This window comes from Massilia sp. UYP11 (assembly GCF_050434805.1).
Taxonomy (GTDB): domain Bacteria; phylum Pseudomonadota; class Gammaproteobacteria; order Burkholderiales; family Burkholderiaceae_D; genus Telluria.
Genome location: NZ_JBNDJE010000005.1, coordinates 57,672 through 115,342, shown reverse-complemented (window position 1 = coordinate 115,342; position 57,671 = coordinate 57,672). Strand labels below are relative to the sequence as shown.

The following is a 57,671-nucleotide window of genomic DNA, read 5'->3' as shown; positions in this document are numbered from 1 at the left end:
CAATTTCATCAAACTCAACATCGGTACGCGCCTGGCCGCGGGCTTCGCCCTGACACTCCTGATGACCGTCATCATCGCCACCGTCGGCGTCTGGCGCCTGAACCAGGTCGCCCAGGAGACGTCGTCGATTCTGGCAGAACCGCTGGCGAAGGAGCGCATGATCTCCGAGTGGTATACCCAGATCTTTGCCGCCGTGCGCCGCACCGCCGCCATCGTCAAGAGCAGCGACCCATCGCTGACCGAATTCTTCAAGGAAGACGCGGCCGCCACCGGCAAGCTGTCGGCTGATTTGGTCAAGCAGATCGAACCCTTGATCAGCGGCGACGACGAAACCGCCCTGTTCAAGTCGGTGATGGAACACCGCGCCGCCTACAGCAAGGCGCGCGACGGCGCGGTCAAGGCCAAGGCCGAGGGCAACGTCGAACTGGCGGATCAGATCCTGACCCAGCAATTCAACCCGACCGCCAAGGCCTATCAGGAACGCGTGAAGGAACTGGTCGACCTGCAGCACAAGCGCATCGCCACCAGCGCCGAGCTGATCGCCAGCACTGCGGCCCGCGGCAACGTCGTGATCGGTTCGCTGGCCGCCGGCGCCCTGCTGCTGGGCGGCGTGTTCGCCTGGCTGCTGACCCGCTCGATCACCCGTCCGCTGCGCCAGGCCGTGCACGCTGCCGAGCAGGTGGCGGCCGGCGACCTGACGGTGGACATCGACAGCAAGGCCCATGACGAAACCGGCGCCCTGCTGCGCGCCCTGGGCCATATGAATACCAGTCTGTCGAAGATCGTGGACGAAGTGCGCAGCGGCACCCAGACCATCAGTGGCGCCTCGAGCGAAATCGCGGCCGGCAGCTTCGACCTGTCCAGCCGCACCGAGCAGCAAGCCGCGGCGCTGGAAGAAACCGCCGCCTCGATGGAAGAACTGACCGGCACCGTGCGCCAGAACGCGGACAACGCGCGCCAGGCCAACCAGCTGGCGATCACCGCCTCGAGCGTCGCCACCCAGGCCGGCCAGGCGGTCGACCAGGTAGTCGCCACCATGGGTTCGATCAACGATTCGTCGCGCAAGATCGTCGACATCATTTCGGTCATCGACGGCATCGCCTTCCAGACCAATATCCTGGCGCTGAATGCGGCCGTCGAAGCGGCGCGCGCCGGCGAACAGGGCCGCGGCTTCGCAGTGGTCGCGTCGGAAGTGCGCACGCTGGCGCAACGCTCGGCCGCCGCCGCCAAGGAAATCAAGCAGCTGATCGGCGACTCGGTCGAGAAGGTCGACACCGGCACCAAGCTGGTCGACCACACCGGCGCGACGATGCGCGAAGTGGTCGACTCGATCCGGCGCGTGACCGACATCATGGGCGAGATTTCGTCGGCCAGCCAAGAACAGATCACCGGCATCGACCAGGTCAACCAGGCCATGGTGCAGATGGACAATGCGACCCAGCAGAACGCGGCGCTGGTCGAGGAAGCCACCGCCGCCACCGCGGCCCTGCAGGAACAGGCGCAGCGCCTGGCGCAGGTGGTCGATGTGTTCAAGCTCGATGCGCGCCATGTGACCCCGGCGGCGCCGGTGACGCCGGTGAAGCGTCCGCCGGCGCGTCCGGCGCTGGCCAAGCCGGCGCCGAAAGCGGCGGCCAAGCCCGCCCCCCTGGCCAAGCCAGCAGCCGCCAAGCCTGCGGCCACAGCCAAGGTCAGCGAGACGGAATGGGAAGAGTTCTGATCGTCCCGCACCGCTAGTCAACAAGCCGCCGTCCCTTGTCTGGCACGGCGGCTTTTTCATTTGGTGCGCACCCTTTCCATCAACCTTTGCATCGCGCTACTCGCGACGTCGTGATTCTGTTTGACATGCCGTTCACTCGACGGCATACTTGCCGGAGATGTTAGCGCTCACATAACACACAAAAATCTGGAGACGACCATGTTCAAGCGCGGGCCCGAGACACCTGCAGCAGCGAACGCCCCCCTCGGCTGGCGCGAAAAGCTCAGCTATGGCGTAGCCGATATGGGCTTCAATTTTTATTGGGCCAATATCGCGACCTTCCTGCTGATCTTCTATACCGACACCTTCGGCATCTCGGCGGCGCAGGCCGCCACGCTGCTCGCCTCGATCAAGCTGATCAACGCCTTCACCGACCCGCTGATCGGCGCCGCCGCGGACCGCACCAGCACGCGCTTCGGCAAGTTCCGCCCCTACCTGGTCTGGATGTCGATCCCGCTCGGCGCCGCCGCCGTGCTGACCTACACCACGCCCGACCTCGACGCCGACGGCAAGCTGCTGTGGGCCTACGCCAGCTACCTGGCGATGATGGTGTTCTACACCTGCGTCAACATCCCCTACAACGCGCTGTCCGGCGTGATGTCGGCCGACCCGCAGGAGCGCTCGACCATCAACGGCCTGCGCTTCATCTTCGCCTTCGCCGGTTCCACCCTGGTGACGGCCGCCACGCCGTCCATGGTGGCGTGGCTCGGCGGCGGCGACGATGAACGCGGCTGGCAGCTGACCATGGTGGCCTGGAGCGTCGCCGCCGCACTGATGTTCCTGATCACCTTCGCGGGCACGCGCGAGCGGATCGCGCCGCCGCCCGGCCAGAAGAGCGACGTGCTGCGCGACATCCGCGACCTGGCCGCCAACCGTCCCTGGGTCGTGCTGTTCGTGCTGGCCCTGGTGATCATGGTGACCATCACCCTGCGCACCACCACCTCGGCCTATTACTTCAAGTACGTGGTCGAACGTCCCGAGCTGATGGCCAGCTTCGTGCCGACCTATATGATCTTCGCCGCCATCGGCGCCGCCTGCACGCCGCTCATGACCCGCTTCGTCGACAAGAAGCTGCTCATGATCGTCCTGATGAGCGCGACCGCGGTATTCTCCGCCGCCTTCTTCCTGATCCCCAGCGACCGCATCGACCTGATGTTCGCGCTGCAGGCGGCCACCGGCTTCGTGCTCGGCCCCAAGTCGCCGCTGGCGTTCTCGATGTACGCCGACACTGCCGACTACAACGAATGGACCACCGGCCGCCGCGCCACCGCCATGACCTTCGCCGCCGCCACCTTCTCGCAAAAGCTCGGCACCGCGGTCGCGGTGAGCGTGATCGGCGCCGTGTTCACCGCCCTCGGCTACGTGCCCAACGCCGCGCAGACGACCGGCTCGCAGGCCGGCATCGTGTGGCTGATGTCGTTCGTGCCGGCCGCGTTCGCCCTGCTGGCGGTGCTGGTCATGTGCTTCTATCATCTCGACGCCAGGCTGCTGGCGCGCATCCAGCTCGATCTGGCGGCGCGCAAGGCGGCGCCATGAACACCCAGGAGATCCGATCCATGCTGCACCCGCAAGACGACCGTTATGTGCTGACCAGCCCCACCGCGATGCCGCAGGCCGGCGGCTTCCTGTGGAACCGCCGGATGATGATCCAGTCGACCTGCCGCGGCTATGCCACCGCGCAGTTCATGCAACCGGAGCCGAGCAAGTATTCGCACGCGCCGAACATGCAGGCCAAGTCCTTCATGCAGCCCGAGCAGCATTATTACGCCCACCATCCGGGGCGCTTCTTCTATGTGAAGGACGAAGACACGGGCGAGCTGTTCTCGGCGCCCTACGAGCCGGTGCGCGCCAGCACCGACCGGTTCGAATTCTCGGTCGGCCGCCACGACCTGCGCTGGACCGTCGAGAAGTTCGGCATCCGCATCGAACTCGTGCTCGGCCTGCCGGTGGACGACGTCGCCGAGCTGTGGTCGATGGCGGTGACGAACCTGTCGGACCGCCCGCGCCGCATCAGCGTCTACCCCTATTTCACGATCGGCTACATGTCGTGGATGAACCAATCAAGCGAGTACCGCCACGACCTGGGAGGCATTGTGGCTTCCAGCGTCACGCCCTACCAGAAGCTGGAAGACTATTTCAAGAACCGCCTGTTCAAGGACCGCACGGTGCTGCTGTGCGAGCAGCCGCCGGACGCCTGGGAGACGGGCCAGATCGCCTTCGAGGGCGAAGGCGGCCTGCATGCGCCGTCGGCGCTGGCGGGCGAACGCCTGGGCTGCGGCGACGCGCGCTACGAGACGCCGGCCGCCGTGGTCCAGTACCGGCTGGCGCTGGCACCAAGCGAAGCCACGACGCGGCGCTTCCTGTTCGGCCCTGCGTTCGACGATGCCGAGATCGTGTGCCTGCGCGAACAATACCTGAGCGAACAGGGCTTCGCCGCCGCCGCGCGCGACTACGCAGCCTACATCGCCGAAGGAGAAGGCGTGCTCCGGATCGCGACCCCGGACCGCGAGCTCGACAACTTCGTCAACACCTGGCTCGCGCGCCAGGTCTACTACCACGGCGACGTCAACCGCCTCTCCACCGACCCGCAGACCCGCAACTACCTGCAGGACAATATGGGCATGGCCTTCGTCAAGCCGGCGGCGGCGCGCGCCGCCTTCCTGCATGCGCTCTCCCAGCAGGAGGCCAATGGCGCGATGCCGGACGGGATCCTGCTGTTCGACGGCGCGGAACTGAAGTACATCAACCAGATCCCGCACACCGACCACTGCGTGTGGCTGCCGGTCTGCCTGCGCGCCTACCTCGACGAGACGGGCGACGACGCCATTCTCGATGAGCCGGTCGCCACCCACGACGGCGAAGTGAAAACCGCGTTCGAGCGCATCTCGCTGGCGATGGACTGGCTGTTGCAGCGGCGCGATGCGCGCGGCCTGTCTTACATCGAGCAGGGCGACTGGTGCGATCCGATGAACATGGTCGGCTACAAGGGCCGCGGCGTCTCGGGCTGGCTGACGGTGGCGGCGGCTTACGCGCTGAACCTGTGGGCCGACGTGTGCGCGGCGCGCGGCGACGCCGCTTCGCTGACGCGCTACCGCGCCGGCGCCGAAGCGATGAACGGCGCCGCCGGGGAACATCTGTGGGACGGCGCCTGGTTCGCGCGCGGCATCACCGACGACGACGTCAAGTTCGGCGTCGCCAGCGATACCGAGGGCCGCATCTACCTGAACCCGCAGAGCTGGGCCTTTCTTTCGGGCGCCGCCAGCGTCGAGCAGCGCGCACTGATGCTGGAGGCGATCGACGAAGAGTTGCGCACGCCCTACGGCGTGCAGATGTTCGCGCCGCCCTACAGCGGCATGCGCGAGGACGTCGGCCGCGTCACGCAGAAGCATCCCGGCTCGGCCGAGAACGGCGCCGTGTACAACCACGCCTCGGTGTTCTACGTCTACAGCCTGTACACGATCGGTGAAGCCGACCGCGCCTTCGACGCGCTGCGCAAGATGATCCCCGGCCCCGGCCTGGACGACTACCTGCAGCGCGGCCAGCTGCCGGTGTTCATCCCCAATTACTACCGCGGCGCCTACAAGGAATATCCGCGCACCGCCGGGCGCTCGAGCCAGCTGTTCAACACCGGCACCGTGGCCTGGGTCTACCGCTGCCTGATCGAGGGCCTGTGCGGCCTGAAGGGAGACCTGAAGGGCTTGACGGTGGCGCCGCAACTGCCGTCCGGCTGGGACGGCATGACGGTGAGCCGGCGCTTCCGCGACGCGACCTTCGAGGTCGACATCAAGCGTGGCGCGGTTGACCGGGTCGAGGTGACGTGCGATGGCGCCGCTATGCCCGCGGCCCGCATCGACAGTATCGAAGCGGGCCGCACGTATCGTCTGGACGTGATCGTACCGTAGGGTTGGCGGCTCGTAATCTGGTCCACTGGACCAGATTACCCGACGCGGTGATGGTTGGCGGCGAGATCATCCGGTACGAAACCGGGACCGATAACGATCACCGCGTCGGCGGCATAGCCGCCGACCCTACGCGTTATTGCATCGTATGCGCCTGCTGCTGCGTATCCACCGCGAAGTTACGCTGCGCGTCCCAGTAGGTGAACCAGTAACGCACCACGTCGCCGATCTTCAGGCCACCTGCGGTATACGTGTTGACGCCGTTCGCGAGCTGCATCCGCACGTTCTGTTGCGCCCCGTTGTTGACGGTGTAGTGCACGTCGGCCCAGCCGCCGGTGGTGGTGCGGAACTGCAGCATCGTCGACGAGATCTGGCTGACCGAGGTCGGGCCGCTCGGCTCCGGTTGCGGCGTGGCGCCGCCGCTGCCCGACTCCCACACGATGTCGTCGATCGCGAACTGGAAGCTCGACGATGGCAGCGCGCCGTCGATGCTCGAGATCATGAAGATGTCGTGGATCGACTGCGCCGCGACCAGCGGTCCGAGCAGGGTCGAGACGGGAATCGAGGCCTGCGCCCACTGGCCGTTGCGCGTCAATCCGTAGGCGGTGGTATTGGCCGGGAAGTTGACCCAGTTCTGGTTGGTGTAGGTGTCGCCGATGCCGATCCTGAAGCCCACGTTGGCCGGAATCCGGATGCGGAATTTCACGGTGCCGTTGGCGCGGTAGTTGCTCAGGTTGCGCGCCTGGCGCGCCTGGATGCCGCCGCCGAACCACTGGCCCGGCGCCGTATAGTTCCAGGCGATGACGTTGCTGCCCTCGAACGGCGCGGTGTTGCCGGCGCCGGTGGAGGCGGCGTTCCACAGGAAGATGTCGGAGCTCGTCCCCGCCACCAGCCTGTTGTTGACCGCCGTGGTGTCGGTGAACACGCCGAACTTGCCGGCCACTTCGGGCACGGTCTGGTCGCCCAGCTTCACCTGGCCCTTGCCGTCCATCTGGTAGACGCGCACGTAGTCGACGTACATGGTGGCCGGCAGCGGCGCGGTGACCTGGCCCGGGTTGGCGGCGTCGGTGAAGTTGCCGCCCACGGCCATGTTCAGCAGCAGGTAGAACGGCGCCTGCAGCGCACTCGAATTGACCGGCAGCGGCGCGTTGTACATATTGTGCTCGACGCCGTTGTCGACCGTCGTGAAGCGCATCTGGCTCTCGTCCCAATAGAAGCGGTAGGTGACGAAGCGGTTCGCGAGCGAGTTCTGGGGCACGTACCAGTTCTTGGTCTGCCATGCGGTCGAGGCGGCGCAGCTCTCGTTGCCGGGCACGCAGGCGGCCTGCTGCCAGGTGATCACGTTCGAGCCGACGAAGTGGTTCGACGACGGCGCCCCGCCGTGCGCCCGCTCGGATGCCTTGTGGCCCATCTCCATGATGTCGATCTCGCCGTTGCGCGGCCAGGTCTGCGGGCTCACGCCCAGCAGCCACGCGGCCGGCCACAAGCCGGTGCCGAGGTTCGGCGTGGCCATGCGCACCTCGATCATCCCGTACTGCACCTGCACCTTGTTCTTGGTGTCGAGCCGGGCCGAGGTGAAGACATTGTTGCCGACCGTCTGGCTGCGCGCCTGGATCGCCAGCGCACGCGTGCCCGATTCGAACGGCACGTTGACGATGCTGGCGTTGTTGGGGCTGTAGTACTCGAGCTCGGCGTTGCCGTAGCCGCACAGGCCGATCTGGCAGCCGTTACCGTCCTGCAAGTTCCACACGCCGGTGTTCACGCTGCTGCCGTTGAACTCCTCCGACCACAGCAGCTGGCCGATGACCGGGTTGGTGACGCTGGCCGCCGCCTGCGCCCCGCACGCCAGCAGGATGCCTGCGGCCAGCGCGTGGAAAGGTTTCCATCTCGAACGATGATTCTGGTTCTGGTTGTTCACGTCGACTCCTCTTGTTCTCAGTACAAGAATATGCGGCCGTGCCGGGATGGCGCGCCGCGCCCCGCCAACTTTGCCGTTGGTCTCGAATGTGCGGATTCGTGCGGAATACGGGATTTGGAAACCTTTCCACAACCGGAACGAAAAATATAGTCCGATTCCCGGAAGGCGTCAAACAGATGTGAACGGTTCGCGTGCGATTATCCCGCCAGCATATGCATGCGGCAGGGCGGAGGGCGCCGCATCAACGGCCGACGCTGGCGAGGATCTGCGCGACCAACCGTTCCGGGGTGTCGCGAATGTCGAGGGTGATGCCGGCTTCGTCCGGCTGCAGGGGTTCGAGCGTGCTCAGCTGGCTGTCGAGCAGCGACGGCGGCATGTAGTGCCCGGGGCGGTTGCTGACGCGCTCGAGCAGCAGGGCGCGCTCGCCGGCCAGGTGCGCGAAACGCACGTCGCCGCCGGCGCTGCGCAGCAGGTCGCGATAAGCGCGCTTGAGCGAGGAACACGACAGCACCACCCCGCCCTCGCGTGCGGCGAGCTGGTCGCGCAAGGTCAGGAGCCAGTCGTGGCGATCGTCGTCGGTCAGCGCGGCCCCGGCGGTCATCTTGGCGATATTGGCCGGCGAATGAAAGGCGTCGCCTTCGATGAAGGGCACGCCCAGCGCCAGCGCCAGCTGCGCGCCGATGCTGCTCTTGCCGCAGCCGCTCACGCCCATGACCACCCAGGCCGTTCCCTTGTCGTCGTCTCGCGCTTGTCTCGTCATGTTCTCTATGTTAACGCTAACACCCATGCGGCGATTGTAGCGTCTGCGCAGGAAGGATGTAAAGCGCTCATGCACCATGGTTGGGCAGATGCGCGGCGCCGGTGCCGGCTCGCGGCAATCGCACGCTCCAGCCGCGCCGCAGCCGGCCGCCGAAAATGACGGAATTCGCCTTTGAAATGAACGGCTTACCCCTGCACGACGCCAGATGGCACAGGTCTTGCTGATGACATTGCTCAAGCATGGGCATGCCCGCCTCGCCAATTCGTTTTTTGCGTCATCACCACTACCAGGGGTCTTCGCCAATGAAAGATGAGAATCTGTACCGTCCTTATTCGACCGAGTCTTCCTTGACCGGCTGCGCCTGCGGCAGGCATGGTTCCCAGGACGAGCACGATCGCGAGGCGCAAGCCGCCCGGCTGCGCCGCGCAGGCGACGCCGAAGCCTTGTCGGGCGACTTCGTCGAAGCGGCCGCGGTGCGCGCGCTGTTTCCGCATGAAGCGACGCGCCGCAACCTGATCAAGGCGGTGGGCGCGCCGACGCTGATGGCGGCGATCGGTTCGCTGCTGCCGCTGGCCAGCCTGCAGGCCAATGCGATGGAAAAATCAGGCGCGCTCGAAAAGAAGAACCTGAAGATCGGCTTCATCCCGATCAACTGCGCCACTCCCTTGATCATGGCCGACCCGATGGGCATGTACAAGGCGCAGGGTCTGAACGTCACCCTCAGCAAGACCGCCGGCTGGGCGCTGGTGCGCGACCAGATGATCAACCGCGAGCTCGACGCCTCGCACTTCCTGGCGCCGATGCCGCTCGCGATGTCGATCGGCCAGGGCGGCACGCCGCAGCCGATGCGCGTCGCCACCATCCAGAACATCAACGGCCAGGCGATCACGCTCGGCCTCAAGCACAAGAACAACCGCGACCCGCGCAACTGGAAGGGCTTCAAGTTCGCGATTCCGTTCGAGTACTCGGTCCACAACTTCCTGCTGCGCTACTACCTGGCCGAGCATGGACTGGACCCGGACCGCGACGTCCAGCTGCGCGTGACGCCGCCGCCCGAGATGGTCGCCAACCTGCGCGCCGGGAACATCGACGGCTTCCTCGGCCCCGATCCGTTCAACCAGCGCGCCGTGTTCGACCAGATCGGCTTCATCCACATCCTCACCAAGGACATCTGGAATGGCCACCCTTGCTGCGCCTTCGGCGCCTCGAAAGCCTTCATCGACCAGAACCCGAACACCTTCGCCGCGCTGTACCGCGCCATCCTGAACGCCACCGCGATGGCGCACAAGGCCGAGAACCGGGCCGAGATCGCCAAGGCCATCAGCAAACCGGCCTACCTGAACCAGCCTGAGACCGTGGTGCTGCAGGCGCTTTCCGGCCGCTTCGCCGATGGCCTGGGCAAGGTGCGCAACGAGCCGGACCGCGCCGACTTCGACGCCCTGCCCTGGTATTCGATGGCGACCTGGATGCTGACGCAAATGCGGCGCTGGGGCTACCTGAAGGGTGACGTCAACTACAAGGCGCTGGCCGAACAGGTGTTCCTGCTCACCGATGCGCGCAAGCAGATGGCGGCCCTGGGCATGCCGGCGCCGGCCGCCGCCGCGAGCGGCTACCGCCCGTTCACGATCATGGGCAAGACCTACGATCCGGCCAAGCCGCAGGCCTATCTGGACAGCTTCGCGATCAAGCGCGCCTGAGACGGGACGAAACAATGCACAAGCAACTCAAGTTCAAGGCGGCGCTGCTGTCGCTGGCGCTGCTGCTGGTCTTGCTCGGCGTCTGGCACATCGCCACCGCGCCGCGCGCCGCGGCGCCGGCCGTGGCGATGAGCGCCGAGGAAGCCGAGTACGCGGCCCTGATGGGACAGGCGCCAACCGCCGCCGCGGATCCGGCGCCCGCCGCGGGCAGCGGCTTTCCCACGCCGTCGCAGTTCGCGCGGATAGCGGCCGGCCACCTGGGCGAACCGTTCTACGATCGCGGCCCGAACGACCGCGGCGTCGGCATCCAGCTCGGGCATTCGCTGGTGCGCGTCGCCCTGGGCTATCTGCTGGCGATGCTGGTGGCGATCCCGCTGGGCTTCGTGATCGGCATGTCGCCGCTGCTGTACCGCGCGATCGATCCGTTCATCCAGGTCTTGAAGCCGATCTCGCCGCTGGCCTGGATGCCGATCGCCCTCTACACGATCAAGGATTCGTCGATCTCGGGCATCTTCGTGATCTTCATCTGCTCGATCTGGCCCATGCTGATCAACACCGCCTTCGGCGTGGCCGGCGTGCGCAAGGACTGGCTCAACGTCGCGCGCACGCTCGAAGTGTCGCCGCTGCGCAAGGCCTTCCTGGTGATCCTGCCGGCGGCGGCGCCGACCATCATCACCGGCATGCGCATCTCGATGGGCATCGCCTGGCTGGTGATCGTCGCCGCCGAAATGCTGATCGGCGGGAACGGCATCGGCTACTTCCTGTGGAACGAATGGAACAACCTGTCGCTGGCGAACGTGCTCTTCGCCGTGCTCATGATCGGCATCGTGGGCATGGCGCTGGACCTGATGTTCGCCGCGCTGCAAAAGAAAGTGACCTATGCCGAATGATCGTTTCGTCCAGGTCGATGGCCTGGCCAAGACCTACCGCGCCGGCCAGCCGCCGGTATTCGAGGGGGTGAGTTTCGCGATCGAGCGCGGAGAGTTCATCTGCATCATCGGCCACTCGGGCTGCGGCAAGAGCACCATCCTGAACGTGCTGGCCGGACTCGAAGCGGCCAGCGCCGGCACCGTGATCATGGACGGCCGCGAGGTGACCGGCCCGGGGCTCGATCGCGGCGTGGTGTTCCAGAACCACGCCCTGCTGCCGTGGCTGAGCGTGGAAGACAATATCGGCTTCGCCGTGCGTTCGCGCCACCCTGACTGGTCGCGCGACAAGGTGCGAGAGCACGGCGCGCGCTTCATCGAGATGGTTGGCCTGAGCGGAGCGGCGCGCAAGAAGCCGTCCGAGCTCTCCGGCGGCATGAAGCAGCGGGTTGGCATCGCGCGCGCCTTCGCTGTCGAGCCCAAGATGCTGCTGCTGGACGAACCGTTCGGCGCGCTCGACGCGCTCACCCGCGGCACGATCCAGGACGAGCTGCTGGGCATCTGCGCGGCCACGCACCAGACGGTGTTCATGATCACCCACGACGTCGACGAGGCGATCCTGCTGGCCGACCGCATTTTCTTGATGAGCAACGGGCCCCAGGCGCGGATCGCCGAGATCGTCGTCAACACGCTGCCGGCCGAGCGCAGCCGCGCCACGATCCACCGCGATCCCCAGTTCTACAAGATCCGCAACCACCTGGTCGACTTCCTGGTGCGCCGCTCGAAGATGCTGCAGCAGTCCGGCGCCGACGGCGCCGAGCCGCAGACGACGCGCATCGTGCGTCCCGGCCTGGAAGACGCAGCAGCGCCGGCCGCGCCCACCGCACCCGACCATTACCCCGCCCGGGCTTCGGCCTGAGCATCCACCTTTACCACTACCACATCGATGGAGCCCACTATGATTTCATGCCGTGAAGACGTCACCAAAATGATCCTGTCCGCCAAGGTCCGCAAGGGCATCAAATGGCGCGACGTGACCGAGGCCACCGGCCTGTCGAAGGAATGGACCACCGCCGCCTGCCTGGGCCAGATGACGCTGACCAAGCCCCAGGCCGAGGCGGTCGGCAAGATCTTCGAGCTGTCCGACGAAGCCATCGCCTGGCTGCAGATCGTGCCCTACAAGGGTTCGCTGCCCACCGCCGTGCCGACCGATCCGCTGATCTACCGCTGGTACGAACTGGTGAACGTGTACGGCACCACGATCAAGGAACTGATCCACGAAGAATTCGGCGACGGCATCATGAGCGCCATCGATTTTTCGATGGACATCCAGCGCACCGAAGACCCGAAGGGCGACCGCGTCAATGTTGTCTTGTCGGGTAAGTTCCTGCCTTACAAGAGTTACTAAAAACGCGCTACTCGCCTTCGTCGGCTCAGGCGCTCTCGCGCTCGCGCAGGGTGAAGCCCAGGTCGATGCGCTTGCGTTCGGGCTCCTGGCCCTTGATCACCTGCAGCAGCAGGCCGGCGGCCTCGAAGCCGATCTGGTAGCGCGGCGTGTCGACGGTGGTCAGGGACGGCATCATCCATGCGGACGCGGGCAGGTCATTGAAGCCGCATACGGCGATGTCCTGCGGGATGCGGATGCCGTGGCGCTGGCAGTGATAGATGGCGCCGTGGGCCAGGTCGTCGTTGCAGCAGAAAACGGCGTCGCAGTCGGGCATGTCCGCCATCATCCGTCCCATCAATTCGGCGCCGAGCGCGATGGTGGAGCGCTCGGGCACCATCAGCTCGAGCCGTGGGTCGGCCAGGCCCGCCTCGGCCATCGCGGCCCGATAGCCGTCGGCGCGCCGCAGCGTGCGCTCGTCGAGCTGGGCGCCGATGAAGCCGATGCGGCGATAGCCCTTCCTGACCAGGTGGCGCGTCATCTCCATGCCGGCCTCGAACTGCGAGAAGCCGACCGACAGCGCGCCGGGATCGTCCGACAGGTCCATCATCGACACCGACGGCACCTGCGACGCTTCCAGCATCTTCGTCACGGCCGGGCTGTGGGCCTGGCTCGAGAACAGGATGCCGTCCGGGCTCGACTGCAGATAGGTACGCAGCAGCTTTTCTTCCTCGGCCTGCGAATAATAGGTATTGCCGATCAGGAGCTGGTACTGGCCCGGCGCGACGGCGTCGTGGATGCCTTCGAGGACGGCGGTGAACACGGCGTTGGAAAACGACGGCACCAGCACCACGATCACATGCGATTGCGACGAGGCCAGCGCGCGCGCGGCGCGGTTGGGCACGTAGCCGAGTTCCGCCACCGCCTGCTCCACCTTGACCCGGGTGAGCTCGGAGACCATCTGCGGCTGGCTCAGCGCGCGCGAAGCGGTCATGATCGACACGCCCGCCATGCCGGCCACCTGCTCGAGCGTCGCGCGCCCCGTCCCCCTGCCCTTGCTGCGGCCCGTCTTATCCATGGTCATCCTGTCGTAGCGTTCTACATCCCTGGTTCCATTCTATCAACAATGACCAGGGCCTTCGTCGCGAACCTCGGCGGGCCGCCGCGCCATCAGCAAAAATCCCTGCTGCGCGCATCCAGAGCGCCCAGCAGGTGCGACAGGTCCACCAGCCGCTTGGCCACCAGGTGGCGCACTTCTCCCTGGCGCTGCCAGATGCCGTACACCCCGAGCAGCGGTGCATTGAGGACTTCACGCCGCTGCTGCTCGACCAGGGTCGGCCACACGATCACATTGACGTTGCCGGTCTCGTCTTCCAGCGTCATGAACAGCACGCCCTTGGCCGTGCCCGGGCGCTGGCGCACCGTGACCAGGCCGCAGGCGCGCGCCAGCTGGCCGTCCTGGTAATCCATCAGGGTCGACGCCGGCATGAAGCGCTGCCCGAGCAGGCGCGCGCGCAGCAGCGCCAGCGGATGGCGGCCCAGCGTCAACCCCTGCGCGCGGTAGTCGCCGACGATCTCTTCGCCTTCGCTCGGCGCGGCCAACGTGGGCGTCTCTTCGCGCGGCACGGTCGGGCGCAGCAGATCCTTGTCGGGCGCCGCGCCCGATGCCTGCCACAAGGCTTCGCGCCGGTGCCCGGCCAGCGAGCGCAGGGCGTTGGACGCGGCCAGCACCTGCAGGTCGCCCCGGTCGAGATGCGCGCGCCGCGCCAGGTCGGCCACGCTGTCGAACGGCCGTATGGCGCGCGCCTGCTCGATGCGCTCGGCCGCTTCCTGCTTCAATCCGCGTTGCAGCGAAAAGCCCAGCCGCACCGCCGGCTGGCGCGAACGGTCGACGGGGTCGTATTCTTCCAGCGCCGAATCCCAGCCGCTGACGGCGACGTCGACCGGCCGCACTTCGATGCCGTGGCGGCGCGCGTCCTGCACCAGTTGCGAGGGACTATAAAAACCCATCGGCTGGCTGTTGAGCAGCGCGCACAGGAAAGCGGCCGGCTCGTGGCACTTGAGCCACGAACTCGCATAGGCCAGCAGCGCGAAGCTGGCCGCGTGCGATTCGGGAAAGCCATACTCGCCGAAGCCCTGGATCTGGCTGAAGATCGCTTCGGCGAATTCCTGCTGGTAGCCGCGTTCGAGCATGCCGCCCACGATGCGCTCGTAGTATTTTTCGAGGCCGCCCTTGCGCTTCCAGGCCGCCATCGCGCGCCGCAGCTGATCCGCCTCGCCCGGCGTGAAGCCGGCGCCCAGGATCGCCACCTGCATCACCTGCTCCTGGAAGATCGGCACGCCAAGGGTGCGCCCGAGCGCGACCTTCATCTCGGGGCTCGGATACTCGACCGGCTCCAACCCCTGGCGCCGGCGCAGGTAGGGATGGACCATGCCGCCCTGGATCGGGCCGGGCCGCACCACGGCCACCTCGATCACCAGGTCGTAGAAGCGGCGCGGCAGCATCCGCGGCAACATGCTCATCTGCGCGCGCGATTCGATCTGGAACACGCCGATGGTGTCGGCCTGGCAGATCATGTCGTAGGTGGCGCTGTCTTCGAGCGGGATGTCCTGCATCTCGAACACGTCGCCATAGCGCTGGCCCACCAGTTCCAGGCCGCGCCGCATCATCGACAGCATGCCCAGCGCCAGCACGTCGACCTTCATCAGGCCCAGCTCTTCGAGATCGTTCTTGTCCCACTGGATCACGCTGCGGTCCGCCATCGTCGCGTTCTCGATCGGCACCAGGCGCGAGAGCTTGCCCTTGGCGATCACGAAGCCGCCCGGATGCTGGGACAGGTGGCGCGGGAAGTTCAGCAGCGACTGCGCCAGCGTGGCCCACTGGCGCGACAGCGGCGCCTCGGGATCGAGGCCGCTTTCGGCCAGGCGGCCCAGCAAATCGGCGCGGCTGTCGAACCAGTGATGGGTCTTGGCCACCTTCTCGACGATGGCAAGGTCGATGCCGAGCGCCCGCCCGCTGTCGCGCAGCGCGCTCTTGGGCCGGTAGCTGATCACCACCGCCGCCAGCGCCGCGCGCTGGCGGCCGTACTTGTTGTAGATGTACTGGATGACCTCCTCACGCCGCTGGTGTTCGAAGTCGACGTCGATGTCGGGCGGCTCGTTGCGTTCACGCGAGATGAAGCGCTCGAACAGCAGGCTGGCGCGGGCCGGATCGACCTCGGTGATGCCGAGGCAGTAGCACACCGCCGAGTTGGCGGCCGAGCCGCGCCCCTGGCACAGGATGTGTTGCGAGCGCGCGAAGCGCACGATGTCGTAGACGGTGAGGAAGTAGTGTTCGTAGCCCATCTCGGCGATCAGGTCGAGCTCGTACTCGATCTGGGCCTGCACCTTGGCCGGCACGCCCTGGCGAAAGCGCCGGTGCGCGCCGATCCAGGTTTCGCTGCGCAGGTAGCTGCTGGCGTCGTGGCCTTCGGGGACCACTTCGTCCGGGTATTCGTAGCGCAGCTCGTCGAGCGAGAAGGTGCACAGGCGCGCGATGCGCACCGTCTCGGCCAGCGCCTCGCGCGAATAGATGTTGGCCAGGCGCAGGCGCGCGCGCAGGTGCTGCTCGGCGTTCTGCGCCAGGCCGTAGCCGCAGGCGCCCACCGGTTTGCCCAGGCGGGTCGCGCTCAGGGTGTCCTGCAAGGGTTTGCGCGAGCGCACGTGCATACAGACGTGGCCAAGGGCGACGATCGGCAGGCCGTGCTGCCAGCCCACCTCTTCCACCGTGGTGCGGTGGGCGTCGTCGAAGGCGCGGTGCAGCTGGGTGAGGCCGAGCCAGGCGCGGCCCGGGAAGGTGGTGGCCATCCATGCGGCCTGCGCATGCAGGCGGTCGACGTCCTGGGCCTCGTGACCGGGGTATGGCGGCAGCAGGATCGCCAGGCAGTCGGGCATGTGCTGCAGGTGCGCGTATTCCTGGATGGGATTGGCCAGGTCGTCGGGCGTGAGCAGATAGGTGCCCTTTTCGCTGCGCGTGCGGCCGATCGTGATCAGTTCGGACAGGTTGCCATAGCCGTTGCGGTTCTGCGCCAGCAGGATCAGGGAGGGGGCCGGCGTCAGAGCGTCGTCGGGGTTCTTGAGGTGGAAGTGGGCGCCGATGATCAGGGGCAGGCCGGCGTTTTTCGCTTCGGCGTGGGCGCGCACGACGCCGGCCAGCGAGCATTCATCGGTGAGGGCCAGCGCGAAGTACCCCAGCTGCACCGCGCGCGCGACCAGCTCCTCGGCGTGCGAGGCCCCTTGCAGGAACGAGAAGTTCGAGAGGCAGAACAACTCGGCGTAGGGGGGCAGCGCCTGGGGAGAGGGGGGCTGCGCGGTGGGGGTGGGCTTGGTCACGCTGGCGAGCTGTCGAACAGCCAATACTGTATAAAAACACAGTATAACCGAGCTGGGGGATGTGGCTGGGGAAGTTGTGGCTATGGCTTGGTCATGAGGGATAGGCTGGATTGGGGGGTGAGCAGTAGCTTGTGGTGACTGGACGTGCAGAAAGATATTTCTGCGTCGCAATCGTCAATTCTCTTTAAGCATTGACGATAAGAAACCAAGTGTTCTTATTCTAGGCGGAAAATTTCCGCGTTTATCAGCGACTAAGACTTACACGTATGTCGGAAAGGCCGCGGCATTGGCCCAAAGAACGAGCCGGAAATATCTTGCGGCCCCATCCGCTCGCGCAGGCTGAACGCACCACCACCTTCCGCGCGGCGCAAAACTGGCTGATCCGCACTGACCATACGCTCATATGCAAGCATCAAGGCAGCTCCACCCGTGGAATTGATGTAGTCGAGCATCTCCATCGTGGTCTCATAAGCCCAATCAGAGAAGCTCTCGCCCAGTTCGCCCCCTGCCGTCGCGCCGGTACTCGTGACGCCGCCCTGCACTTTCGTCAGGATCGTGACGATGGCCCACGACATCCCCATCCATCCAGTCGTCGCCAGCGTCATGCGCAGCACCGGCATGAGGATGCCCGCTTCGTGGATCGCCTTGAGCACGCCAAGCAAGGCGCCCGCCGGCATCGCGCGGTTGCAGTCGATGGTCGCGATCAGGATCGCGATCTTGTTCATCACGCCAGGATAGCGCCGCAGAAAGCGGTACAACGCCGGACCGATCTGCTGCGGGTCGCCGAGCAGTCTTCCAAGGCCGGCCGCTAGAAAGCAGCCGCCGGTGAGCTTCCACACCACGTTCACCAGCTTCATGTCGACTGGACCATCCAGCACCGTCGCGCTGGCGAAGGCTTGCAAATGGCTGGCATTGCCGGCCCGCGTGGGGCTCAGCAGCAGGTTGAAGCAGGTGGAAAAATTGGCCTCGTAGCTGCCGTCGATCGCGATGGCGCCGCTTGCGGTCACCGCGATGAACGGCGCTCCCGCTCCACCGACGACGCCGATATTGATGGCGCCATTGGCCTGGAGCGACGCCATCAACCGGATCGCATCCTGAGCGCTGCCGCCCGCGCGCAAAGTGCCGTCGCTATCCGCGCTCACATAGCTGCCGTCACGGCATTGCAGGGTGATGGCGGCGGCATCCAGGGCCTCCGGCACGCCGATGGTGAACACCTCGGCCGCATCGCTCGAGGTCCCGAGCGCCGTGATCCGGCCGTCGGCGGCGATCGACCAGTAGCCGGCTGCCCCGGTCTGGAGCTTGATCTCGTCGCCGGCAGCGAGCAGCCCAGCCAGCGAGACGAAGTTTCTGTCCGTGGTGAACGCAGGCTCGGGCTGGGTGATCGAGACCGGCGTATCTTCGGGCACGTTGACGCTCGATATCGCCGCCACGCCCCAGCTATAGACCATCGAGAACGACTTGACGGCGGCCGGCCAGGTGTCGCCAAAGGTCAGGCTGTCGGCCGTGAACGACAGGCTTCCATTCTCGACCAGCGCGACGACCTTCGCCGTGACGTCGACCGGTCCGTAGGCGGCGGCGAGGATGTTCAGGGCGCGTGGGTCGAGCGACGCCTGCGCGGCGGGAGCGGCCGGGTCGTAGTCGATCTGTAGAAGCTGGTTCTCGATCGTCGCGGCCAGTTGCGGCTTGCGGCCGGCATACTGGTAGACCACGTGCAGGGTCTTGCGCATGGCCGGCCAGCCATCGCCGAATACGCTGCTGGATGCGGCGACGGACAGCCTGCGCCGGCTCACGCTGGCGCGGACGATGTCAGTGACGTCCTTCAGGCCATAGAAGGCGTTCAGGATGTGCAGCGGCGGACGGTAGCTGAGCGCATAGGGGTTGCCCTCGACGACGATGTCGATGAACGGCACCTGACCGCTGTAGCTGGCCACGATGACGAAGGTGTTGCGCCTCTCCTTATCGGCCTCGCCAAGGGTGGCGCTGTCAGCGACCAGGGACAAGGTTCCGGCCGAGTGATCGGCCAGATTGCGTACCGTTGCGCTCACGTCGGCGGAGCCGAAGCTGGCGCCCCACACGGTCAGTGCCGGCTGCGCGGTGTTGTCTTCCTTGATTGGGGCAGGAACCTGGGCAGCTTGCCCGAATTGCTGCGCGCCGATGTTCAGCGTCTGGCCTTCTAACGCCGTCGCCACGAACGTCGGGCCGCCATCATAGCGATAGACGACCGTCAGCGTCTTTTCGTGGCCGACCCAGGCGTCGCCGAACGCCTGGTTGCTCGCCAACACAGACAGGGTCTCTGGAAAAGCCTGACGGTTGACCTGCTTGATGACCTGGGCAGTGACCTGCCTGAGTCCATAAGCCGCGCCAACGATCTGCAGGACGCCTGTGCCTTGGGTAGCCATACTTGAATCTTCTTTCCGGAATGAATAACATGCATTGCGACAGTTGCAACGAGAGGCGAGACAATGGTCGTTACGTCTCTGTCGGTACACTGGTTTGCAAGCTCCGTGCCACCGTAAAACATGGCGTCGCCGCAACAAAATCAAGGATTTAGTCGACTATGTATGCCTGCTGGGTGTAAAACAGCGGGGGTTTTTACATGTCAACAAAGAAGTTGACACGCTGGTGCCTGAATCGCGAGGTTTGGAATGTGTATTCGGCAAGTTTCTCTTCCTGTAGCATTTATGGCGCCTGCGCCAACCTAATGAGCCGCAAATGACTTCATCGCCTGACCTGATTGCCAACCCCAGTACCGAGCGATATCGCCTTGGTAAGTTGCTTGGCAATGGTGGTTTTGGCGACGTGCATGAGGCGTGGGATCCCGCGCTGCAGCGTAGTGTTGCCATCAAGCGTTTGAAGCCTGATCTGGTGCGCGATCAGCCGGACAACCTGCTGCAGGAAGCCCGGCTTGCGGCGTCACTGCGGCATCCTGCTTTCATCCAGATTTATTCGCTCGAAGACGACGGCCATAGCAAATCGATCGTGATGGAACTGGTAGGGGGCAAGACTCTGCATCAGTTGCTTTCCACGACCAAGCTATCGAGGGATCAGATACTTGATATCGTTTGCCAGTTGGCGGATGCGATGGCGCAGGCGCATGCGGCGGGCTTGATTCATGGGGATTTGAAGCCGGCCAACTTGATGATCGAGCCATCAGGGCAGTTGCGCATCATGGATTTTGGGCTGGCACGCAAGATCGATCCGCTTGCGACCGAGTCGGGCGATGTGCTGCAGACTCAGGGCACCATCGCCTATCTCGCGCCTGAAATTTTGAATGGCAAGTATCCGAGTATGCTCAGCGATATTTATGCTGTGGGCGTATTGATGTACGAGATGATGCACGGAGAGCGTCCATTTTCCCATTTGCATGGGTTGGCGTTAGCTGCTGCGCAAGTACAATCGTCCTGCGCGCAGTGGACGTTTTCTCCTGATGCCGATCAGGATATGGTTACATTGGTACGTTCAATGTGTACGCCCGATCCGTCTACACGGATGGGAACAATGATGGCAGTTCACCAAGCTGCATGCACATTGCGAGAATCGAAAACTTATACGGACCCGACATCACCTATAAATCTTCCAGAAGCGGTAGCACTCTCTTCGTTTTTTGGTAACTGGCGCAAGATTGGATATGCGTGCGCGGCATTTGTGCTTGCGATAGGCAGCATGGTATATGCTCCAATATCGGAAAACCTCAATCATCAGCTGGCACCTACAATTTCTGATTCCACGCGGATATCGAAGGGAATGGCAGCATTACGGCATCTTGACCATGAAGAAAGCGTCGATGCCGCAATCGAAAACTTTAACGCCATCCTAACAAAGCAACCAAATCATGCCGCTGCAGCTGCCGGAATAGCTCTGGCATACGCGTTGCGCTATGCAGGTGATCGCGGGGACGAAAGCTGGCTGCAACGCGCTGACGCTAGTGCGCAAGCTGCCCTTGCATTCGACGATCAATTAGCACTTGCCTATGCTGCCAAGGCTTATGTAAGGTGGCAGCAAGTTCAAAACGAAGAAGCATTGCAGCTTGCTGAACAAGCCTTGAAATTAGATCCAAAGAGTATATTTGCACTTAATACCAAATGTGGAATTCTGATTCGCATGCAGCGCTATTCAGAGGCAGCAAGTAGCATCGAAATCGCGCGTGAAGCATATCCAAACGAACGTATGTTCATTGATCACTTAGGAGCGCTTCGCTATGCTCAAAATGATTATATAGGCGCCGAAAAGGCTTTCCGCGACAGTATCCGACTTGAACCAGACGCAATAGCTGCATATGCTAGCCTAAGCGCGACGCTGGTACGTCTAGGCCGTGAAGACGAGGCATTGCAAGTACTGCAACAGGGTTTACAGGTGCGTCCTAACGGACGCCTTTATAGCAATCTAGGAACAGCCCTGTTCAGTCGAGGAGACTACATCGGTGCGGCTAAAGCATTTGAACATGCAGTTTCTACCACAAAAGGCAATAGCATTGCGTATTTGCGATGGGCCAACCTAGCCGACACCTTACGTTGGGTTCCTGGTCGCGAAAAAGACTCTCAACAAGCTTATCGCAACGCAGTGGCGTTACTAAAACCTTTACTTGATCGCGCGCCCAACGACGCCACAATGGCTTCGCGAATGGGCTTATATTCAGCCAAGTTAGGCGACAAAAGCACAGCATCAATACAGAGCCTCAAGGCAGCGAGTACCAAACCCACTAATGCGGATATCCGCTTTCGAGCCGCTATCGCTTTTGAACTGACAGGTCAACGCACTGCCGCCCTGACTGAACTAGTCGCTGCACAGCAGCTCGGCTACCCCACCAAATTAATTAGCACCGAGCCAGATTTATTGGCACTGCGGAGCGATCCGCGGTTTGATTTACTTCGTATGGAAAGGAAATAATGACGCAACCATTGATGGCACTAACAGCGCGCCTTGACGTTAACCAAGTGGATGATGGTATCGATTGGATATTTTCGGATATAGATTCCATAGGCAGTGCTGATCGCACCGCAACGGACCCGCATTGGAATCGCGATATCGTTTTTTCCGCTGGTCAAGAGTTTCGTATTGCAATCGCCGCCAGTGATCAAGACAAAACCGGCTTTGAGTCGCTCGAGGTCATTGATTGCTGTGTAATCACGCGCCCTCAAATCCTATGTTGCGGAAAGGGCGTACGTACAAATTACGCCCCGCCTTCCCTTTTCGTCGACAGCGATGGCAAACAGCTGGGCGCCCTATATAAAATTGATCCTTCAGCTTTCTCTGTACACGGTACAGGTATTGATCCGACGAAAGGGAGGAAGGTCACGTTACTTTGGGATGGAAATCTCAAAGTCGGCCCATATAACGGATTTTGGGAAATCTCGTTCTACGTTACACTAGGCATTAAGCGCGTAGGCGAAGATAAGATCCAATTACGCGTATTTTATTTCGATCCTGAAGGCGAAGTTGGTAACGGCTCAGAACCGCCCAACTGAATTCCTTAAAATTCAGGCAACCTTATCAAGTCCCAGCAACACCACATGACGCCTCAGCGACTCCGCCGGCGTCATGAGCCTTGATGCACACCGCCTGAGATCACCCTCACAGGCCATCCAGGCCGCACGAATCTCTTCCTCCGCAACATTGGCAGGAAAACGAATCCGAGGGTGAGCCTCCAGCAATTTATAGACTGTAGGCCGTGAAATCCCCAGCATCTTAGAAGCCGTCAGAATCTGCCATTGACTCTTCTCCATCGCCTCCACAACATCGTCATCGCTCAACTCAGACACCTTGCGGCGCACCGGCGTCGAAGGAGCAGCAGGAGAAGCCGCAGCATTGGTACCAGCAAGACCAACCGCCTGCACTACCGCAGGCATCCCCACCGCCTGCTCCAACACCGGCACATTCCCCGCCTGCAAATCCAGCGCCACCCGCCGCATCGCATGCGCCAGTTGCCGCACATTCCCCGGCCAGTCCCCATTGAACACTTGGCTCAGCAACTCGAACGGCAGATTCCACCCCACCCCCGGCGCCTCGGCCTCCAGAAAATGCCGCATCAATACGCCCAGATCCTCGCGCCGCTCACGTAACGCCGGCACCCGAATCACGAACGCCTCGAGCCGCCGCCGCAAGGCCTGGTTGAATCCACCCTCCCCCAGATCCTGGTCGGTCGCCGCCACGATCCGCGCATTCGACCGCGCATCCGCGCCCGCCCCGAGCGGCCGATACTCGCCACTCTCGAGCACGCGGAGCAGCATGGCCTGCACCGACGCCGGCGTATCCCCGACCTCGTCCAGGAACAGGGTGCCATCCTCGGCCTCGGCAAACCACCCGCGCCGGCTACCCGTCGCCCCGGTGTATGCCCCCTTGACCGCACCAAAGAGTTCCACCGCCGCCAGCGACTCGGTCAAGGTCGCCATATTGATCGCGACAAACCGCCCGTTTCGACGCCCGCTCAGCGCATGAATCGCCTGCGCCGCCACCTCTTTACCGCTGCCGGTCTCGCCCAGCAGCAGCACCGGCATGCTGGTTCCCGCCACCTGCGCGATCGCCTCGCGCATCTTGATCGCTCCGTTGCCCACGCCGATCAAGCCGGGCACATTCGCCACCCGCGGCAGGCTGCGCATCAGGTGCAGGCACACGAAGATCTGGCTCCCGAGCCCGATCACGATGCCGCGCTCGAGCTCACTTGCCGTGAAACGGTCGATTCCGTTCGACGGCCGGCCATTGAGTTCCAGCCCCATCTTTCCGCGCACGTGCTCGATCTGGATGCCGCCCTCGGCAACGAAGCGGATGTGCACCGGCTCGCGCGTGATCGAACGCTCGCCCAGCGGCGTGCCTTCATGCCCCGCGCCGGGACGTACGGACAGCGGCGCGAACAGCGGCGCAAACCGGTTCAGCGCGATCGCGCCGCCCGCGGCCGGGCCGAGCATCTGTTCGCCGATGCGTTCTCGCTGCGGATGCCACAGAATCGTGATGCCCAGCACCGGCGCCGATGCGAAGTCCTCTGCCATGCCATAGCTGGTCAGTGTTGCGTCGGGATCGCTCACGCTCCTCCACTCACGAAGTTGGCGCCGAGACAATCGAAATACTCTTGAAACATGGGCAAAGTCAGCACAATCCGCCTGATGAAAGATACACACAAATTCTAACCGATCGGAACGCTTCAGCGGCCTCGCGAAACCCGGCACATTGTCGTTTCTGGTCAGCCCGAAGCGGCCAATCCGGCTATGATCCGGCCTCGACCGCCCGGCCCGACAAGAAGGAGCCCCATGCACGTCCACACCCTGCGCTGCTTCGCCGCCACCGCCAACGCGGGCAACCCCGCCATCGTCATCGAAGACGATCCGTCGCAGCCGGATGCACGCCAGGCCTTCGCGCGGGAGCGCAACACCACCTGCGTCTGGATCGATCCGCCGCAGGACGACGGCATGGCGGCCATCGTCGACTTCTACTATCCGCACACGCGCAGCCCCCTGTGCCTGCACGCCACGCTGGCCGCGGCCGCGCGGCTGTTCGCTCGGCCAGGCGCGAATCCACCATTGACGGTGACGACCGCCATGCACGGCCAAGCGCTCGCACTGAGCCGCGAAGCAGAACACCTGTTCGTGCGCCTTGCGCCGCAGGTCGCCTCGGTCGGCAGCCCGAAACTGCTGGTGCGGGTGCGCGACCCGGCCACCCTGCACGCGCTGGCGCCCAACCTGGAAGCGATCGTGCAGTGGGGCACGGAGAACGGTGTGAATGGCCTGTACGCCTATGCAGGCGATGCGGATGCAAAGGTCTTCGAAGGCCGCAACTTCAACCACCTCGACCCACGCCTCGAAGACAGCGCCACCGGCGTCGCGGCGGGCGCCCTCACCGTCCTGCTGGGCCACGCACTGACCGTGCGCCAGGGCCGCGCGACCGGACACGATTGCCTGATCCGCACCCGGACCGAAGCCGGCGCCGTGCTGGTCGGCGGTCTCGTGGAGACGACTTGACGCGCCGAATTGCCTCGCTTTGCCATCACTCGGCTAAATAAACTATAGCTATAGCAATATACCGTTGCGTTATTGATACATTGCGATGGTTACTGTGGAAACAATTGAGTAATATCCGAATTTCCTTCGGAGAAGAATGTGATTAAACTCAAAATAATGTCTGGTTCGGTGCTGTTTGCTTTATATGGTAGCGCTGCCCTGCTGTCCCTCGTCCCTGCCGTCGCCCACGCACAGACCGCGCCAAGCGTCGCCAGCGGCGCGGTGATCCCCAGCGTCAGCGTGGTCGGCTCGCGCCGCGTCGGCGCCGCATCGAGCACCGACACCCCGGTCGCCATCGACTTCATCCCGATGACGAAGGCCGCCGAACAAAGCGGCCAGTTCGACCTGGCCCAGGTGCTGTCCAACCTGTCGCCCTCGTTCAACTCCACCCGCCAGACCGGCGCCGATGGCGCCGACCTGATCGACTCGGCCGCCCTGCGCGGCCTGGGTTCGGACCAGACCCTGGTGCTGGTCAACGGCAAGCGCCGCCACACGGTGGCGCTGGTGAACCTGTTCGGCGCGCGCAACCGCGGCAATACCGGCACCGACATGAACGCGATTCCCGTGATGGCGATCCGCGAAGTGCAGGTGCTGCGCGACGGCGCCGCCGCCCAATACGGCTCGGACGCGATCGCCGGCGTGATCAACATCGACCTCAAACGCAGCCTGGGCTGCGAATCGGTGCTCGGCTACGGCCAGTACACCGCGGGCGACGGCGAGAACTGGCTGGCCTCGGCCTATTGCGGCGTGGCGGTGGCCGGCGGCGTGCTGGGCATCACCGGCGAATACTACGACCGCGGCCGCTCCAACCGCTCCGAAGCCGGCAACCCGCGCATCATCGGCGACACCAAGTCCGAGAACCAGACCGTCTACCTGAACGGCGAATTCCCGACCGGTCCCGGCAAGCTGTATTTCACGGCCGGCGCGCAAAAGCGCGATGCTTCCTCCGCCGCCTGGGCGCGCGAAGGCCTGGGTTCCGAAGACATCCCGTCGCGTAACTCGGCCGCGATGTACCCGGACGGCTTCGTCCCCTTCATCGGCGGCGACGTCGACGACCGCTGGGGCACCGTCGGCTACCGCTGGGCGGTCGGCGAATGGAATGCCGACGTTTCGCAGACCTATGGCTACAACCGCCTGAAGTACGACATCGACAACACGCTCAACGCCTCGATCGCCAACCGCGATTTGATCAACGGCGGCCCGGGCGTCAGCGCCAGCCGCTTCTACGCCGGCGGCTTCTCGTTCCAGCAGTCGACCACCAACCTCGACATCAGCCGTTTCTACGACGGCGTACTGAAGGGCATGAACGTGGCCTTCGGCCTCGAGCACCGCCGCGAGAACTACAAGATCTTCGCCGGCGAGACCGGTTCGTGGATCGACGCCGACGGCGTGGGCGAAGGGGGCAACGCCGGCAGCCAGGGCTTCCCGGGCTTCCAGCCGGGCGACGAGACCGACAGCGACCGCCACAGCAACGCCGCCTACCTCGACATCGAGCTCGATGCGACGGACCGCCTCAAGCTGCAGGCCGCGCTGCGCCACGAACGCTATTCGGACTTCGGCTCGACCACCACCGGCAAGCTGGCCGGCGCATACCGCGTGACGCCGAACGTGCTGCTGCGCGGCTCGGCCAGCACGGGCTTCCGCGCGCCGTCGCTGCAGCAGGTGTACTTCTCGTCGACCTTCACCGACTTCGTCGGCGGCCAGCCGCTCGACGTGGTGCTGGCGCCGAACGGCGGCCGGGTGGCCAACGCCGCCGGCATCCCGCAATTGAAGGACGAGGAATCGAAGAGCTATACCCTGGGCCTGACCTGGTCGCCGACCGGCGCCACGTCGCTCACGGCCGACCTGTACCGCATCGACATCGACGACCGCATCGTGCTGTCGGGCCGCTTCGACGCCGACAACTACCCGGCGCTGGGCGCCACCCTGCAGCAGCTGGGCGTGGGCCAGGCGCAGTTCTTCGTCAACTCGGTCGACACCAAGACGCAAGGCCTGGACCTGACCGTGTCCAACCGCGCCAAGGTGGGATCGGGCAACCTCACCACCTTCCTGGCCATGAACTTCAGCAAGACCGAAGTGCAGCGCGTGAAGGCGCCGGCGGCACTGGCTGGTTTCGAGGACGTGCTGCTGTCCGAGCGCGAACGCCTGTTCATCGAAGAAGGCGCGCCGCGCCGCAAGGCCACGCTGGGCCTCGACTGGACGCAGGGCCAGCTCGAGACCTCGCTGCGCGTGATCCACTTCGGCCCGCAGACCCTGGGCACCTTCTCGGGCCCGCCGGTGCCGAACCACCACTATGAGGCGAAGACCTCGGCCGACCTGTCGTTCACCTGGGCCTTCACCGAGAAGACCCGCCTGACCGTCGGCGGCACCAATATCTTCGACGTCAAGCCAACCAGCCAGGATCCGAACGAGACCGACAACGGCTTCAAGTACGAGAGCGTGCAGTTCGGCCTGAACGGCGCGGCGATGTTCGCGCGCCTGGCGCACAAGTTCTGATCGCTCGTTTCAGGCAGGCGTAGCGCAACGGCCCGCGGTCATCGCGGGCCGTTTTCATTTGGAACGGTCCACCGCTCGGCCGGCGGGCGAGCTATCATGCTTTTCTTTTGATGCCGTAAGGAAGACATGCAAAAACTGATCGCCGAACTGATGCGGCTTTATCTTCCCGCCGACGCGCCACCGGCCGACGTGTTGACCCTGCACGTGCTCGGCCAGCAGAACGTGCCGATCAGCCTGACGGGCGGCGACGGCCAGACGCGCGCCATGATGATCCCTTTTCGCCGGGCCAAGGGCCTCGAGGGCGACGCCCATTGGCTGCGGCTATGCGAGGTCGCCAACGCGCTGCAGGAAACGCTCGGCCTGCCCGCTCCTGCGGTGAGCATCTCGGGCGGCGACGCCTATTACCTGTGGCTGTCGCTGGCGGAGCCGGTGCCGGCCGACCGGGCCCAGACTTTCCTCGAACGCCTGCGCGACGCCTGTTTTCCCGAGATCGAACTGGACACCGACGCCGTGCGCGCCCCGATCGCGCTGCCGCCCTGCCTGCATCCGCGCACCGGCAAATGGGCGGCGTTCATCCATCCGGGCATGGGCGCCTCGTTCGCCGACGAGCCGGGGCTGGACATGGCGCCGCCGCCGCTGGGCCAGGCCGCCTTTCTCGAACGGCTGGAAAGCATCGGCAAGGAACAGTTCGAGCAGGTTTTCCAGGCGCTGGAACCGGCACCACAACCAGCGCCGCAACCGGCGCCCGCGCATGTGCCGGCGCATGCGCCCATGGTGGCCGCCGCGCCGGCACTTCCGGCAGCGCCACTCGCGCCAACGCCAGGCCTGCTGCTCAAGGATGCGACGCTCGAAGACATCGTCCGTCACCTGCATGCGATGCACATCGAACCGACGTTCCGCCACCTGATTCCAGCGCCGCAGCGCGACTGACGGTGCGCGCCAGCGGGACGCCGTCCGATCGGCCGTCATGCGACACTGGCCACCCTGAATCTTGCATGTGAAGGAGCGCCCCATGACGACAGACCAGCAAACGCCGGACCAGCCATCGACCGTCCAGCCGGCCGATACCGATGGACTGAAGCACAAGAAACCCGAAGAGTTGACGCCGGAAGAACTGCGCCTGATGGCCGATACGATGCCCGGAGAAGGACCGGGAGACTGAGGCTCGGCGAGGCCTCGTAGCGTGCCGGAATACTTGGGTTCCCGCCTACGCGGGAACGACGTATGGCTGCGGTGAGCAGAAGTTACTCTTGTGGCCCGCTGCCCCGACACGTCGTTCCCGCGCAGGCGGGAACCCAAGTTCCATCATCCCTGCCGCGCAGGCGGGAACCTGAGTTCCATCACCCCTGCCGCGCAAGCGGCAGCGCTTGTTACTTGGTCACGGTCAGCAGCGAACGCTTGCCGCCCTTGAAGGTATACAGCGTGATCGCGCCGTCGCGGATGTCGCCGCGCTGGTCGAACGCGATCGGGCCGGTCACGCCCTGGTACTGGATCTTCGCCAGCACTGGCAAATACCTGGCCGGTGCCGACGAACCGGCCTTCACCATCGCCTCGGCCATGGCCAGCGTCGCGTCGTAGGCATACGGCGCATTGATCTGCACGTCGATCCCGAAACGCTTCTTGTAGTCGGCGCGGAACTTGTCCATGCCGGCCTTGGCGTCGCCCTGCACGCCGCCCGCTTCCGCGCACACCACCTGGCCATCGACCATGGTGCCGCCCGACAGCTTGAAGATCTCGTCCGAGCAGATGCCGTCGCCGCCCATCATGCGCACGTTCATGCCCAGCTGCTTCATCTGGCGCAGCATCGGGCCGGCGGTCGCGTTCATGCCGCCGAAGAACACCAGATCGGGCTTGGTGGCGCGGATGCGGGTGACGATGGCGGAAAAGTCGGTCGCCTTGTCGTTGGTGAATTCGCGCGCGACGACGCTGCCGCCGGCTTTTTGCAGGCTGCGCGAGAATTCGGTCGCCAGGCCCTGGCCATAGGCGGTGCGGTCGTCCACCACCGCCACCCGCTTCACCTTCATCGTGCCGGTGGCGTAGCGGCCCAGGGCCTGGCCCAGCTGCACGTCGTTGGCGATCACGCGAAAGGCCGTGTTGAAGCCTTGCTGGGTGTATTTCGGGCTGGTGCTCGAGTGCGAGATCTGCGGGATGCCCGCGGTGTGATAAATCTTGGAGGCCGGGATCGTGGTGCCCGAGGTCTGGTGACCGATCACGCCATTCACCCTGGCGTCGACCAGCTTCTGCGCCACGCTCGTGGCCTGCTTCGGATCGGCCGCGTCGTCCTCGGCCACCAGCTGGAAGGTGACCTTCTTGCCGCCGATCGTCACGCCGCGCGCGTTGAGCGCCTCGATCGCCATGCGCGCGCCGTTCTCGGTGTCCTTGCCGAAATAGGCCACCGGGCCGGTCAATCCCGCCACGTGGGCGATCCGCACCACTTCCTGGCTCGAGGCCACGCCGGCCAACGTCGACAGCACGGCTGCCATGATTATCTTCTTGTTCATCGATTCCTCATCCATTGCAATGCGGGCCAAGGCCATGCCCGGCCCGCGGAACCGATCATTCTACCGCGAGCGGGCGCGGCGCGTGTCACGCCGATGCAAGAGCTAGACAGCGGCGGCGGCCGGCGCCTTGAACGTGACGACCGCCTTCAGCCCGCCAAGGCGCGTCGATGCGTCCAGCGCCAGCGTCGCGCCGTGGCGCTCGGCGATCGCCTTGATGATGGCCAGGCCCAGGCCGCTGCCGGCGGCATCGCTGCCGGCCACGCGGTAGAAGCGGTCGAACACGCGCTCGCGCTCTTCCGGCGGGATGCCCGGCCCGCTGTCCTCGACCTGCACCACGATCTGTTGCCCATCGTGCTGGACCGAGATGTCGACCATACCGCCCTCGGGCGTGTACTTGACCGCATTGTCCACCAGGTTGCGCAGCAAAATCTGCAGCGCGTCGGGCTGGCCCTCCACGGTGGCCGGGTCGGCCTGCTGCACGCCCAGGTCGACGCCCTTGGCGGCGGCCACGCCGGCCAGGTCGGCCACAGTGCGGCGCGCCAGGTCGGCCAGGTCGACCGGGCGGGCGACCGCGCCCTCGGCGGCGGTGGCCTCTTGCCGCGCCAGCACCAGGAGCTGCTCGACCAGGCGCGTGGCGCGGTCGATGCCGGCGGTCAGGCGCCCCACCGCGACGCGGCGCGCTTCCGGATTGTCGGCGCGGTCCAGGCTCTGCGCCTGCAGGCGCAGCGCGGCCAGCGGCGTGCGCAGCTCGTGCGCGGCGTCGGCCACGAAGTGCTGCTGGGCCTCGAAGGCGGTCTTGACGCGGCCGAACAGCAGGTTCAGCTCCTGCACCAGCGGGCGCACCTCGTCGGGCAAGCCGGTATCCGACACCGGAGACAGGTCGTCGGCCTGGCGCGCGGCCACCTGCGAGCGCACCCGCGCCACCGGCTGCAGCGAGCCGCTCACGACCCACCACACCACCAGCATCAGGATCGGCATCATGACCGCGATCGGGCCCAGGGTGCGCAGGGCGAGATTGCCGGCCATGTTGCGGCGCACGGCCAGGTCTTGCGCGACCTGCACGGTCTGGTTCGAGGTCTGGATCGAGAACACGCGGTAGGTGGTGCCGTTGGCGCGCACGTTGGAAAAGCCCAGTACCGCGCGCTGCGGCAGGCGCGCGCGCGACACGCTGTGGAACATCTGCACGCCGTCGGGAGACCACATCTGCACCACCATGTCGTCGTTGCCGCTGGCGCTGCTCTCGGCTTCCATGCGCGCGCGCGCCTCGTCGTTCGACAACGGCGTGCCGGAACGCAGCGACAGCGCCATCTGCTGCATGTGGTAGTCGAAGATCTGGTCGGCGTCATGCAGCGCGGTGCGGTAGGCGATCGTCGCCTGCGCCACCGCCGCCAGGGTGATCGCCGCGAGCAGGAACCAGAGCAGGCGCCCGCGCAGCGAGTGCGTCATTTTCATTCCTTGGGCACCATGTAGCCGACGCCGCGCACGTTCTGGATCAGGTCACTGCCCAGTTTCTTGCGCAGGCCGTGGATGTACACTTCGACCGCGTTGCTGGAGACTTCGTCGCGCCAGCTGTACAGTTTTTCTTCGAGCTGGGCGCGCGACAGCACCGCGCCGGGCCGGGCCACCAGCGCCTCGAGCACCGCCCATTCGCGCGCCGACAGCGACACCTGCGTGCCGTCGACCAGCACTTCGCGGGTGGCCGGATTGATGCTGATGTTGCGGTGCTCGAAGATCGGCTCGGCGCGCCCGGCGGCGCGGCGCAGCAGCGCGCGGATGCGCGCCAGCAGCTCGTCGAGGTCGTAGGGCTTGAGGACGTAGTCGTCGGCGCCGGCGTCGAGGCCGGCGATGCGCTGCTGGACCGAGTCGCGCGCGGTGGCGACCAGCACCGGGGTGCGGTCCTTGCGCGTGCGCATCGAGCGCAGCACCTCGAGGCCGTCCTTGCGCGGCAGCCCCAGGTCAAGCAGCACCAGGTCGTAGTTCTGGTTCTGCAGCAGGGCCGTGTCGGCCATTTCGCCGTCCTTGACCCAGTCGACGGCGTAGTGCTCGGCCCTGAGCAGGTCGAGCACCACTTCGCCGATCATCGTATCGTCTTCCACCAGCAATAGCCGCATGTGTTTCCCTAAAAGGTTGGCCGTGCGGGTCGAGGACGCCGTGCTTCCTTACCCGATCCGCACCGGAATGAAGATTTTGTCACCACCGCGCTGGATCAGCAAGGCCACCGACTTGCTGGCCTTGGACACCATGTCGCGCACCTGCTCGACCGTGTTCACTGGCCGGCCGTTGACCGAGATGAGCACGTCGCCCGGCTCGACACCGGCGATCATGGCGGCGCCCGAGGCGTCCTCGATCACCAGGCCGTTGGCGATGCCGCTGCGGCGGCGCTCGCTCGACTCCAGCGGACGCAGGCTCAGGCCCAGCTTGGCGCTGTTGTCGGTCACCTCGGCCAGTTCCTGTTGCTGACCGCGGCGCGGCCTGGCGGCGGCATCGCCCAGCGTCGTATCGACACGCACCAGTTTACCGTCACGCCAGACATCGAGCGCCATCTTGTCGCCCGGCTTGGACAGGGTCATCAGCGCCGGCAGGTCACCCGACGAGACGATGGTCTTGCCGTTGGCGCTGCGGATCACGTCGCCCGGCTTCAGGCCGGCGCGTTCGGCCGGACCGCCGCGTTCGACGCTCAAGACCAGCGCGCCTTCGACCGACTCGAGCTTGAACGAATCGGCGAAGCCCTGGCCGACCTCCTGCACCTGCACGCCCAGCATGGCATGCTGCACCTTGCCGGTGGCGACGATCTGGTCCTTGATGCGCACCGCAAGATCGATCGGGATCGAGAACGACAGGCCCTGGTAGCCGCCGGTCATGCTGTAGATCTGCGAGTTGATGCCGACGACCTCGCCGCGGGTATTGAACAGCGGACCGCCCGAGTTGCCTGGGTTGACGGCGACGTCGGTCTGGATGAACGGCACGGCGGCGTCCGAAATCGTGCGGCCGGTGGCGCTGACCACGCCGGCGGTGACGGTGCTTTCCAGGCCAAACGGCGAACCGATGGCCAGCACCCACTCGCCCACCAGCAGCGACTGCGATTTGCCCAGCGGCGCCACCGGCAGGCCCTTGGCGTCGATCTTGAGCACGGCCACGTCGGTGCGCGGGTCGGAGCCCAGGACCTTGGCGCGGAATTCGCGGCGGTCCTGCAGCTTGACGGTCACTTCGTCGGCGCCTTGCACGACGTGGGCGTTGGTGAGGATGACGCCGTCCGGGCTTACGATGAAGCCCGATCCGGCGCCGAAAACGGGAGTCCCACGATCGCCGCCGCGTTCGCCGCGTGGATCCTGAAACTGTCGGAAAAACTCATAGAAGGGATGGCTCGGGTCGAGGTTCGGCAAGCCGCCGCGACTGGCGGTCTTGGCGCCGCCGACGACGCGGATGTTGACCACCGCCTTGCCCTGCTGGGCGGCGATGCGGGTGAAATCGGGGAGCGCAACGGTCGACGCTGGAGCGCCCGCGGCGGCGGCCGGCGCAGGCGCGGGCGCTGCTGCGACGGCAGGCGCGGCTTGGGCCGCGGCACTGGCGACGGCATTATTGTGATTGACAGCGATGGCACCGACCGCGCCGCCGATGACGCCCGCGGCACCCAGGGCCAGCATGAGGCGTTTGGCAGTGATGGCAGTAACGGCACTTGGGTTCGACATGGTGTGTGCTCCTGGTGAAAATGTGTGAATCGATGTTGAGTATCGATGGACGTATCTTCGCGCAACCGCCTTAGATCCTGCTTAAGTTGACAAGGCGTGGGGCTTAGGCGCGCATTAATGATGAGCGACGGTATTCTCTTCGTTAGCCCCAAATACGTCGTTCCCGCGCAGGCGGGAACCCAAGTTCTGCCCGCGCTATCCAGACGCTTGCAAAATTAGGTTCCCGCCTGCGCGGGAACGACGTGGTTACGCTAACGACAGACCAGGCTTAGGCGGCTTCGCGCTGTTCCAGGGTCTTGACGTTGCCGCCCTCGACGGTGCCGGTCGCGTCGCCGATGGCGATCTTGCGCGGCTTGAGGGCTTCGGGCACTTCGCGCACCAGTTCGATGGTGAGCATGCCGTTGTCGAACGACGCGCTGGTGACCTTCACGTGGTTGGCCAATTGGAAGCGCTGCTCGAAATCGCGCGCGGCGATACCGCGGTGCAGGAAGGTGCGCTGGGTGTCGTCCTTCTGCTTGCGGCCGGTGACGTGCAGGCTGTCACGCTCGGTGATGATCTCGATCTCGTCGCGGCTGAAGCCGGCGAGCGCCATCACGATACGGTATTGGTCTTCGCTCACCAGTTCGATGTTGTAGGGCGGGTAGCTCGGCTGCGCTTCGGCGCGTTGCTCGAGCAGGCTGGCCAGACGATCGAAACCGATGGCGGAACGGTACAGGGGAGTCAGGTCGAAAGTACGCATGATGTCATATCCTTTTGAAAGTTAAGCGATAAGGGACGGAACCTCTGTTGAGCATTCCGTTGGTACCAATCTAATGGCATGCCAAACGATTTTCAAGTGATACGAAATACGGATTTTTAGCGAATATTGCAAATTTTATTTGCATGATGTTTCAGCGGAAATCTGTCTCGAGAGGGGTGCTACACTCGCCGGCTTACCTCAGCTTTCACGATTGCCGATGACCGCATTCCCCTTCCTCGCCCGCGCCGCCCGTCAGGCAGGCGCCCTCGCTTTCGCGCTCGCGCTTGCCCTGCCCGCTTCCGCCCAGGTCCCCGCCGTCGGCAACGACCCGTATCCGGGCACGATCGCGCTGCACGTCGACGCGAGCAACCTGTCGCAGCAGATCTTCAGCATGCGGCTGTCGATGCCGGCGCGGCCGGGTCCCATGACCCTGCTTTATCCGCAATGGGCGCCGGGCAACCACGGCCCCAACATTCCGCTGACCCAGCTGGCCGGCCTCAAGTTCAGCGCGGGCGGCAAGCCGCTCGAATGGAAGCGCGACCCGGTGCAGGTCCACGCCTTTCACGTGACGGTGCCGGCAGGCGCCACCGAACTGGTGGCCGAATACCAGTTCCTGTCGCCGCTGGACACCAGCCAGGGCCGCATCACGATGACCGACGACATCCTCGGCGTGCAGTGGCAATCGGTGGCGCTGTACCCGGCCGGCTACCACGCGCGCCGCATCACGGTGCTGCCGACGCTCACCCTGCCCGCCGGCTGGCAGTTCGCCAGCTCGCTGGCGGTCGAGGCCCGCACTGGCGACGAGGTGCGCTTCAAGCCGCACGACCTCGACACCCTGGTCGATTCGCCGCTGTTCGCCGGCCGCTATTTCAAGCGCATCGACCTGGCGCCGGGCGCGAAAAATCCGGTGCTGCTCAACGTGGTGGCCGACAATCCGGAGAACCTCGAGGCGAAACCCGAGCAGGTCGCGCTGCACCGTGCGATGGTCGACCAGGCGATCAAGCTGTTCGGCTCGCGCCACTACAGGCAGTACGACTTCCTGTTCGCGATCTCGGACGAATTCGGCGGCATCGGCCGCGAGCACCAGCAATCGAGCGAGAACGGCGTGCGACTCGGCTACTTCACCGACTGGGGCCGCAACGAAGGCGGCCGCGAGCTGCTGCCGCACGAATTCGTGCACTCCTGGAACGGCAAGTTCCGCCGCCCGGCGGGCCAGGACGTGGCCAATTTCAACACCCCGCTGCGAAACGAGCTGCTGTGGGTGTACGAGGGCCAGACCCAGTTCTGGGGCAAGGTGCTGGCGGCGCGTTCCGGCCTGGTGTCGCAGAACCATGCGCGCGAAGCGCTGGCGATCGACGCGGCGCGCTACGACAACACCCAGGGCCGCGACTGGCGCGCGGTGCAGGACACGGTCAACGATCCGATCATCAACGGCCGCAAGCCGATCGGCTGGGGCAACTGGCAGCGCAGCGAGGACTACTACACCGAGGGCATGCTGATCTGGCTCGACGTCGACAGCAAGATCCGCGAACTCTCGGGCGACAGGCGCAGCCTGGAAGACTTCGCGCGCGCCTTCTTCGGCATCGAGGACGGCAGCATCGACCCGGTGTACTACACCTTCGACGACGTGGTGGCCACCCTGGCCAAGGTGCAGAAGTTCGACTGGGCGCCGTTCCTGCGCGCGCGGCTGGACGGCCATGGCCCCGGCGCGCCGCTCGACGGCCTGGCCCGCGCCGGCTGGAAACTGGTGTACGGCGACACCCCGAGCAACGCGGTCCGCGCCTTTGAAGAACGCAGCCGCAGCGCCGACTTCACCTATTCGCTCGGCTTCTCGGTGCGCGGCAATGGCGACGTCACCGGCGTGGTGTGGGACGGCGTGGGTTTCCGCGCGGGCCTGGCGGCCAACACCACCATCGTGGCCGTCAACAACCGCGCCTACAAGGGCGACGTGCTGAAGGCGGCGGTGCGCGCCAACAAGGACGGCAAGGCGCCGATCGCGCTCCTGGTGCGCAAGGGGAACAATCTGCGCACCATCACGCTCGACTATCGCGACGGCTTGCGCTATCCGACGCTGGAGCGCATTCCCGGCACGAAGGATCGCCTGGATGCGTTATTCAGGGCGGCGAGATGATCCGGTCCGGGCAATGACATCGGCGGCGGTCTTCGGGCCGCCGTTTTTATTGGTGACGCGTCCGTCTTGACCGGCGCCGGCGTCGATGCTCGTCACTTCCACTCACCACGCTGGTTCACCAGCGTCTTCTTGCCTTCGGTGACCACCAGCCGGCCGTCCGCGAACACGGTATAGGTCGTGCGGCCGGACTTGAACACATGGCCCTGGAAGGCGCCGGGCGTGACGCCGTCGGCCGCCATCGAGTGCAGGGTCTTGCCGCGCAGGGTGATCGCCTTGCCGGACTTCTTGCTGGCGCCGACGTAGCGCACGTCGTCGCAGGTGACGTTGCCCTCCTCGCACTGCTGCGTGATCTTGACGGTGAAGCCCGGCGTTTCCAGGGTCTGCTGCGCCTGGGCCTGGGCACGGGTCGACGCTGCCAGCGTCAGGGCAGCCAGGACTGCCAGGTTCGTGAATCGCTTCATGGTTCCTCCGGACGGCTTCGATGAACGGATCATTCCGCACGGATTATGCCTCACCAGGATTGCGGCATTACCCGAACAAGCCATGCAGGAACCAGCGCGGCGCGGCATCCTCGCCGGTGCCGTTGATGCGCTCGCGATAGATCCAGTACAGCGCGTGGTCTTGCCCCTCGGCGATGAAGTAGTCGCGCGTTTGCGTCTGGCTCCACCATCCGGCCTCGATGCGTTCGGGATTGGACGCCACCCGCAGGGGCGAACCATAGAACGGCCGGTGGTCGCGCATCAACAATGCGATCGGCTTGGCCAGCAGCCAGCTCGGGCGAGGCAGGCTCCGCACGTCGGGCGGCATCTGCGCCGCGCGGGCGGCGGCGCTCACCTTTTGCTGCACCGGCACCCAGGCATTGGCGACTTCGGGCCGGTAATCGGCCATCGGCAGCGCCTGCAAGACATTGTCTGTCCCCAGGCGCGCCACCAGCAGCTCGATCATGCGCATCCGGTCTTCCTCGCTGCCGCCAGGATCGGGAAACAGCGAGTCGGTCGGCGGCGCCATCGCCTGCAATTGCTGCGCTTCCAGGCCGATGCCGATCACGGGCGCCGCGAGTTCGAGCTTGGCCAGGCGTTCGCGCAGCAGGCGCAGCAGGTGCTCGTCGCGCCAGGTGGGTTCGGCCAGCGCCACCTCGACCAGGGTGGGTGGACGCGCCATGCGCCCGCGCTCGTGATCGAGCGACAGCCGGATGCGCTCGACCGCCAGCTGGCGCGCACACAGCCAGCCCGTCATCTGCAGCACCAGGCGATGGGCGCCGGCCAGCAACAGCTCGGCCTGTTCAAGCCGGTCGAACAACTCGAGCCGCGCATGGAAACGCTCCGGCGGCGCGACCCACTGGAACAGTTCGGCGTGCATGCCATAGGCGGCATCGAGCATGTCGAGCAAGTCCCGCCCGCAGCGCCGCTGCAGGCCGGGCCGCGGCAGCCGCCGCAGCTCATCCAGGCGGCGGCAGCCGATGCCATCGAACCAGCCGGCGAACGGCCGCGCCGGCGGCAGCAAGCCCACCGGCAAGCGATCTAGGCGCCGCACCAGCGAGTCCATGGTCAAGGTGCGCCCCGCATTGCCGCGCGCCAGCAGCCAGGCCCCGCGCGCGGTGGGCGCACAGGCGATGCAGGCCGTGAAACCGAGCGCCGCCATATTGGCGCGCACCCGCTCGCACAGGCGCCGGATGCCGCCGAACAGGCGCAGGCTGGCGCCGATATCGAGCAGCAGCGTCGCTTCTTCGGCCAGCGCCACCTGCGGCGTGTACTGCAGCATCGTCATGGCCACCGCCCCCATGGCTTCGGCTTCGCGCTCGTGGCTGCGCAGTTCGATGCGCGCCTCGGGCATCAGCATCAGCACGCTGCCGCGGCGCATGCCGATCTGCACGCCGGCAGCGCGCGCCGCCGGCGACAGCGCCATCACCCGCTCCTGTTCGAGGATGACGCTGCCAGGGTCGCGACCGGGCCCGCCATGGCCATCACCGCCAGGCGCGCTGCCGTCTGCTCCACTCACCGGTTCACCCACCGGGCCGCCAGCAGGGCCACCGGCAGCGCCGCCGGCCCCGCTCGCCGCCTCACTGAACCAGCGTGGGCTGAAGACCTCGAGCGGTAGCTGGGGCAAATACAGGCCGATCCAGAGGCGCATGGCGTTGCAGTAGTGAAGATCCAAGAGGAAGGAACAGCGGCGCCTCGCGCTGCGGTCTTTTTGCTAGTGAACAAAACCTAATATTTGATCATGTATGAAGTCCTGACATCACATATATTGCGGTCTATCCGACCCATGCGTATCGCCAAGGACCAAATGCTCCAATGGTCCTTGACCGGAATCTAGTCGTCGCATGCACGCGAGTGCAATGAATCCACCTTCCACGAGATTGGATCAGTCCGACTCTAAAGCGTCCGACCTGGACGCCGCGGCGCGTGCCAGCGCGTGCGAAGCAATCGGCACTGTCGCGGCGAGCACCGCCACCAGCGTACCGATTCTGATCCCCCATGCCCACGACGGCTGCAGCACGGCCAGTCCGGCAAGCATGACGCCGAGAGCGAGCGTCGCCGCCTTGGTCGCCGCATGCTGCCGCGATAGGGCGTCTGGAAGCCTGAGCAGGCCCAGCGCCGCCACCGCGAGCAGTGCGGTGCCGAAAATCATGAGCGCCCATCCCAGGGCAGTCACGGCGCATCCTCTTCTGGCGCCCCGGCGCGCAGCGCGAAGGCCCAGCAGACAGTGGCGAGGAACGCGATAAGGGCGAAGCCGAGCGCAACGTCCAGGAAAGCCGTATGGCCAGTACGCGCGGCGGCCACCAGGCAAGCTGCAAGGGCGCAGGCGCTGAGGGCATCGACCGCCACCAGCCGGTTCGCCGTCCCAGGCAGTCGCCGCAAGGCCTCCAGGACCAGCAGCAGCGCCAACCCAAGAAACACCTCGGCCAGTATTGTCATGACATCTCCTCTTTAGCAAACAGCACCCGCACGGCACCTTCAAACAGCAAGCGGATTTCCTGCAGTGCCGCCTCGTCGGCGCCGCCCCCGGCATCGAGCAGATGCAGGCGCATCCGTCCAGCCGCGGCATCGACATCGACCGCCGTGGTCCCAGGCGTGAGGCAGATCAGGCAGGCGAGTACGGTGGTTGCCGCAGGTCCCATGGGTTGGAATCTGTACTCGACGAAACCGGGCGCGAGGCCGCGCGGCGGACGCAGGATGCGCCAAGATATTTGCCAGCCCGAACGCGCAATGGCGGCGAACAAACGCCACAAGATCAGAATGACGGCGACGATGCGTCTCATGGTGAAACCTTGGCGAGTGGCGGGGCTATCGTCCCGGCTGCTGCATACAGGAAATCGATGAGCGGGCCCGGCATCAGGCCCATAGCCAGGGCCAGCAGCGACAGCATGCCACAGGCAGCCCAGGCGCCCGGCGGATGGGCTGCAGGCGGCTCGGTGGGTGGCGTCGGGTGCGGTTTCCAGAATGCCTCGATCCAGATCTTGGCCATCGACAGCAGAGTCAGGCCGCTAGTGAGTAATGCTAGCGCCATCCACAGATAGCGTTCCTGGCCAAAACCCTCGCGCAGGACCAGCAGCTTGGCCCAGAAGCCGGACAGCGGCGGAATCCCGACCAGCGCGGCCGCGCTTAGCGCGAACAGGACGGCGAGCATGGGATCACTGCGCGCCAGGGCGCCGATCCGGCGCAGGTCGTGATGCCCTCCCTTACTCGCGATCATGCCCGCGATCAGGTACAGGTTGGCCTTTACCAAAATGTGGTGGATGCTGAAGAACAGCGCCGCGGCGATCCCGGCAACCCCGCCAAGTGCCGCCGCCAACAGGATATAGCCCATCTGGCTCACGCTGTGGAAGGCCAGGATGCGGCGCAGGTCGTAGTGATACACCGCGCCCATCACGCCCGCGACCATGGTGGCACAGGCGATCCAGCCCAGGGCCTGGGCGTAGGCTGGCGCTCCGGCCGGGAAGACCTCGTAAAGTACTCGTAGCAACGCGTAGGCCCCGACTTTGGTTGTCAACGCAGTGAACAGCGCCAGCACCGGCACCGGCAGCACCGGATAGGCGGCCGGCAGCCAGAACAGGAAGGGAAAAGCGCCAGCCTTGATGAGCAGGGCAACAAGCAACAGCGCGCCCAGCAGCAAGGCGAGCGGATCGTCGCCGCGCCCGGCCAGCGCTCTCCCCAGCGCCTCATAGTTGAGCTGGCCGGTCAGGCCGTACAGGCCTGTCACCGCGGCCAGCAAGAGGACGGTGCCGAACAGGTTGAGGACCAGGTATTTCAGGCCAGCCTCCAGGTGCGCCGGTTTGCGGCCGGCGACGATCAGCCCGAGGGCCGCGATCAGCATGACTTCGAACCAGACATAGAGGTTGAACAGGTCGGCTGTGGCGTAAGCCCCGCCCGCCCCTGCCAGCAGGCCGTGCGCCAGCGGCGGGCCGAACGGCGTGGCCAGCGCTCCACCGCGGCTAGGGTAGACCAGCACGGCCACGGCCAGCACGGCATTAACGGTCAGCATCAGGGCGGCGGCGCGGTCGATACGGAAGGCGATCGCGAAGGGCGCGGCCCATTCGCCGAAGCGCGCCGTCAGCACTATGCCTCCGATGGAGCCGTACAGCAGCGCAGCGCAGCACAGCAGGAGCAGCAGTGCGCCGACCGCGCTGGCTGCACGCTGGCGGCGCGGGCGCCGGGCCAGCGCGACCGTCAGCGCGGCCGTGAGCAGCGGCACCAGCACCGGTGCGGCAACGAGCACACCATTCATGGTATCTCCCCAGGCTCGCCGTCCGGGCGCGGCGGCGGTTCAGCCTGTTCCAGCGCGTCGGCGTCGGCGCGGCTGTCGTGCGCGGCCAGCGCCAACGCCAGGGCGATGCCAAAGCAGGCAAAGGCGAAACCGATCACGATCGCCGTCAGTACCAGTGCTTGCGGCACCGGGTTGGCCACTGCCGCCAGCGGCGCCGCCGCGCCTGGCGCAATGAGCGGTGGCGCCGCCTGGCCGATGCGGCCGGCCGCGAAGACAAACAGGTTTACTGCTGAACCGAGCAAAGCCAGCCCCACCGAGATCGACACCACGTCGCGCGAGCTCGCCAGATACAGGCCGGCTGCCGCCACAAGGGTCACGCTCGCCGCAATCGCCCACTCGATCATCGCAAGCTCCCCAGTAGCCGGAGGCAGAATCCGCCCAGCGCACCCCATACGCACAGCGCCACACCGAGGTCGAACAGCAGCACAGTGGAGAGCTTGAGCGCCATTGAGCCTACAGCGAGCTCGCCCCACCAATGGGTGAGGAAAGCCTGCCCGAGAGCCAGCGCCGGCAGGCCGCTGACCACCGCCAGGACTAACCCGAGGGCGCTCAGGGTCAGCGGACTGAACGGCATCCGGGCGCGCGCGGCTGCTACGCCGAACACCATCGCATGGGCGGCTGTCGCTGCTACCGCCACCAGCGCGGCGACGAAGCCGCCTCCGGGCGCATTGTGCCCGCGCAGCAGCAGCCACAGGGCTGCGCCCAGCATAATCCAGTAAAGGAAGGACACGGTGGTTTCCAGCACGATCGAGCGCTCCGCATTCATAAACCTTTTCTCCTGAGCGGCAGGCGGCGCGCCAGCGGCCACGCCGCCAGGGCCGCGAACATGACCACTGCGATCTCGCCAAGCGTGTCCAAGCCGCGAAAGTCGACAATGATGACATTGACCACATTGCGTCCATGCGCGTATGGCACGCTCTGCGCGAGGAAGTAATCCGCCATGGCGGGGTCGAGCGGCCGGCCGGACAGCGCCAGCAGCACGGCGCCGAGCAGCAGGCCGAAGGCCAGCGCGACGCCAGCCCGCCAGGCGTTGGCCCGCCCCACACCCGCGCCGGCGCCCTGCTGCTGGCGGTAGCGGCGCAACGCGACCGCGGCCACCACCACGAAGACCGTCTCCACAGCGAGTTGAGTCAGGGCCAGGTCGGGCGCGCCCTGGAACAGGAAAACAAGGGCGCTACCGGCGCCGACAGCGCCGGCGCCAAGCAGTCGCTGGAGCGTGTCGCGAGCACGCACAGCCAGTACGGCCCCCAGGATGGCGGTGGCGCATCCCACCAGCGCCCCGGCGCCGTCGACCTTGATCGCTGCGGGCGGCTGAAAGTTCAGGCCGAATGCCCAAGGCGCGGACAGCAACACCGTGGCGGCAACCGTTGTGAGCAGATAGCGGCTCAGGCGCCGCGCCTGCAGGCCGCGCGCCAGCACGCCAGCCGCGTGCTTCAGGCCGTGCAGCGCGGCGCCGTAAGCGGCAGCGGGGCCGGCGCTGTCGAGGAAACGCAGTCGGTCGAGTATCCGGTATAGGGGATTCCACCCTGCGTACACTATCGCCCCAACCGCCCAGACGACGGCAAAGCTCTCGATGCGGAGCAGCCATTCGGTTTCCAGAGACGCATCGGAGCGCGTCAGCGCTGGGGAGATCATCCGGGCTGCATCCGTCACCAGCGGTTCGGCCAGCGCAGGGAACAGCCCGAGCGCGATGCCTATGCTGGCGAGCGTCAGTGGCGGGAGCGCGAGCCGCCATCCGCCCTCGTGCGGCGCGTGGCCTGCTGGATGGGTAGGGCGACCAAAGAAGATACGTAACACCGCCACGCTGGCGACTGCCACGCCAACCATGCTCACCAGCAGGCTGGCGCCTTCGACTATCCACAGAATCTCACTTACTTCCTTGGCGGCCTTGATAGTGTCCTTGGCGACAAAACCGACCGTGGCCGGCAAACCGGCCATCGACAGGCCCGCCAACAGGGCCGCCAGCGCGGTTGCGGGCATGCCATGTCGCAGTCCGCGCAGCCGGTCAATCATGCGCGTTCCGGTGGCGTGGTCGACGTTGCCGGCCACGAAGAACAGCGGCGCCTTGTACAGCGCATGGGCCAGCAGAAAGGCGACAAAGGCCAATGCGCCCAGTTCGTTAGGCAGGCCGATGAGCACGGTCAGCGTACCCAGCGCGGAGACGGTGGACCATGCAAGGATGCGTTTCAGGTCTCGCTCGCGGGGGGCTTGGACGGCGCCCCACAAGGCGGTGATCGTGCCGATCGACAGGAGCGTTACTTCCCACCAGGGAATCGCGCCCATTGCCTCGTCGAAGCGGGCCATCACATACACCCCGAGGTTAACCATCGTGGCCGAGTGCAAATAGGCCGAGACTGGCGTCGGTGCGGCCATTGCGCCCGGCAGCCAGAAGTGGAAAGGGAACTGGGCCGACTTGGTCATGGCGCCAGCCAGCACCAGCGCCACCCCCGCCTGGAAGCGGGCATCCTCAAGCACGGCGGGATCGAGGTGTGCCAGGTCGCTCAGCCGCAGCCCGGGCGCGGCCAGCAGTATCAGGACGATCCCGGCAAGGAGGGCCAGCCCGCCGGCACCGGTGACCAGCAGCGCCTGACGCGCGCTGTCGCGACTGTCCTGGCTATCGTGTTCGAAGCCCACCAGCAGAAAGGACAGCACACTGGTCGCCTCCCAGAACAGCAACAGCAGCAGCAGGTCGTCAGCCAGGATTGCCCCAATCATGGCCAGGGTGAATGCGATCAGCAGGCACATCAATTGGCCGAGCCGGGTATGGCCGCGCAGGTAGCCGGGGGTATAGGCGAGCACGGCCGCGCCGACGGCGCACACGAGCAGCAGGAACAGGCGCGCGAGTCCATCGGCGGCGAAACCTAGGCGGACGCCAAGCGGCGCCACCCACGGCACGGACCAGCTTGCTGGTTCGCCCGGCAGGCCAGCCACCGCCGGCAGCAACGCCAACGGCAGCAGCCAGGCCGCGCGGATCCATAACGGCTGCGACGCCGCCGGGAGCGCTGTCTGCACCATGTCGTTTCCTATCCGGGAGAACCCGGATTCATTTGCCTGCTCTGCCACTCGCGCCAGGCGACGACCGCCAGCGTCACGGCGACCAGCGGCAGCACCGCCGTCACCATGATGGCGCTGTAGGGCTGCAACGCGTCATGCTGCCCCGCTGCCAGTAGCACGTAAGCCATGTAAGCAGCATACAGCCCGAGGAACAGGGCACCTTCCCAGCGGGCAATCAGGTTCCCTGTGAAAAATATTGGCAGACAGGCGAGCGCCACAGCGATCATGACCGGCAGGTCAAATGCGAGCACCGAAGGGGCGACCGCTATCCCTGTCTGGCTCACCACGGACGACAGACCCAATACGCCGAGGATATTGAATACGTTGCTCCCTACCACATTGCCGACCGCGATATCGCGCTGGCCCCGCAGCGCCGCGATGATGGAAGTGGCCACCTCTGGAAGCGAAGTGCCGGCCGCAACGATGGTCAAGCCAATGACCAGTTCGCTGACTCCGAGGTACTGCGCGAAGCGGACCGCCGAGTCCACCAGCCAAGTGGCGCCCAACACCAAAGAACCGAGCCCGGCGGCAATGAGTAGCAGCTGCGCCGCAGGGCGGCTCTCCCAACCTGGGGAGGATGCAAGCGCCTCATCGGGCAAGCCTACATCGCCGCCCTGATTTTGGCGACGCGACTGGTAGATTAAGAACGCGGTATAGACGACTAACAGGCCCAGCAGCAGGGCACCGTCGCCACGGCCGAGGCGCCCATCCAGTGCCAGTGCAAGCAGTAGCAGCGAGACGCCGATCATGACCGGCACTTCCTGGCGCACTAACTGGCGCGCCACGAGCAGCGGCACGATCAGGGCGGAAACGCCGAGGATGAACAGGACGTTGAAGATGTTGCTACCCACAACATTGCCCAGCGCCAGGTCAGCGCGGCCGGCGATCGCCGACTGAACGCTGACAGCTAACTCCGGTGCACTGGTACCGAACGCCACCACGGTAAGTCCGACCACGAGGGGCGAAATGCCGACCGAGAGTGCAAGACGGGAAGCACCGCGTACCAAAGCTTCCGCGCCAACGACGAGGAGCACCAGCCCGAACAAGAACAAGAGTACATCCATCATCACGTCTCCTTTTCAGGCAGGGCCGGCAATGTCCGGTAACTGCCGCTGTGCAGCCGATTATAAAACTCATCGTGTCGGGACGGCGCGCGATGGTAACGGACATGGCGCCGGTGGTGCTCCGGTTAGGCCGAGACTGCGCCTGCGGCGACCTGCCTCATCCTGCCAAGGTGTCGGCAGGAGAGTAGTCCCTGGCCTGGTCGTGGCCGAACCAAGCTCTGGCCGCGCGCCGTACCAGGGTCATTTCGCGGCCATCGACGCGGCCGTCCGCCTGGACGATGTCAGCCATGGTCTTCCACAGGCAGATCTGCAGCAGCGGTTCCTGAACCTCAAGCATCAGGCTGTCCAGCAAGACCGGATCAATCTCGACAATGCCCGCGCAGCGGTTGGCGGCGTTGTTGAGCAGGTCTTCGCACAATTCGCGCAGGGTATGGTCGAATGTGTCGTCGTCGACCTTTACCTGTTGCAGGAACTTGGCATGATGCATGGTGCGCACCTCGGACGGGCTGATGTGGCCGTCAACGATCATAGTGAGGGCCAGTAGTCGGCTGATTGCTGCGGGACTGTTAGCGGGATAGGTATGCATGGTGACCTCATCAAAGTGATTGTAAGGTCACTATAGAAGCGCCAAAGCTTAAAGTAAAATCAATTAATCTTTACTAAAACATCAATTTTTCTGAGGATTGCATGATCAACTATAAGCACCTCTACTATTTCCAAACGGTTGCTACCAATGGTACGGTTGCGCGGGCGGCCGAGCAGCTGCATGTAACGGCGCAGGCAATCAGCATGCAGTTGCAGGTCCTGGAAGCCCAGTTAGGCGAGGCATTGTTTCAGAAGAGAGGCCGGGGGCTCGAACTGGCCTTCCCCCATCGATACGGACACTTCCGTTAGGCGCATTTTAGATTTTCAAACTGTACCGGGCTGAGATAGCCGATAGTGGAATGACGCCGGCGTGGATTGTAGAACCTTTCTATGTAATCGAACACGTCTGCGCGTAAATCATCCCTGGTCCGGTAATGCTTTTTGCTCAGGCGCTCAGTCTTGAGCGTCGAGAAGAAGCTCTCCATTGCAGCGTTGTCCCAGCAGTTTCCGCGACGGCTCATGCTGCAAACAATGCCGTGTGATTCGAGCAGGCGCTGGAAATCCTCGCTCGTGTATTGGGAACCTTGGTCCGAATGATGCACCACAGCGCGAGGCCGGCCACGGCGGAAGATGGCCATCAGCAGAGCGTCCATTACCAGCTGTGCGGTCATTGTCGGTTGCATCGACCAGCCCACCACGCGCCGCGAGTACAGGTCCAGCACGACAGCGACAAACAGCCAGCCTTCGCCCGTCCACACGTAAGTGAAGTCGGCTGCCCATTTCTGGTTTGGGCCTGTCGCTTCAAACTGCCGGTCCAGCAGGTTCGGCGCGATGGCATGCACTGGTGAGTCAAGCTGGCCTGGCGCGCGGCGCCGCTTGTGACGGGCCTTGATGCCAGCAGCTTTCATCAGTCGTGCCACACGGTTCTCGCTGCAAGAGAAACCAGCATCGATAAGGTCTCGCACTACGCGTGGCGAACCGTATGTGCCATCGCTGGCTTCGTGGCTGTGCTTGATTGCGTTGAGGAGCTGGGCGTTCTCGCGTTCATGGGCACTTGCTGGCCGGCCGAGCCAGTCGTAGAAGCCACTGCTCGATACGCCGAGCAGACGGCACATCGTCCGTGTTGGCCAGATGGTTCGATATTTGGCGATGAAGCCGTATTTCACTTGAGGTCGGCTGCGAAGTAGCCGAGCGCCTTTTTTAATATGTCGCGCTCCGTCTTGACCTTCGCCAGCTCGCGCCGCATGCGCTCGTATTCCTGGGCCGATACCTTCTCACGCCCGACTGCGACCTCTGCACCGACGTGGGCATCTCTGCACCACCGACCCAGCAAATTAGCACCGATGCCAAGGTCGCGGGCTATTGCCGCCTTGCTCGCGCCAGGCTGGCCTACCAGCTTGACTGCTTCGCGCTTAAACTCTTCTGAGAACAACCGTCTTTCACGTGCCATGTAATACCTCCGATAGGAACATCATACCTATCGAAAGCGTCCGTCGTGGTGGGGGAAGGCCAAACTGACCGAGGCGGGCAAAACCGTGTTGCGCTATACCACGCAGATCTTTGACATGGGCAATGAGCTGGAACAAGCGATGCGGCGAGGGGCATTCGCCGCGGAAACGCTGCGAATCGGCATTTGCGACATGATCGCAAAGACCATGATCTTCCGCCTTCTGCAGCCGGCGCAGGGGGCAGGATTGGGAATGCGCCTGATTTGCAAGGAAGGGCACTTCGACGACTTGATGATTGCACTCACGGCACACCAGCTCGACCTCATCATCGCCGACAAGGGCCTGCCACCAGGAGGTGCGATCCGCGGCTACACTCACCTGCTCGGTTCGAGCACGCTTACTGTAATGGGCCACCCCGACCTGTGCAGAGCTTGGCCGGGCTCCTTCCCGCAGCGCCTGAAAAATGCGCCTTTCCTGCTGCCGGGGCAGGACGCCGCCATCCACAGTCAGCTCAGCAGCTGGTTCGAGAGCAACGAGTTGCGTCCCATCGTAGTGGGTGAATTCGACGACGGAGCGCTGTTGAAGTCCTTCGCCCGCGCCGGTACCGGGTTCATCGTGGCGCCTACAGTGCTGGCCGATATCGTGTGTGAGGAAAACGCGCTGGAAGCCATTGGCACGATCGACGCCATCGTCGAGCATTTCTATGCCGTGTCGGTCGAACGGCGAGAGAGCCACCCGGCAGTGCGCCGCATCCTTGATGGGGCGGCCGCGATCTTCGGCCGCACAGTGAAACAGATAGGACAGACAGCCTGAGCAGCTTGTTGCCGGATGCACCTTCAAGTGACTGTGCCGGGACGGCGAGCCCGTTACGCGGAACACCAGACCACTGCGGCAGCCAGAGGGTCGAAAGTTCGCCGCTGGAAGGACAGATGGACCCGTTCTTCAAACAGCCTATGGAGGAATCAGTGTGGTTCCGAGTCTTCAGCTGCCTTGGCAACCCGCTCCTGATAGACCCAGTACAAGGCACGCTCCTGGTCCTGCGCAACCAAGTAATTCCTGGCCACGGTGTTCCCCAGTAGGTATTGCGTTTAGTTAAACTCCTAAAGTGCAAGCATCCTTGCCACAGCGGCCGGCCCGGCTATGCAGCCATTTTCCCGAGCGCATACAACTGCCAGCCAGTAGCCCAAAAAACCACCTTGCACTTTCATCCATTCACAATTTATACTGTACAAATATACAGTACAAAACTCATATATGCTTACATCACCTACCAATGTTGCTCAAAAGACTGGGAAAGTGCCCCAGTCAGTTCTACGTGACGTATGGCGTGCAAGCGAGTTAGCGATCGCACGATCGACTGTCCAAACCACTGGGCACGATCTGCTCGACAAAGAACTACCGGATAGAGGGTGGCCGAGGTCGGCGCTTATCGAACTACTTGTGCAGCAAAACGGTATCGGGGAAATGCAATTGCTACAACCTATGCTATCCCCCTTATCATCTTCGCAACGAGTGGTGCTTATCCAGCCACCTTATCATCCCCATCTTATGGCCTGCCGTGCTTGGCAAGTGAATGAACGAAATTTGTTATGGCTCCGTCCAAAGAGTTCATCAGATGCCCTATGGGCTACCGAGCGAACTCTTAAAAGCGGAAATTGCGGTGCCGTCATACTTTGGCAAACAGATATTCGACCTGAAACACTTCGGCGGCTGAACCTCGCCGCCCAAACCACTGATACATGGTTTTGGCTTATGCGGCCTATCTCAGCTGCAGCGAACGCTTCGCCATCACCGTTACGCATAGCACTTCGTCCTATTCATGGTGGACTTTCTGTTGATATTGTCAAACGAAGAGGACCTTCCTGTGAAAACCCTTTTTTTATTTCGTTGACGAATATGCCTGTGGGTCGCCGGTCACTGGACAAAGATTATGAAACTCCTGTTAAGCGTCCATCTACCTTCATTGCCACTAGAAGCACTACGCCCGCGTTGGTCTGAACCTGGGCAGTTTGTCGTTATCGACCAAGGAGTGGTACTGGCGATGAGCTTCGAGGCAGCGCAGTGCGGCATACGCTTACGCATGCGCCGCGATAGCGTATCGGCTCTCGCCCCTACGGCAACAACTCTAGATCGATCGCCAGAAAAGGAGAACCAGGCGCTTCACGCTATTACAACCGCGCTAATGCAGTTCACTCCGGAAATCGATTTCCAGGAAGATTTCTCGGTTCTATTGGACGTTAGTGCAAGCCTCACGTTATTTAAAGGACCACATTCGCTCTCCCTGCGCGTCTCCGGCATTCTTAGCTCACTCGGCTTTACGTCGCAAATCGGTACTGCCCCGACAGCAGAAGGCGCCTGGTTGCTCGCAAGAAGTAGGCGCCAAGACGGATTTACTCTACGTCGCCGAACATTATCGATAAGAACCTTGCACCACCGGCTGAGCATGTTGCCTTGCAATCTACTTCCAAAGGCTGCTCCCTATAGGAACTGGCTTAATGACATTGGGGCAGAGCAGATTGGTGCGCTCCGTAGACTGCCCAGAGCCGGCCTTTTGCGTCGAACTAGCAAGGAATTAATCTACGCGCTTGATCGAGCATACGGCGAAGAACCGGAAATATTTGACTGGATCAAGCCGCCACTACAGTTCAAAGCACGCGTAGAGCTCTGTGATCGCGTCGAGCACGCCGGGGCGTTGCTCCACAGCGGAACCAGTCTGATCCTCCAGTTAGTTGGTTGGCTAAAGTCCTTGCAACGAGCAGTCCGAGTTTGCGTCTTCCTTCTTGAACACGAACGCGGTCGCGCCGCAATAGCGCCTACAAAGATTGAGATAATTTTGGCAGAGCCCGCTTGGGACGAAGGACACCTAATTCGGCTTCTAAAAGAACGTCTCCCGAAGATTCAACTTACCGCGCCTGTAATTGGCCTCTACCTAGAAGCGGTACAGACCGAAGCCGCCCACCCAACAAATGAATCCCTTTTCCCCGAGCCTGGTGGCTCGCTAGAAGATTATCATCGACTTCTTGAGCTATTGACTGCACGACTCGGTCACGAAAATGTATTAACCCCTAATAACGTTGAAGATTATCTTCCAGAGGTCTACAATGCCTGGGCATCCGCGACAACCAAACCAATCAAGGCTAATACAGAATTCGTTGCCAATAATCGACCATTTTTCTTATTGCCAAAGCCTATTGCGCTACTAGTGCGTAATGAGCGACCATTTTATGGTAGTCCGCTTAAAATAATTCGCGGCCCGGAGCGAATAGAAGCTGGTTGGTGGAGTGAGCAATCTGCTTCCCGAGATTACTTCATTGCTCAGGGAAATGATGGAAGTTGTTACTGGATCTATCTGGAACGCGCCAATGATGCGCGATGGTTTTTACACGGCTTGTATGCCTGAAAATAAAACCAAGTCATAAACCTTATGTTTGCCCCTGATGATCCGACGAGAAACCGCACGCTACCATACCGTTGCCAGCACACTAATAAAACGACCCGCCCAGCCTAGTCGAAGAATATATGTCTTATATATTCTGACCGACGACGACGGCAGCAGCGACCCGATGCTGCCTTTAGTTAAATATATCCTTGAAAACGCTAGTAGCCGTTCTTTGGCATGGCAGCGTGAGCTTTGCAGAGCTGTAGGGTTGTTTGTAGATTTCATAAAGTCGAATCAACAGCATTTCAAGTCTCAACTAGACAGGCCCCAACTTCTTGCTGAATTTGCCGAAGTACTAATTGGCGGAACAATCGAGCTCGATGGGACGGATTCATCAGGCCTGTTCTGGACGTCAAAAACAAACGCACGCGCAAAACTTCTCCTAACGCTTCTAACTGGCTTTTCCGATTGGCTAGTACAGCGCTACGACACAAAACCAATCAATCCTTGGCGTACTGCCTCATACGCAGAGCAGATAGCATATTGGCGTCGCTTTGACGAGCGACGTGCGCATGCACTGCTCGCCCATACGTTCGATCGAGAGGCAATCCAAGCCCGATCAAAGTTTTCACGCACTGTTGCGATAAGGCAGCGGTCGCTTGTGCACGAGACATCGACAGCCAAACATTTTCCGGAAGAGAAATTAAACGAACTTCTGACCGACGGGTTTCTAATCCGCGGCAACCAACGCTTAAGAAACATGCATGAGAATATACACGTCCGGGATATCATGATCACAATGCTTTTGCAAGGGGGCGGACTGCGCGAATCGGAACCGTTTCACCTATTTGTCAGTGACGTCCTGATCGATCCACAAAATCCTAAGTCAGCGATGGTCCGCCTGTACCACCCACAATACGGATCAGCCCCACACGACTATATTGACCCGATCACCGGCAAGCTCATCCCTGCAAACAGAGAAGAATACCTCCGTGTCAAATGGGGCCTGCAACCAAGGAATACCGTTCAAGGACGCTTCCATGCAGGCTGGAAAGATCTAAAACTAAGTAACGGCAGAGAGAAATATGCGCTGATTCATTGGTTTCCCACATACTGGGGCGAGGCGTTTCTTATCTTGTTCAAGAATTACATCATGAATTCTCGCAGCCGACATGCTTTGCATCCATATTTATTTGTCAGCGCAAAAGAAGATGTCAAAGATGCTCCCTATACGATTGGTGCATACCGACAACTCCATGGAAAAGCAGTCAGGCGCATAGGGCTAACCCCTTCCAAAAACTCGGGAACGACACCGCACGGGCACCGCCATGCATATGCACAAAGTATGACAGACGCTGGCGTCTCCAGCGAAGTTATCCAGGCCGCTATGCACCATAAATCCCCAGAATCACAACAGATCTACAAAGAAGCTTCTGTTGAGAAAACTAACCGCGAGCTGCGCAACGCAAGTGCGAAGCTGAGCCCGACCTTCATTTCTCCTTCCACTTGGAATCCAGAAGCATGACCCGAACCTTCATTCAATCAGACGACTTCACGATCGTAGTTTCCGAGATAACCGGAAATAGGATGATTAGAAACAACAGTATCGATGCGTTCTTATTGGGACCTAATTTCGACGTAAACAAAGCTGCACGGCTCTGTAATGAACTAACGCAAGCGTGCGCTCAAAGTGATTCCGGCAAACGAATACGCGCCAGCAGGTTTCATGTAGCTTTGGAAGCAATTTCTTCAGCAACGCAAACGGCAGATTTTATTACAGCATTCAACGATCTTGTTTCAATGATCGTAGATGCAAAGGATTCGGACCGAGAATATATTACGCGGATCGGGTTACGTACCCGATTTTTTCAATTAACCCACACCCTTTGGCAAGAGGATCTGCTCGCAGCCCCATCACACTCGCCGTTTGGCCGCAGGGCCTCCATAACTATGGACAAATTAGTCGTATATCCTCGCATGGAGTGGATTCGCGAGATTAAGGCAGCTAGCGAAATGTCATACGATGTCGCACGCAGTGGCGCGGCACTTCGTATATGGCGGGTAGCAATGACCTGTATCGGCGTAAAAGAAATAGGTGACCTAACGCCAACGACTGTGCAACAGGAAGCGCTGGAATATACAACCGGGAATTCGGCCGGTGCAATCCGGCCCCTTCTCAAAATACAGAAACGAATTTACGGCGGGAAAGCGATTTTTACCGAGCACGACTGGAATCTCGGACGAGGCAGGACGAAACGAATGCTTGATTTTTCCGATTTCGTCGCGCGCGATCCTACTCTAGAGCAGTGGCAGCAACTGATGCTCTCATGGTTGTCAAATGCAGTGACTGGTGGGCTTGGATCAAAGCGCGATGGTCTCACGGTATTTATGCGATATCTTGAGGAAAATCCGACCGTCACACGAAACCCGTTAGAGTACGTATCGCGTCAGCACCACATTTCTGTACGTCTAGAAGATTGGCTGGAGACAAGAGGCCTTGATATATCCACGACTGCTCAACGCCTTTCGCGCATCGCGGTCTTCTTCGATTGGTACGTTGATGTCAAACTCTGCATGGAGGACGATTACGGCCGTCCTGTTCGCAGCCCAGAGTTTTATAACCCGGTGGTTCGACGCAAGGAGTTGAAGCACCGCTCAGAAACAGCTAGAGAAGCATTGCCGATCAAATACATTAACGAGCTGATCCATTTAATAACCGATAACGACTTCGAATGGCCAAAGCAATCGTCCGAGGACTATATAAAACACTATGACACGGTCTCCGATTTATGGATCAAGGTATGGAGCCCAGTACGCTCGCACGCGATACTCATGAAGCTTTATTTACCTCTGCGAACTTATCAAGTAACGATGTTGGACAGTGGCGAGGCTGATACCGAAATTTATCAAGATAAGCGTTGGGTAGCGAATACAGGTCCTGCTGCGTCAACGGGTGCGCGCAACTTCCCAAACGGTGTGTTGCGCCGCTTTCGAGATCGAACACTGGGTAGCGATTTTGTAGGATTTTATGTCAACACCAACAAGACGGCTGATCGCTTTAAGGATGGTAAAGACCGTGGTTACGAAATCCCATGGCAGCACGACGAGGTCATATCGCTAGTGCAAAGAATGATCGAGTGGCAGTCGACGTACAACCCGATCTTTGAGCCCACCCGTTGGTCGGACCTCACCAACCCAATTTACATTCGTAATTTTACTGAAGCGCAACTCAAAGCTCGTGGCTCGACATGCTTTCTATTTCGCGACCCAAACAAGTCACGTAAAGACCAGCCTATAACGTCTTCCAGGTTAGCTCATTTTTGGCGGAAGCTCCTCGACGAACTCGAAAGACGGGTTGCCGCACGAGGCGAAGTTCTCCCGAACGGGCAACCGATTCGGTTTATCGATTCGCGTGGTAAAGACGGAAGACCTATGGTTCCTTCGTTCGACCTGCACTCGCTACGAGTTTCGATCCTCACGGCTTTGTCAGTAGAGGGCGGCGTGCCCCTCGCTATTCTCAGCAAATGCGTAGCGGGACACGCTACAATCCTGATGACCCTCTACTATCTTAAGCCTGAAGCTTCCTATATTTCGCAAAAGTTAGCTGAAGCACAAGAACGCATATTGAGTCGGGAGAAAGAAAACTATCTTCGCTTTCTTCAAGACTGTAATTTGAAGCAGGCAGAGTCGGTGGTTGCGAGTAACAACCAAATTGGTCTACATGCTTTGCAAAAGAACAGTCCCACCGCTTGGCTCGTAGGGGATCTGGGAATTTGCCCTGTTGGCGGGAGCATGTGCGCGACAGGCGGCCCAAAAGTCACTGGCGAGAATAACCGGCACGATTATCAGGCTACCCCAGGCGGGCCGAGGAACTGCATCCGGTGCCGCTTCTTCATCTCCGGCCCTGCCTTTCTTGGCGGACTTGTGGCGCATTTTAACTCGATCGGTATCGAGATCATGGATGCTAGCACTCAGCTTCGGCAGATGGAAAACAGCATTATCGAATTAGAAAATATGATGGCCGAGAATAGCGAAAGCGACCAGAAAGCATCGAGAAAGCTTGATGCTCTGTATGGGCGGCGCGAATCGGCCTTAACGGATCTGGACGATGTCTCCCATAATTGGCACTCCACCTACTCCATGATTGAGCGAGCTAAAGCATTGATCAACACGGAGCCACTTGCGGAGCACATTGGCTCTGCCGTTCGACTCCTTGCAGGGGGCGATATTACTGACATTAGCACCGCTCTGGAAAAAGCAACGGAATTTGAATTATTCAATAACGTCTGTCAGCATGCCACGGTGTACCCCGCACCAACGGTCCCATACGCAACGCTAAGGCGGGGCCGTTTACTGGACGCTATGCTCGCGAGGAACGAAAGGCATCCAGTATTCGCCACCCTGACAGACGACCAAGCGCTCGCGGTCGGCAACGAATTCGTGAATTTTCTCTATGCTCGACTCGGTTCCGTGGAATCCCAGCGTGTCCTGGACGGCTCCAGGATGCTTCAGGCAACCGGAATGCTTGATGAGATAGACACAATGCTGAAACAGCAAATTGGTAACCCGCTGAAAATGGCGTTACTAGTAAAAAAACAGACACCAGGTCTCGGTTTTGCAGGAAGCACCCAATGAAGATAGATCCAAATTTGTTCCTGGCAGAGTTGTGTAAGCATGCAACACCACGGAAGGCGCAGTCATTACAGCTGATCTATACCATCTGTAACGAACAAGCTACGCGAGGTAGCAGAGACTACTCGATCGCCACGATAGGAGCACTTTCCAGCGCGCGTGGTGGCCCTTCCAGCGCCGCGATTCGGAACAAGCCGGGCGAAGATTACCGTGCGTTGATCAAGGCATTTGCTGAGTCAGTACAAGGATTCAGCAAGAAGAAACGTGAACCTGAACACAGTGATGCCGACCGCCTCCTCGAAGGTACACATGACCCAGTCCTTAAAGCGAGAATTCGGCTGATGCTGGCAGAATTAACATGCCTCCGCGGCCAACTCTTGGCCGCCAGGAACCTGGCGAATCAAAACGCTGTGCTAACCCTCGATAACGACATCCGCCCAGTCGCTCAGGAGACGATGGAAGGGGAAAAGTTGCTCTTCACCCTGCAGGAAGTAAGCGCACTCAGCGATGCAATAAGTACTTCCACGATGGCGCATTGGGGCTGGAAACTAGACAAAGCAGGACGCGTGACAACCGAATCTGGCCAGATCGTGTTCCGCGCGGGATTCGGAACTGCGCTCCACAAAGCTATCGAATTTACAACAAAATCCTAAGATATGATAATAATGACGGTAAGCTCTTGAATTCAAAGAAATATTATACTAATCACTAGCAAAAGTTCGGCCCCCGGCGTTTGACGAAGTCGATATTCATGCCGCCGGCCGCCGGCCGCAACGCAAGACGCAAAGGCGCGGGGGATGCGTCTTGCGCCGCCGCCAGCGGACGGAGCATGAAAAACAGCGTTTCGCCGCCTTGCGCCGCCAGGTGCAGGCGGCGCAGATTGTCGTTACGCATATGGTTGGCCCAGAACAACAAGGCGCCGCAACTGCCGCTGCGCAACACCTGCTCGGCTGCCCATAGCGCGTCCGCGGTGCGCGTCGTGCGCAACCACAATAGCTGGGACGGCTCCAGGCCGAGCGCGGCAAGCGCCAGGGCCTGGGGTGGATGGGGCGGCTGCAGCAGCACGATGCGGCGTTCGGCACAGGCGGCCAGGGCCGGCCGCAGCAGGCGCATCTCGCCGATGCCGGGCTGCTGCAAGTGCAGGTCGACCAGGGTGCCGCCCGGCCAGCCGCCGCCGGGAAGCTGGCTCGACAGCGTCGCGTGGCCGGTATCGACACAGCGCGTGCCGGCATGCGCCAGCTGCGACGCGCGCCACAGCGATGGGTGCACTGCCTCGGGTGCGGCAAGGATGGCGGAGTGTGTCATGTCGGGCTTATCAGACAAATACTGTATAAACATACAGTACTAGCTGGCGCCGCGTTTGGCAAGACCTATTCATTTTGGCTATACCAATTGGGTAACTGGTATTGACTAAAATTAAACGTCCCTCAGCGGCTTCATCTCGTCATTCGCTCCTCCCGAGCCGCAGTCCTCGATGCGCGCCAGCCTTCCAGCGCCCACACGATGGCCCAGGCATACAGCGCGAGCGCGATGAACAGGCTCACCCGCACGAGCGAGGCGTGGCCGACGTCCTTCCCCACCACGCTATCCTCGATGGCCGGGCCCAGCAGGATCAGCATGGTCACCAGGGCATTGCTCCAGAACGAGGATGGCAGCGCCGAGCGCGTGACGCCGAAGATCCGGGCCCCGCTCCAGAACGCGGCGGCGGCCATCCACAGCACCAGCATCCACAGGGTCGGCAACACCGCCAGGCCGAACCAGGCCAGGGCCGCCATGCCCGCGCCCGCCAGGGTCGAGCCGACCAGCACCCGCCCCGCCGAGCGGGCGCCGGTGGAGCCGGCCTGCTGGCCCAGCATCACCGCCTTGATGATGGCGGCCAGATAGAAGGCCGGGTTGATCAGGGCCAGCACCAGCACCGGCATGACCACCAGCGTCGCCTGCGCGGCGCGCCATCGGGCCGTGTGCGCGGCCGCGGCCGGGGGCGCCGGCCTGGCGGCGGGGTCCGCCGTTTCCGGGAACAAGGCGTGCGACAGGCTGCCGACCAGCACGCCGACACCGAGCCCCAGCGCGATGGCGGTGCCGAGCGCCAGCGCCAGGGCCTGGTCGGCCACGCCGGCCACCGGTATCACCGTGAGGGCAATCACCACGATGATCGCCAGCGGGCTGCCGCTGCGCAGGCCGGCGAGGAAGACCGCGTACAGCAGCAATGCCGTCAACACCAGCGCGACGCTGGCGTAATGCTCCAGCAGCGGCACCATCAGCACGCCGGCCGCCAGCACCGCGGCGACCAGCAGCGCCACCACCATGCCCTTGAGCAAGGGGATCGGCGGCCCGGGTTTACTCAACATCAGCACGGTCACGACGCACAGCACGAACGGCGACGGCAGCGCCAGGCCATAGGCGAGCAGCACGGCCAGCGCCAGGCCGATCGCCAGCCGCAAGACCGCCTTGTCAGCGCGCTCCATCGTCAATAAATGTAGGAAAGGTAGCTCATCAGGCGGATGAAGACGGCGCCCAGCCAGTTCATCACGGTGTAGTCGTCCGTAT

At 63.1% G+C, this 57,671-nt stretch carries 47 protein-coding genes (2 of these 47 cut by a window edge); 21 read left to right on the top strand and 26 right to left on the bottom strand.

What is annotated here, in order from left to right; translation table 11 throughout:
* From ABIB38_RS10960 to ABIB38_RS10950, 3 genes are all read left to right on the top strand, one after another.
* Positions 1–1,717 carry the 3' portion of a methyl-accepting chemotaxis protein gene (locus ABIB38_RS10960; RefSeq protein ID WP_429203796.1) on the top strand. 5 nt of this gene lie to the left of the window's left edge, so only the last 1,717 of its 1,722 coding nucleotides appear in the window; the start codon falls outside the window, past its left edge; it ends in the stop codon at positions 1,715–1,717.
* Positions 1,718–1,915: 198 nt separating this feature from the next.
* Entirely contained in the window at positions 1,916–3,292 is a 1,377-nt protein-coding gene (locus ABIB38_RS10955) for an MFS transporter (RefSeq protein WP_429203795.1), read from the top strand.
* A 20-nt stretch (positions 3,293–3,312) separates the two neighbouring features.
* Positions 3,313–5,658, top strand: coding sequence for a GH36-type glycosyl hydrolase domain-containing protein (locus ABIB38_RS10950; protein ID WP_429203794.1), 2,346 nt, complete (start codon positions 3,313–3,315; stop codon positions 5,656–5,658).
* 133 nt (positions 5,659–5,791) lie between these two features.
* Here the strand turns inward: ABIB38_RS10950 and ABIB38_RS10945 are convergent, their stop codons facing one another.
* Both ABIB38_RS10945 and ABIB38_RS10940 read right to left on the bottom strand, forming a co-directional pair.
* Positions 5,792–7,573, bottom strand: a complete 1,782-nt coding sequence (locus tag ABIB38_RS10945; RefSeq protein WP_429203793.1) for a glycoside hydrolase family 16 protein — start codon at positions 7,571–7,573, stop codon at positions 5,792–5,794.
* A gap of 241 nt (positions 7,574–7,814) precedes the next feature.
* Positions 7,815–8,333: a gluconokinase gene (locus tag ABIB38_RS10940; RefSeq protein ID WP_429203792.1), complete on the bottom strand. Its 519-nt coding sequence runs from the start codon at positions 8,331–8,333 to the stop codon at positions 7,815–7,817.
* 302 nt (positions 8,334–8,635) lie between these two features.
* Between ABIB38_RS10940 and ABIB38_RS10935 the strand changes: the two genes are divergently transcribed.
* The 4 genes from ABIB38_RS10935 to cynS are packed head-to-tail and all read left to right on the top strand — an operon-like array spanning position 8,636 to position 12,304.
* Entirely contained in the window at positions 8,636–10,030 is a 1,395-nt protein-coding gene (locus ABIB38_RS10935) for a CmpA/NrtA family ABC transporter substrate-binding protein (RefSeq protein ID WP_429203791.1), read from the top strand.
* A 14-nt stretch (positions 10,031–10,044) separates the two neighbouring features.
* Positions 10,045–10,920 carry a nitrate ABC transporter permease gene (gene ntrB, locus ABIB38_RS10930; protein ID WP_429203790.1) on the top strand — a complete coding sequence of 292 codons (876 nt, stop codon included), beginning with the start codon at positions 10,045–10,047 and terminating at the stop codon, positions 10,918–10,920.
* Complete coding sequence (locus tag ABIB38_RS10925) at positions 10,910–11,815, top strand: ABC transporter ATP-binding protein (protein WP_429203789.1); 906 nt, start codon at positions 10,910–10,912, stop codon at positions 11,813–11,815. The genes ntrB and ABIB38_RS10925 overlap by 11 nt, the downstream gene beginning before the upstream one ends.
* Before the next feature lie 39 nt (positions 11,816–11,854).
* Positions 11,855–12,304 carry a cyanase gene (gene cynS / locus ABIB38_RS10920; RefSeq protein WP_123068334.1) on the top strand — a complete coding sequence of 150 codons (450 nt, stop codon included), beginning with the start codon at positions 11,855–11,857 and terminating at the stop codon, positions 12,302–12,304.
* A gap of 25 nt (positions 12,305–12,329) precedes the next feature.
* On the opposite strand, the gene ABIB38_RS10915 is transcribed toward cynS, so the two are convergent.
* The 3 genes from ABIB38_RS10915 to ABIB38_RS10905 form a co-directional block, all read right to left on the bottom strand.
* Positions 12,330–13,358, bottom strand: a complete 1,029-nt coding sequence (locus ABIB38_RS10915) for a LacI family DNA-binding transcriptional regulator (RefSeq protein ID WP_429203788.1) — start codon at positions 13,356–13,358, stop codon at positions 12,330–12,332.
* Between the two features lie 92 nt (positions 13,359–13,450).
* Positions 13,451–16,651 (bottom strand): error-prone DNA polymerase, encoded by a 3,201-nt coding sequence (locus ABIB38_RS10910; RefSeq protein ID WP_429203787.1) that lies wholly within the window; start codon positions 16,649–16,651, stop codon positions 13,451–13,453.
* 251 nt (positions 16,652–16,902) lie between these two features.
* On the bottom strand, positions 16,903–19,050 hold the full coding sequence (locus tag ABIB38_RS10905; protein ID WP_429203786.1) for a hypothetical protein: 2,148 nt from the start codon (positions 19,048–19,050) through the stop codon (positions 16,903–16,905).
* Positions 19,051–19,363: 313 nt separating this feature from the next.
* Between ABIB38_RS10905 and ABIB38_RS10900 the strand changes: the two genes are divergently transcribed.
* Both ABIB38_RS10900 and ABIB38_RS10895 read left to right on the top strand, forming a co-directional pair.
* Positions 19,364–21,538 (top strand): protein kinase domain-containing protein, encoded by a 2,175-nt coding sequence (locus ABIB38_RS10900; RefSeq protein WP_429203785.1) that lies wholly within the window; start codon positions 19,364–19,366, stop codon positions 21,536–21,538.
* Entirely contained in the window at positions 21,538–22,116 is a 579-nt protein-coding gene (locus ABIB38_RS10895; RefSeq protein WP_429203784.1) for a hypothetical protein, read from the top strand. Before ABIB38_RS10900 ends, ABIB38_RS10895 begins: the two co-directional genes overlap by 1 nt.
* Before the next feature lie 12 nt (positions 22,117–22,128).
* On the opposite strand, the gene ABIB38_RS10890 is transcribed toward ABIB38_RS10895, so the two are convergent.
* Complete coding sequence (locus tag ABIB38_RS10890) at positions 22,129–23,670, bottom strand: sigma-54-dependent transcriptional regulator (RefSeq protein WP_429203783.1); 1,542 nt, start codon at positions 23,668–23,670, stop codon at positions 22,129–22,131.
* Between the two features lie 222 nt (positions 23,671–23,892).
* Here ABIB38_RS10890 and ABIB38_RS10885 point away from each other — a divergent pair, with 222 nt between their 5' ends.
* The 4 genes from ABIB38_RS10885 (at position 23,893) to ABIB38_RS10870 (ending at position 28,297) form a co-directional block, all read left to right on the top strand.
* On the top strand, positions 23,893–24,600 hold the full coding sequence (locus ABIB38_RS10885; RefSeq protein ID WP_429203782.1) for a PhzF family phenazine biosynthesis protein: 708 nt from the start codon (positions 23,893–23,895) through the stop codon (positions 24,598–24,600).
* A 138-nt stretch (positions 24,601–24,738) separates the two neighbouring features.
* Positions 24,739–27,135, top strand: coding sequence for a TonB-dependent receptor plug domain-containing protein (locus ABIB38_RS10880; RefSeq protein ID WP_429203781.1), 2,397 nt, complete (start codon positions 24,739–24,741; stop codon positions 27,133–27,135).
* A gap of 126 nt (positions 27,136–27,261) precedes the next feature.
* The gene (locus tag ABIB38_RS10875) at positions 27,262–28,065 is read left to right on the top strand and encodes a hypothetical protein (RefSeq protein WP_429203780.1); all 804 of its coding nucleotides are present in this window, start codon (positions 27,262–27,264) and stop codon (positions 28,063–28,065) included.
* Positions 28,066–28,147: 82 nt separating this feature from the next.
* Positions 28,148–28,297, top strand: coding sequence for a hypothetical protein (locus ABIB38_RS10870; protein ID WP_429203779.1), 150 nt, complete (start codon positions 28,148–28,150; stop codon positions 28,295–28,297).
* A gap of 208 nt (positions 28,298–28,505) precedes the next feature.
* Here ABIB38_RS10870 and ABIB38_RS10865 read toward each other — a convergent pair whose 3' ends face one another.
* The 5 genes from ABIB38_RS10865 to ABIB38_RS10845 form a co-directional block, all read right to left on the bottom strand.
* Entirely contained in the window at positions 28,506–29,636 is a 1,131-nt protein-coding gene (locus ABIB38_RS10865; RefSeq protein ID WP_429203778.1) for a branched-chain amino acid ABC transporter substrate-binding protein, read from the bottom strand.
* Between the two features lie 102 nt (positions 29,637–29,738).
* Positions 29,739–31,088 (bottom strand): ATP-binding protein, encoded by a 1,350-nt coding sequence (locus ABIB38_RS10860; protein WP_429203777.1) that lies wholly within the window; start codon positions 31,086–31,088, stop codon positions 29,739–29,741.
* A complete protein-coding gene (locus ABIB38_RS10855) occupies positions 31,085–31,747 on the bottom strand; it encodes a response regulator (RefSeq protein WP_429203776.1) in 663 nt (220 codons plus the stop codon). The genes ABIB38_RS10860 and ABIB38_RS10855 overlap by 4 nt, the downstream gene beginning before the upstream one ends.
* A 48-nt stretch (positions 31,748–31,795) precedes the next feature.
* Positions 31,796–33,325 (bottom strand): Do family serine endopeptidase, encoded by a 1,530-nt coding sequence (locus ABIB38_RS10850; RefSeq protein ID WP_429203775.1) that lies wholly within the window; start codon positions 33,323–33,325, stop codon positions 31,796–31,798.
* A 268-nt stretch (positions 33,326–33,593) separates the two neighbouring features.
* The gene (locus ABIB38_RS10845; RefSeq protein ID WP_429203774.1) at positions 33,594–34,064 is read right to left on the bottom strand and encodes an Hsp20 family protein; all 471 of its coding nucleotides are present in this window, start codon (positions 34,062–34,064) and stop codon (positions 33,594–33,596) included.
* A 217-nt stretch (positions 34,065–34,281) separates the two neighbouring features.
* On the opposite strand from ABIB38_RS10845, the gene ABIB38_RS10840 reads away from it, so the two are divergent.
* The gene (locus ABIB38_RS10840) at positions 34,282–36,195 is read left to right on the top strand and encodes a M61 family metallopeptidase (RefSeq protein WP_429203773.1); all 1,914 of its coding nucleotides are present in this window, start codon (positions 34,282–34,284) and stop codon (positions 36,193–36,195) included.
* A gap of 92 nt (positions 36,196–36,287) precedes the next feature.
* Here the strand turns inward: ABIB38_RS10840 and ABIB38_RS10835 are convergent, their stop codons facing one another.
* From ABIB38_RS10835 to ABIB38_RS10785, 11 genes are all read right to left on the bottom strand, one after another.
* Complete coding sequence (locus ABIB38_RS10835; RefSeq protein WP_429203772.1) at positions 36,288–36,656, bottom strand: hypothetical protein; 369 nt, start codon at positions 36,654–36,656, stop codon at positions 36,288–36,290.
* A gap of 67 nt (positions 36,657–36,723) precedes the next feature.
* Positions 36,724–38,325 (bottom strand): Y-family DNA polymerase, encoded by a 1,602-nt coding sequence (locus tag ABIB38_RS10830; RefSeq protein WP_429203771.1) that lies wholly within the window; start codon positions 38,323–38,325, stop codon positions 36,724–36,726.
* Positions 38,326–38,559: 234 nt separating this feature from the next.
* Positions 38,560–38,826 (bottom strand): monovalent cation/H(+) antiporter subunit G, encoded by a 267-nt coding sequence (locus ABIB38_RS10825; protein ID WP_429203770.1) that lies wholly within the window; start codon positions 38,824–38,826, stop codon positions 38,560–38,562.
* 20 nt (positions 38,827–38,846) lie between these two features.
* Positions 38,847–39,113 (bottom strand): monovalent cation/H+ antiporter complex subunit F, encoded by a 267-nt coding sequence (locus ABIB38_RS10820; RefSeq protein WP_429203769.1) that lies wholly within the window; start codon positions 39,111–39,113, stop codon positions 38,847–38,849.
* Positions 39,110–39,457: a Na+/H+ antiporter subunit E gene (locus ABIB38_RS10815; RefSeq protein ID WP_429203768.1), complete on the bottom strand. Its 348-nt coding sequence runs from the start codon at positions 39,455–39,457 to the stop codon at positions 39,110–39,112. The genes ABIB38_RS10820 and ABIB38_RS10815 overlap by 4 nt, the downstream gene beginning before the upstream one ends.
* Positions 39,454–40,923, bottom strand: a complete 1,470-nt coding sequence (locus ABIB38_RS10810) for a complex I subunit 5 family protein (RefSeq protein ID WP_429203767.1) — start codon at positions 40,921–40,923, stop codon at positions 39,454–39,456. Before ABIB38_RS10810 ends, ABIB38_RS10815 begins: the two co-directional genes overlap by 4 nt.
* Positions 40,920–41,306 (bottom strand): NADH-quinone oxidoreductase subunit K, encoded by a 387-nt coding sequence (locus ABIB38_RS10805; RefSeq protein WP_429203766.1) that lies wholly within the window; start codon positions 41,304–41,306, stop codon positions 40,920–40,922. Before ABIB38_RS10805 ends, ABIB38_RS10810 begins: the two co-directional genes overlap by 4 nt.
* On the bottom strand, positions 41,303–41,728 hold the full coding sequence (locus ABIB38_RS10800) for an MnhB domain-containing protein (protein ID WP_429203765.1): 426 nt from the start codon (positions 41,726–41,728) through the stop codon (positions 41,303–41,305). The genes ABIB38_RS10805 and ABIB38_RS10800 overlap by 4 nt, the downstream gene beginning before the upstream one ends.
* Positions 41,725–43,977 carry a hydrogen gas-evolving membrane-bound hydrogenase subunit E gene (gene mbhE / locus ABIB38_RS10795; RefSeq protein WP_429203764.1) on the bottom strand — a complete coding sequence of 751 codons (2,253 nt, stop codon included), beginning with the start codon at positions 43,975–43,977 and terminating at the stop codon, positions 41,725–41,727. The genes ABIB38_RS10800 and mbhE overlap by 4 nt, the downstream gene beginning before the upstream one ends.
* Positions 43,978–43,985: 8 nt before the next feature.
* A complete protein-coding gene (locus ABIB38_RS10790) occupies positions 43,986–45,083 on the bottom strand; it encodes a calcium/sodium antiporter (protein ID WP_429203763.1) in 1,098 nt (365 codons plus the stop codon).
* A gap of 154 nt (positions 45,084–45,237) precedes the next feature.
* A complete protein-coding gene (locus tag ABIB38_RS10785) occupies positions 45,238–45,666 on the bottom strand; it encodes a TerB family tellurite resistance protein (RefSeq protein ID WP_429203762.1) in 429 nt (142 codons plus the stop codon).
* A gap of 101 nt (positions 45,667–45,767) precedes the next feature.
* Here ABIB38_RS10785 and ABIB38_RS10780 point away from each other — a divergent pair, with 101 nt between their 5' ends.
* Positions 45,768–45,974: a LysR family transcriptional regulator gene (locus ABIB38_RS10780; protein ID WP_429203761.1), complete on the top strand. Its 207-nt coding sequence runs from the start codon at positions 45,768–45,770 to the stop codon at positions 45,972–45,974.
* Here the strand turns inward: ABIB38_RS10780 and ABIB38_RS10775 are convergent.
* A protein-coding gene (locus ABIB38_RS10775; protein ID WP_429203760.1) for an IS3 family transposase occupies positions 45,971–47,115 on the bottom strand; the annotation gives its coding sequence in 2 pieces (ribosomal slippage) (positions 45,971–46,857 and positions 46,857–47,115; 1,146 coding nt in all). The genes ABIB38_RS10780 and ABIB38_RS10775 overlap by 4 nt on opposite strands.
* Positions 47,116–47,200: 85 nt before the next feature.
* Between ABIB38_RS10775 and ABIB38_RS10770 the strand changes: the two genes are divergently transcribed.
* From ABIB38_RS10770 to gmtX, 6 genes are all read left to right on the top strand, one after another.
* Positions 47,201–47,926 (top strand): LysR substrate-binding domain-containing protein, encoded by a 726-nt coding sequence (locus ABIB38_RS10770; protein ID WP_429203759.1) that lies wholly within the window; start codon positions 47,201–47,203, stop codon positions 47,924–47,926.
* Between the two features lie 441 nt (positions 47,927–48,367).
* Positions 48,368–49,111 (top strand): translesion DNA synthesis-associated protein ImuA, encoded by a 744-nt coding sequence (gene imuA, locus ABIB38_RS10765; RefSeq protein WP_429203758.1) that lies wholly within the window; start codon positions 48,368–48,370, stop codon positions 49,109–49,111.
* Positions 49,044–50,513: a Y-family DNA polymerase gene (locus ABIB38_RS10760; protein ID WP_429203757.1), complete on the top strand. Its 1,470-nt coding sequence runs from the start codon at positions 49,044–49,046 to the stop codon at positions 50,511–50,513. The genes imuA (ABIB38_RS10765) and ABIB38_RS10760 overlap by 68 nt, the downstream gene beginning before the upstream one ends.
* Positions 50,514–50,550: 37 nt before the next feature.
* Positions 50,551–52,017 carry a gamma-mobile-trio recombinase GmtY gene (gmtY, locus tag ABIB38_RS10755; RefSeq protein ID WP_429203937.1) on the top strand — a complete coding sequence of 489 codons (1,467 nt, stop codon included), beginning with the start codon at positions 50,551–50,553 and terminating at the stop codon, positions 52,015–52,017.
* Positions 52,014–55,127 (top strand): gamma-mobile-trio integrase GmtZ, encoded by a 3,114-nt coding sequence (gene gmtZ, locus ABIB38_RS10750; protein WP_429203756.1) that lies wholly within the window; start codon positions 52,014–52,016, stop codon positions 55,125–55,127. The genes gmtY and gmtZ overlap by 4 nt, the downstream gene beginning before the upstream one ends.
* Positions 55,124–55,777: a gamma-mobile-trio protein GmtX gene (gmtX, locus tag ABIB38_RS10745; protein WP_429203755.1), complete on the top strand. Its 654-nt coding sequence runs from the start codon at positions 55,124–55,126 to the stop codon at positions 55,775–55,777. Before gmtZ ends, gmtX begins: the two co-directional genes overlap by 4 nt.
* A 55-nt stretch (positions 55,778–55,832) precedes the next feature.
* On the opposite strand, the gene imuA (ABIB38_RS10740) is transcribed toward gmtX, so the two are convergent.
* From imuA (ABIB38_RS10740) to ABIB38_RS10730, 3 genes are all read right to left on the bottom strand, one after another.
* Positions 55,833–56,429 carry a translesion DNA synthesis-associated protein ImuA gene (gene imuA, locus ABIB38_RS10740; RefSeq protein WP_429203754.1) on the bottom strand — a complete coding sequence of 199 codons (597 nt, stop codon included), beginning with the start codon at positions 56,427–56,429 and terminating at the stop codon, positions 55,833–55,835.
* Between the two features lie 131 nt (positions 56,430–56,560).
* Positions 56,561–57,589 (bottom strand): DUF2955 domain-containing protein, encoded by a 1,029-nt coding sequence (locus tag ABIB38_RS10735; protein WP_429203753.1) that lies wholly within the window; start codon positions 57,587–57,589, stop codon positions 56,561–56,563.
* 2 nt (positions 57,590–57,591) lie between these two features.
* Positions 57,592–57,671, bottom strand: partial view of an HlyD family secretion protein gene (locus ABIB38_RS10730; protein ID WP_429203752.1) — the 3' portion only. The gene runs 1,087 nt beyond the window's last position; 80 of the gene's 1,167 nt are visible here — the last part of the coding sequence; the start codon falls outside the window, past its right edge; the stop codon is at positions 57,592–57,594.

Bases quoted from the DNA above. Each gene is read 5' to 3' on its own strand.
- ABIB38_RS10955 (WP_429203795.1), top strand. From the start codon at position 1,916: ATGTTCAAGCGCGGGCCCGAGACACCTGCAGCAGCGAACGCCCCCCTC.
- ABIB38_RS10950 (WP_429203794.1), top strand. From the start codon at position 3,313: ATGCTGCACCCGCAAGACGACCGTTATGTGCTGACCAGCCCCACCGCG.
- ABIB38_RS10940 (WP_429203792.1), bottom strand. From the start codon at position 8,333: ATGACGAGACAAGCGCGAGACGACGACAAGGGAACGGCCTGGGTGGTC.
- ABIB38_RS10935 (WP_429203791.1), top strand. From the start codon at position 8,636: ATGAAAGATGAGAATCTGTACCGTCCTTATTCGACCGAGTCTTCCTTG.
- ntrB (WP_429203790.1), top strand. From the start codon at position 10,045: ATGCACAAGCAACTCAAGTTCAAGGCGGCGCTGCTGTCGCTGGCGCTG.
- ABIB38_RS10925 (WP_429203789.1), top strand. From the start codon at position 10,910: ATGCCGAATGATCGTTTCGTCCAGGTCGATGGCCTGGCCAAGACCTAC.
- cynS (WP_123068334.1), top strand. From the start codon at position 11,855: ATGATTTCATGCCGTGAAGACGTCACCAAAATGATCCTGTCCGCCAAG.
- ABIB38_RS10915 (WP_429203788.1), bottom strand. From the start codon at position 13,358: ATGGATAAGACGGGCCGCAGCAAGGGCAGGGGGACGGGGCGCGCGACG.
- ABIB38_RS10905 (WP_429203786.1), bottom strand. From the start codon at position 19,050: ATGGCTACCCAAGGCACAGGCGTCCTGCAGATCGTTGGCGCGGCTTAT.
- ABIB38_RS10900 (WP_429203785.1), top strand. From the start codon at position 19,364: ATGACTTCATCGCCTGACCTGATTGCCAACCCCAGTACCGAGCGATAT.
- ABIB38_RS10895 (WP_429203784.1), top strand. From the start codon at position 21,538: ATGACGCAACCATTGATGGCACTAACAGCGCGCCTTGACGTTAACCAA.
- ABIB38_RS10885 (WP_429203782.1), top strand. From the start codon at position 23,893: ATGCACGTCCACACCCTGCGCTGCTTCGCCGCCACCGCCAACGCGGGC.
- ABIB38_RS10875 (WP_429203780.1), top strand. From the start codon at position 27,262: ATGCAAAAACTGATCGCCGAACTGATGCGGCTTTATCTTCCCGCCGAC.
- ABIB38_RS10870 (WP_429203779.1), top strand. From the start codon at position 28,148: ATGACGACAGACCAGCAAACGCCGGACCAGCCATCGACCGTCCAGCCG.
- ABIB38_RS10865 (WP_429203778.1), bottom strand. From the start codon at position 29,636: ATGAACAAGAAGATAATCATGGCAGCCGTGCTGTCGACGTTGGCCGGC.
- ABIB38_RS10860 (WP_429203777.1), bottom strand. From the start codon at position 31,088: ATGAAAATGACGCACTCGCTGCGCGGGCGCCTGCTCTGGTTCCTGCTC.
- ABIB38_RS10855 (WP_429203776.1), bottom strand. From the start codon at position 31,747: ATGCGGCTATTGCTGGTGGAAGACGATACGATGATCGGCGAAGTGGTG.
- ABIB38_RS10850 (WP_429203775.1), bottom strand. From the start codon at position 33,325: ATGTCGAACCCAAGTGCCGTTACTGCCATCACTGCCAAACGCCTCATG.
- ABIB38_RS10845 (WP_429203774.1), bottom strand. From the start codon at position 34,064: ATGCGTACTTTCGACCTGACTCCCCTGTACCGTTCCGCCATCGGTTTC.
- ABIB38_RS10840 (WP_429203773.1), top strand. From the start codon at position 34,282: ATGACCGCATTCCCCTTCCTCGCCCGCGCCGCCCGTCAGGCAGGCGCC.
- ABIB38_RS10835 (WP_429203772.1), bottom strand. From the start codon at position 36,656: ATGAAGCGATTCACGAACCTGGCAGTCCTGGCTGCCCTGACGCTGGCA.
- ABIB38_RS10830 (WP_429203771.1), bottom strand. From the start codon at position 38,325: ATGCGCCTCTGGATCGGCCTGTATTTGCCCCAGCTACCGCTCGAGGTC.
- ABIB38_RS10825 (WP_429203770.1), bottom strand. From the start codon at position 38,826: ATGATTTTCGGCACCGCACTGCTCGCGGTGGCGGCGCTGGGCCTGCTC.
- ABIB38_RS10820 (WP_429203769.1), bottom strand. From the start codon at position 39,113: ATGACAATACTGGCCGAGGTGTTTCTTGGGTTGGCGCTGCTGCTGGTC.
- ABIB38_RS10815 (WP_429203768.1), bottom strand. From the start codon at position 39,457: ATGAGACGCATCGTCGCCGTCATTCTGATCTTGTGGCGTTTGTTCGCC.
- ABIB38_RS10810 (WP_429203767.1), bottom strand. From the start codon at position 40,923: ATGAATGGTGTGCTCGTTGCCGCACCGGTGCTGGTGCCGCTGCTCACG.
- ABIB38_RS10805 (WP_429203766.1), bottom strand. From the start codon at position 41,306: ATGATCGAGTGGGCGATTGCGGCGAGCGTGACCCTTGTGGCGGCAGCC.
- ABIB38_RS10800 (WP_429203765.1), bottom strand. From the start codon at position 41,728: ATGAATGCGGAGCGCTCGATCGTGCTGGAAACCACCGTGTCCTTCCTT.
- mbhE (WP_429203764.1), bottom strand. From the start codon at position 43,977: ATGGTGCAGACAGCGCTCCCGGCGGCGTCGCAGCCGTTATGGATCCGC.
- ABIB38_RS10790 (WP_429203763.1), bottom strand. From the start codon at position 45,083: ATGATGGATGTACTCTTGTTCTTGTTCGGGCTGGTGCTCCTCGTCGTT.
- ABIB38_RS10785 (WP_429203762.1), bottom strand. From the start codon at position 45,666: ATGCATACCTATCCCGCTAACAGTCCCGCAGCAATCAGCCGACTACTG.
- ABIB38_RS10780 (WP_429203761.1), top strand. From the start codon at position 45,768: ATGATCAACTATAAGCACCTCTACTATTTCCAAACGGTTGCTACCAAT.
- imuA (WP_429203758.1), top strand. From the start codon at position 48,368: ATGCTTACATCACCTACCAATGTTGCTCAAAAGACTGGGAAAGTGCCC.
- ABIB38_RS10760 (WP_429203757.1), top strand. From the start codon at position 49,044: ATGAAACTCCTGTTAAGCGTCCATCTACCTTCATTGCCACTAGAAGCA.
- gmtY (WP_429203937.1), top strand. From the start codon at position 50,551: ATGATCCGACGAGAAACCGCACGCTACCATACCGTTGCCAGCACACTA.
- gmtZ (WP_429203756.1), top strand. From the start codon at position 52,014: ATGACCCGAACCTTCATTCAATCAGACGACTTCACGATCGTAGTTTCC.
- gmtX (WP_429203755.1), top strand. From the start codon at position 55,124: ATGAAGATAGATCCAAATTTGTTCCTGGCAGAGTTGTGTAAGCATGCA.
- imuA (WP_429203754.1), bottom strand. From the start codon at position 56,429: ATGACACACTCCGCCATCCTTGCCGCACCCGAGGCAGTGCACCCATCG.
- ABIB38_RS10735 (WP_429203753.1), bottom strand. From the start codon at position 57,589: ATGGAGCGCGCTGACAAGGCGGTCTTGCGGCTGGCGATCGGCCTGGCG.